The sequence below is a fragment of the Rhodovarius lipocyclicus genome (assembly GCF_009900765.1).
Lineage (GTDB): Bacteria > Pseudomonadota > Alphaproteobacteria > Acetobacterales > Acetobacteraceae > Rhodovarius > Rhodovarius lipocyclicus.
This window is the reverse complement of sequence record NZ_JAAABL010000004.1, coordinates 111,144-166,998: the sequence shown is the minus strand read 5'-3', so window position 1 is coordinate 166,998 and position 55,855 is coordinate 111,144. Positions and strand designations below refer to the sequence as shown.

The following is a 55,855-nucleotide window of genomic DNA, read 5'->3' as shown; positions in this document are numbered from 1 at the left end:
GCTGCCCCACGCCCAGGCTGTTGCGGGAGGACACGCCCCCCGAATTGCCTGAGGGCCGCTTCCTGCTGGTCAGCCGCCTGTCGGCCCCGGTGCGGGAGGCGTTGGCCCTGCTCGGCCCCGCCTGCCCGCCCGTCTGCCTGCTGGAGGGCGAGGCCCCCGGCTGCACCGCCCTGCACTGGCCGGATGCGGCGCCGCTGGAGGCGCTGCTGGCCCGTTCGCTGCTCGCCATCTCGGCCGAGGATGAGGGGCAGTGGCCCGCCCTGCTGGTGGCCGCCGCCGAGGCCGGGTTGCCTTGCCTGGCGCCGCGCGGCGTGGCCTTCCCGGCCATCGCCTACGACCCGCTGGACCCGGTGGGGCTGGCCGGGCTGATCGGGCTGGCGCTGGACAACCCGCCCGCGCCGAGTGCCGGCGTGCCCGCCGCCTTCTGCGCGGGGTGGGAGGAACTGGCCCTGGCCATGCTGGCGGCGGAGCCCGCCTTGCCGGAACTGGCGGGTGATGATGCCCCGCCCGCCCCCCTGCTACCGGAGGCCGGGCCCGAGCCCGGCTGGGTCTCGGCGGCGCATCGCGCGGGGAGCGGGCCATGAAGCTGCTGCTGGATCTGCAGGGCGCCCAGGGCGGCAGCCGCCATGCCGGGCTCGGCCGCTATACGCTGGAGCTGGCGCGGGCCATCGCCGCCGAGCGTGGCCCGCATGAGGTGCATGTGCTGCTGAACGCGGCCCGCCCCGAGGCCGCCGCCGCGCTGGAGGCGGAGTTCGCGCCGCTGCTGGGCCGGGGGGCCATCCATCGCTTCACCCCTCCGCAGGGCAGCGCGGCCGGCACCGACCCGCACCACCCGCTGCGCCGCGCGGCGGAGCTGATCCGCGCCCAGGCGGTGCTGGCTGTGGCCCCGGACGTGCTGCATGTCGGCAGCCCCTTCGAGGGCTGGAATGAGCCCCTCGTCACCACCTGGCCGGAGGCGCTGCCGCGCCCGGTGACGGTGGCGACCCTGCATGACCTGATCCCGCTCTCCCACCCCAGGGATTATCTGGAGGGTGCCTGGCGCACCGCCGGGCTGGTGCCCTGGTATGCCCGGCATGTGCTGGAACTCGGCCGGATGGACGGGCTGCTGTGCAATTCGGAGGCGACGCGCCAGGAGGGGCTGCGCCACCTGGACCTGCCGGCGGAGGCGCTGCTGACCGTGGGCGGCGGGGTCTCGGCGGCTTTCGCACCGGGTGCGGGCCCCGCGCCGCTGGCCGGGCGCTATGTGCTGTGCCTGGGGCTGAACGACATCCGCAAGAACGAGGCCCGGTTGATCCAGGCCTTCGCCCTGCTGCCCGCGGAATTGCGGGAGGGGCTGGTGCTGGCCGTCACCGGCTCGGTGCCCGAGGCGCATCTGCACGCGCTGGCCGCCCAGGCCGGGCTGGCGGCGGAAGCCGTGCGGCATCTGGGCTTTGTCGAGGAAGCGGCACTGCCCGTGCTCTATGCCGGGGCGGCGCTGTTCGTGCTGCCCTCCCTGGCGGAGGGCTTCGGCCTGCCGCTGGCCGAGGCGATGGCCAGCGGCGCGCCCTTCTGCGCCAGCGATCGCGGCGCGATGCCGGAGGTCGCGGGCCGCGCCGACGTGCTGTTCGACCCGGAAAACCCGGCCGACATGGCCCGGGTGATGGGGCGCATCCTGGGCGATGCCGGCTTCACCGAGGAGCTGCGCGCCTATGGCCCCGCCCGCGCCGCCGGGTTGACCTGGCAGGCCGCCGCCGCCCGCGCCTGGGCGGGCTTCGAGGCCTGGGCCGGGCCCGCCCGGGCACCGCTGCCGCGCCTGGCCATGACCGGTCCGCTGCCACCGGAGCCGAGCGGCATCGCCGACTACACGGCGGAGCTGGTGCCCGCCCTGGCCCGCCACTACGCCATCACGCTGGTCAGCGCGGAGCGGCCGCGCGACGGGCTGCTGGCCGGCCTGCCCTGGATGCCGCTGGACGGCTTCGCGCCGCATCTGTGGCATTTCGACCGGGTGCTGCATCAGGTCGGCAACTCCCACCTGCATCACACCCAGCACGCCATGCTGCTGCCGCTGCGCCAGGCCACCACGGTGCTGCACGATGTGGGGCTGCCGGAATACCGGCGCTGGGCGGCGGGCGAATCCCGGCCGGCGCTGCTGGCCGCGCTGTACCGCAACCATGGCTACCCCGCCCTGCTGGCGGCGCTGGAGGGCGATGCCGGGGCGGTGGCGCAATCCCTGCCGATGTCCGCCGAGGTGCTGGAGAACAGCGCGGGCGTGATCGTGCATTCCGAAGCCGCGCTGGACATGCTGCGCGATGCCTATGGCGACCCGGCGCTGGAGCAGGCCCGGGTGGTGCCGCATCTGCGCCGCCGCCTGGACCTGCCGCCGCGCCCGGCCGCGCGCGCCCGGCTGGGGCTGGACCCGGAGCGGCTGGTGATCGCCAGCTTTGGTGCCTGCGTGCCGAAGAAGCTGCCTCTGCCGCTGGTGCGGGCGCTCGCGGCCTCGGGGCTGGAGGCGGAGCTGGTCTTCGCTGGCGGCGCCCAGCCCGGCCTGCCCGGCGTGATCGAGGCCGAGGCCCGCGCCGCCGGGGTGGGCCAGCGGGTGCGGGTGACGGGCCAGCTGGACCGTGCGGCCTATGAGGATTGGCTGGCGGCCGCCGATATCGCCGTGCAGCTGCGTGGCCGCCACCAGGGCGAGAGCAGCGGGGCGGTGGCCGATGCCATGGCCGCCGGCCTGCCCTGCATCGTGAATGCCATGGGCAGCCTGGCCGAATTGCCGCGTGAGGCGGTGCTGTGCCTGCCCCCCGCGCCGGAGGTGGCGGAGTTGGCCGAGGCGCTGGGCGCGCTGGGCCGGGACGCCGCCCGCCGCGCCGTGCTGGGGGCTGCGGGCCGGGCGCATGTGGCCAGCGTGCTGTCCCCCACGCGCATCGCCGAAGCCTATGCCCAGGTGATCGAGGCCAGCCACGCGGCCAGCGCGCCGCTGGGCGTGCTGCGCGGGCTCGGGCATGGGGCGCTGCCCTCGGGCGGAGCAGGGGATCTGGCGCGGGCCCTGGCCGCGAGCTTTCCGCACCCGCGCCAGCCGCGTCTGTGGATCGCGGCCTCCGGCTGGAACCGGGCGCGCTTCGCCGATATGGCCGATGGCAGGCGGCCGGAGCCGGTGCGGCTGGTGGGGGGGGCCTGGCACAGCGACCATGCCGGTCTGGCGGCCGCGCTGGGCCTCGGGCGCCCCGCGATGGCGGATGGGCCGGTGGTGCCGCGGGCGGGAGACGGGGTACTGGCGGAGGAAGAGGAGAGAGCCTGGCTGCCCGAAGGGGTGGCTTGGCTCCGCTGAACCCGATAACACAAAATTGAACAGATGCTCGGCGCCTGAGGCGGCGCGGGCGCTCAGTCGGCGGGAGTCAGGCTCTTGATCAGGTCGAACACGCGCTTGCGGACGGAGGGATCGGTGACGCGGTAATAGGCACGCACCAGCTCCAGCGTTTCGCGCCGGTGCAGGGTGTCGTCCTCGAATCCATCCTGGGTTTCGGCGAAACCGGCGATGCGGCGGGTGACGGCGGAGGAGCCGCCCATCGCATCGGGCATGTCGTCGAAGAAGAAGCTGATGGGCACGTCCAGCACCCGCGCCAGGTCGAACAGGCGAGAGGCACCGATGCGGTTCACACCGCGCTCATACTTCTGAACCTGTTGAAAAGTCAGGCCAAGAGCCTCACCCAGCCGCTCCTGGCTCATCCCCAGCAGCGTACGGCGCAGGCGCACCCGGGCGCCCACGTGAACGTCGATCGGGCTAGGCCGGTGCTCCTTGTCGCCTCGCTCTAGCGTTTCGTCACTGGGCATAGCCTGTTTCATCCGCTTCCGTTTCGTGGCTTGAGGCCACCCCCTAAGACGGTGCCGTGACGTGGCGCCACAACGCGCCGCTTTTTGCAGGCTTGGACCCAGCATCCTGCGTGAGAGCCATGTTCTTAACGGCTTGGAAAGGGATGGTCAATATTTTCAAGAAGTCTCAATAAATATATCTTTTCCGAAAATTCGTTACAAAACCCGCCGCCTCCCAAGCCATGCCGGTAGAGCAACAACAAGAGACAGCAACCCTGGAATCAACAGCCCCCAACGGCTGAACAGGGTGGGGCTGGCAGCCCCCGGCAGCCAGCCGGCCAGGGTGCCGGTGGTGCCAAGCCCCAGCCGCCGCAATTCCCGCCCCGAGGCATCGAACACCGCCGAGATTCCGGTCTGGGCTGCCCGGATCATGGGCAGGCCTTCCTCCACCGCGCGCAGCCGGCTGCTGGCCAGGTGTTGGAACGGGCCGGCGGACAGGCCGAACCAGGCATCATTGGTGATGTTCAGCAGCCAGGCGGGGCGGGTGGCGCCCACCACCTGGCCGGGGAAGATCACCTCATAGCAGATCAACGGGCTGAAGGGCGGCAGGCCGCCCGGCGCCAGGCTGCGCGGGCCGGGCCCGGCCGAGAAGTCCCGCCCACCCATCACCATGCGGATGGGGATCAGCCCGCCCAGCGGCATGAACTCGCCGAAGGGCACCAGATGCGCCTTGTCGAACACCTCCGTCACCTCCGCGCGGGGGCTGACGCCGACCAGGGAGTTGAAGACGCGGTCCAGCCGCCCATCCGCCGCCCATTCGGCGCGGATGCTGCCCGCCAGCAGCTGGCTGTTCGGCGGCAGCGCATCGGCGACATAGCGCCGGGCCTCGGCATCCTCGGCCAGCAGGAAGGGGCTGGCGGTCTCGGGCCAGATCACGGCGATGGGCGCATCGGGGTTGGCCTGCCGCGCGGTGCTGGCCGCCAGCGCCGTCAGGTCCAGGTAGCGCTGGAAGATGGGCAGGCGCTGGTCCTGCTGCCACTTCACGTCCTGCGCCACATTGGCCTGCACCATCACCAGCATCACGCCGGGGGCGGGGGGCTCCGGCAGGGTCAGGCGCCAGGCGCCATAGCCCATCCAGCCCGCCAGCACCGCGACACCCGCGGCCATCCAGCGCCAGTCCCTCAGCGCCGGCAGGCAGGCCAGGAACACGGTCAGCAGCGACAGGCCATGGGTGCCGATCACGGCCGCCGGCTGCAGCGGCAGCGGGTGGAAGGCCCAGACCGTGCCCAGCAGGTTCCAGGGAAAGCCGGTGAACAGGAAGCCCCGGATGATCTCGCCCAGCACCCACACGCCGCTGAAGGCCAGCACGCGGCGCCAGCCGGGGGGGGCGAACCAGGCGGCCAGCGCCGGCAGCGCGCCGGTGAGTGCCACCGGGATCGCCAGCCCCGGCGCCGCGAAGGGCACCAGCCACCACCATTTCGCCAGATCGGTGAGCAGCGCGTGGGTGACCCAGTACAGCCCCACCGCGTGGTGCCCCCAGGCGAAGGCGAAGCCGAGCCAGGCCGCGCGCCGCCAGCCCCCCGCGGCGCCGATCAGCGCCAGCAGGGCCGGGAAGGCAATGAGCAGGATGGGCACCGCATGCACGGGCGGCAGCGCCAGGGCGGACAAGGCACCCAGCCCGATCGCGCTGGGCAGGGGGCGGCTGGCCAAGGCCTTGAGGCGGGCAAGAGGGTTCTGCACAGAACAGGGGCTAGCCCGGTCCGGGGCGCGGCGCAATCACCGGCGCGTGAACCGCGCCGGCGACGCCGCGCTCAGATGTCCAGATTCGCCACCTTCAGCGCGTTCTCCACGATGAACTCGCGGCGCGGTTCCACCACATCGCCCATCAGGGTGGAGAACACGCTTTCCGCATCCTCCACATCCTCGATCTTCACCTGCAACAGGGTGCGGGCATCGGGGTTCAGCGTGGTGTGCCACAGCTGGTCCGGGTTCATCTCGCCCAGGCCCTTGAAGCGCTGCACCGTCAGGCCGCGCCGGCCCTGGGCCAGGATGCGCTCCAGCGCCGCGTGCGGGCCGCGGGGGGCGGCCTCCACGGCGTCGAAGGTCAGGCGCGGGGGCGTGGCGTAGTCGCGCTCCAGCGTGGGGAACTGCTCCGTCAGCCAGCGCGCGTCCGGCGTGTTCAGCAGCGCCATGGACAGGTTCAGCCTCTCCGTCACGCCACGCACCACGCGGTGCAGATGGATGCCGGCGGCATCCACCGTGGTCATCCAGCCGCGCTCGGCGGGGTGGGCGATCGCGTCCAGCCGGGCGGCCAGGCGCTGGGCGGATTCGAGGTCGGGCTGCGCCTTCAGCGCGCCGGCCAGCGCCGCCTGCTCCAGCACCTCGGGCGGGACATGGCCGGAGATGCGGCGGATGCGGCCCGAGATCTGGCGCAGCTTGCGCACTTCCTCATCCAGCGCCGCCCCCTCCAGCATGCCGCCGGGCAGGTACAGCTTGGCGTTGGACAGCGCCTTCTCCAGCAGGAATTCCTCCAGCGCGGCGTCGTCCTTCAGGTAGCGTTCCTCCTGCCCGCGCTTGGCGCGGTACAGCGGCGGCTGGGCGATATACAGGTAGCCCGCCTCGATCAGCTGCGGCATCTGCCGGTAGAAGAAGGTCAGCAGCAGGGCACGGATGTGGCTGCCGTCCACATCGGCGTCCGTCATGATGACGATGTGGTGGTAGCGCAGCTTCTCCAGGCTGAAGCCGCCCCGGGCGGGCTCTCCGCTGCCGATGCCGGTGCCGAGTGCTGTGATCAGCGTGCCGATTTCGGCGCTGCCCAGCATCTTGTCCAGCCGCGCGCGCTCCACGTTCAGGATCTTGCCCTTCAGCGGCAGGATGGCCTGGTTGGCGCGGTTGCGGCCCTGCTTGGCGGAGCCGCCGGCGCTGTCGCCCTCGACGATGAACAGCTCGGATTTCGCCGGGTCCTTCTCGGCGCAATCGGCCAGCTTGCCGGGCAGGGTGCTGATGTCGAGCGCGTTCTTGCGCCCCACCTTCTCGCGCGCCAGCTGGGCGGCCTTGCGGGCGGCGGCGGACAGCACCACCTGCTCCAGCACGATTTTCGCTTCCTTCGGGTGCGTCTCGAACCAGTGGCTCAGCGCATCGGCGACCGCCATCTGCACCACCGGCTGCACCTCGGAGGAGACCAGCTTGTCCTTGGTCTGGCTGGAGAATTTCGGGTCGGGCACCTTCACCGACAGCACGGCCGTCAGGCCCTCGCGCATGTCGTCGCCGATGAGCTCGACCTTCTCCTTCTTCGCCAGATCCTCGGCGTATTTCATCACCACGCGGGTCAGCGCCTGGCGGAAGCCCGCCTGGTGGGTGCCGCCATCGCGCTGGGGGATGTTGTTGGTGAAGCACAGGGCGAGTTCGCGCGGGGAGCTGGTCCACCACATGGCCAGCTCCACCCGGATGCCCTCGGTTTCCTTGGTGGTCAGGTTGATCGGCGGCTTGAACAGGGGCTCCTTGCCCTTGTCCAGCCACTCCACGAAGGCACCGAGGCCGCCGGTGAAGCAGAATTCCGTGCGCAGTTCCGGCACCACCCGCGTGTCGGTCACGGTGATGGCGAGGCCGGAGTTCAGGAAAGCCAGCTCCCGCAGGCGGCGCTCCAGGACGGCGAATTCGTATTCGACCTTGGTGAAGGTGCCGGAGCTGGGCTTGAACGTCACCTCCGTGCCGGTCATGTGGCCGGAGGGGCCCACCACCTTCAGCGGCTGCACCGTCTCGCCATGCTCGAAGCGGATGAAATGCTCCTGGCCATGGCGCCAGATCCGCACTTCCATCCATTCGGACAGCGCATTGACCACGGCCGCACCCACGCCATGCAGGCCACCCGAGACCTTGTAGCTGTTCTGGTTGAACTTGCCGCCCGCGTGCAGGCGCGTCAGCACCACCTCGGCCGCGGAGACGCCTTCTTCCTCATGCATGTCCACGGGGATGCCGCGCCCGTCATCGGTGACGGTGACGGAGCCATCGCCGTTCAGCCGCACATCGACGCGGGAGGCGAAGCCCGCCTGGGCCTCGTCCACGGCATTGTCGATGATCTCGAACGCCATGTGGTGCAGGCCGGAGCCGTCATCGGTATCGCCAATGTACATGCCCGGCCGTTTGCGCACCGCTTCGAGGCCGCGCAGCACGGTGATGGAGGAGGCTTCGTACGCATCGGCGCCGGCTTCACCGGGAGTGGCGCTGGGATCACTCATGTGCTCGGGCAAATCCTTGGAAAATCAAGCCAGACAGGGCCGTGCCGTATAGCAGAAATTCCCCGCCTAGGGCAGGGGCAAATCCGGATTTTCCCGCAGGCCCCCGGGCCCCGCCAGGAAGCCCTGCGCCGTGCCCTTCAGCGCGCCGAAAATCTCGCTCTCCGTGCCCGTCAGCCAGGCCTGGGCGGGCAGGGTGGACAGGGCCTCGAACAGCGCCTCCCGCCGGGCGGCGTCGAAATGCGCGGCCACCTCATCCAGCAGCAGCAAGGGCGCGAAGCCGCGCACCTGCGCGATCAGCCCCGCATGGGCCAGCACGGTGGAGACCAGCAGCGCCTTCTGCTCACCCGTGGAGCACAGGGCGGCGGGCACGCCCTTTTCCCGGTGTTCCAGGCGCAGGTCGGCGCGGTGCGGGCCTTCCACCGCGGTGCCGGCGGCGCGGTCGCGGCCGCGCGCCTCCCGCAGGGCGCGGCGCAGGGCTTCCTCCACCTCCAGCGCGGGCTGGTCCGCCAGGGCCTGGGCGGTGGCGCAGGACAGCCCCACCACCGCCGAGGGGAAGCCCCCCAGCGCGCCCGCCGCCAGGCTGGCATCCAGCCGGCCCACCAGGGCGCGGCGGGCGGCGGCGGTGGCCACGCCGTGGCGGGCCATCGCATCCTCCAGCGCGGTCAGCCAATCGGCGGCGCCGCCCTCGGCCAGCAGGCGGTTGCGCTGGGCCATGGCGTTCTCGTATGCCGCGACCTCCCGCGCATGGCCGGGCTCCAGGGCGAACACCAGGCGGTCGAGGAAACGCCGGCGGCCGGAGGCGGCCTCCTGGAACAGCCGGTCCATCTGCGGGGTCAGCCAGACCGCCGCCACGCGCTCGGCCAGTTCCGCCTGGCTGCGGGCGGGGGTGCCGTCGAGGCGGAACACCCGGCGGTCCGGGCTGTCGGGGGCAGTGCCGGTGCCGATCTCGAACTCACCCCAGGCGCCGGTGAAACGCCCGGCCACGGCCCAGCGGGGGGTGCCCACGCGCGACAGCTCCGCCACCTTGGCGCCGCGCAGGCCGCGCCCGGGGCCGAGCAGGGACAGGGCCTCCAGCAGATTGGTCTTGCCCGCGCCGTTCGGGCCGGTCAGGACCACCATGCGGGCCGGGGTGGACAGGGTCGCGGCCGGGTAGGAGCGGAAATCGGTCAGCACGACGCGGGTGAGACGCAAAGCCGGGGTCATTCAGCGCGAGCCCCCAAGAGCGTGAAAAGGCCGAGGGGTCTGCCCCTCGGGCTCCCCGCATCAAACCGTGGGGCGGGCCCCACACCCCAAGGGCCGAAAGGCCCTTGGAACCCATCAGATTGGCGCGGCCTTCGGGAAGGGCGGCGCCTTGTCTATCAAATGCTTGGGGCGGCGGTTTTCAAGGCCGGGAGCGAGAGGGCAGGGCCCCTCGCCGCGTCCTCAAACCCGCATCGGCATCAGCACATACAGCGCTTCCGGTTTCGCCGCGTCCCGCACCACGGTGGGCGAGGAACCATCGGCGAACTGGAATTCCACCTTGTCGCCGATCTGCTCGGTGATGTCGGCCAGGTAGCGCGCCTGGAAGCCGATCTCGAGCGGCCCGGCGCTGTATTCCACATTGCCCTCGTCCAGCTCTTCCTGGGCCTGGCCCTGGTCGGCGCTGCTGGCTTCGAGCCGCAGGTGGTTGCGGTCCACGGAGAGCTTCACGGGGCGGGAGCGCTCGCTGCTGATCGCGGCGACGCGGGCCACGGCCTCGGCGAATTCCTTCTTGTCCACGCGCAGGATCTTGTCGTTCCCGCGCGGGATCACCCGCTCATAATCCGGGAAGGTGCCGTCGATCAGCTTGGAGGTCAGCAGCACGCTGCCGACCTTGAACTGGGCCTTGGTCTCCGACAGGCGGATCTCGATCTCGTCCTGGGTTTCCTCGGCCAGCTTGCGCAGCTCATTCACCGTCTTGCGGGGGATGATCACGCCCTGCATGCCGGCGGAGCCTTCGGGGGCGGGCTCCTCCACGCGGGCCAGGCGGTGGCCGTCGGTGGCGGCGGCGCGCAGCACCGGGGTGCCGTCCACCTCGGCCACATGGATGTAGATGCCGTTCAGGTAATAGCGCGTCTCCTCGGTGGAGATCGCGAATTTCGTGCGGTCGATCAGGCCGCGCAGGGTGGCGGCCGGCAGGGCGAAGCGCACCGGCAGCTTGCCCTCGGTCATGGAGGGGAAATCCTCCACCGGCAGGGCCAGCATGTTGGTCACGAAACGGCCGGCGCGCAGCACCAGGGGCGCCTCGCCGCCCGGGTGGTCCAGCTCGATCTTGGCGCTTTCGGGCAGCTTGCGCACGATGTCGTACAGCGTGGCGGCGGGGGCCGTGGTGCGGCCGGGGCGGATGACGGTGACCCCCGCCACATCCTCCACCACCGCGATTTCCATGTCGGTGGCCGTCAGGCTCAGCCCGCCATCCTTCGCATCCAGCAGCACATTGGCCAGGATGGGAATGGTGTTCCGGCGTTCCACCACCGACTGTACGTGCGCCAGGGCCTTCAGAAGGATGGCACGGTCCACTGCGATCTTCATTGAGGCCCCCACGGAGAAAACCGCCACAACACCGCCCACCCGGCCGCGATTCGGCCGGGATGAGCCCTGACCCTAGCTAACAGGGCCCGGGCGCGCGGGAAAGGCCAGCAAGCGGCCTAGGCTGTGGACACCTTAACAGATGCGGCGTGCGGGGCAGCCTATCGCCGCCAATGCGGCCGGTGGTGCCCATGGTGCCAATGCGGGCGCGGCGGCGGGGCGTAATGCGGCCGGTGATAGTAGTAGGGCGGCGGGGCATAGTGCGGGCGCCAGTGCGGCCGGTGATGCCAGCGCGGCGGCGGCGGCGGCGCGTAATAGGGGCGCGGGTGGTGGTAATACTGCACGGGCGTGGCCGTCGCCACGCCATCCGCCAGGGCATGGGGGGCGGCGCCCAGGCCCATGGCGCCCGCGCCCGCCGCGGGCAGCAGCCCCAGGGCCAGGGCGGCGGCGATCAGAATCCTGCGCATGACGTCCTCCAATGCGTGGGTTCATGGAGGATCCGTAATGCGCCGCCCAAATGGCATGATCGGGGCCGGATTGTCGCATTCCCGTGGCAGCCTGGTCTGGGCGTGCGCCCCGCATAAATACGATTCTAAAACGTTAATATGCTGGATGATGCTGTTGCGCGCCCCTTCGGCTTGCGGTAATGCCTCAAAAAATGCCGGATAATCACAAATTCCACCAGGAATTTTTCGGTCATCCCGGCGAGCAACCCGGAGGCGCCCATGGGCAGCACCATCACCGCCAACCGCCTGACCGATGGCGTCGTCATCTGGCGCGACGCGCAGGGCGGCTGGAACCCCGACCAGGCCCAGGCCGCGCTGCTGGAAGGCGACGCCCTGGCCGAGACGCTGGAGCGCGCCCGCCGCGAGGACCAGAACCTGGCCGTGGACATCCGCGAGATCCCCGTGGAAGGCCGTGTGCCGGTGGAATACCGCGAGCGCCTGCGTGCCGAGGGCCCCTCCGTGCGGCCGGACCTGCTGGGCAAGGGCCATGGCTGGCCCGCCGGGCCGTTCCCGCCGCTACCCAGCGTCAGCCATTCCTCCCCGGATGCGGGCGTGTACCGTTATGACGAGGCGGACCGTGAATTCCTGCGCCAGCGCGCCGCCCAATTCGCCCAGCAGACCGAACGCCGGCTGAAGGGCGAGTTGAATGAGGAGGAGTTCAAGCCGCTCCGCCTGATGAACGGGCTGTACCTGCAGCTGCATGGCTACATGCTGCGCGTGGCCATCCCCTATGGCGTACTGAGCGCGACCCAGCTGCGGCAGATGGCCTATGTCGCGCGGCACTACGACCGCTGCTATGGCCATTTCACCACCCGGCAGAACATCCAGTTCAACTGGCCCCGCCTGGTCGATACGCCCGAGATCCTGCGCATCCTGGCCGAGGCGGATATCCACGCCATCCAGACTAGCGGCAATTGCGTGCGCAACGTCACCACCGACCACTTCGCCGGCGCCGCGGCGGATGAGGTGGTGGACCCGCGCCTATATGCCGAGATCCTGCGGCAATACTCCACCGATCACCCTGAATTCACGTATCTTCCGCGTAAATTCAAGATCGCCATTACCGGCAGCGAGGAGGACCGCGCGGCTATCCGCGTGCACGATATCGGCCTGATCGCCCGCCGCGACGCAGCGGGTGAGATCGGCTTCGAGGTGCATGCCGGTGGCGGCCTCGGCCGCACCCCCATCATCGCCACCAAGCTGCGCGACTGGCTGCCCGCGCGGGACCTGCTGCGCTATGTCGAGGCGGTGCTGCGCGTCTACAACGCGCTCGGCCGGCGGGACAACATCTACCGCGCCCGCATCAAGATCCTGATCCGCGACACCAAGCCCGAGGCCTTCCGCCAGATGGTGGACGACGCCTTCGCGGCCCTGCCCGCCGACTACGCGGTGCTGACCGACGATCTGCTGGCCCAGGTCGCGGAGCGCTTCCACACGCCGCCCTTCCTGACCCTGCCCGAAGCCGCCCCCGCCTTCGAGGCCGCCCTCGTCTCCGACCCCGGCTTCGCCGATTGGGTGGCGCGCAACACCCACCCGCACCGCGTGCCCGGCTATATCTGCGCCACCATCACGCTGAAGCCCGCGGGCGGCATCCCGGGCGATGCCACGGCGGGCGAGATGGAACTGATCGCGGGCCTGGCCGAGCGCTATTCCTTCGGCGAGCTGCGCGTCAGCCACGAGCAGAACCTGGTGTTGCCGCATATGGAGAAGCAGGCGCTGCCCGCCCTCTATGCCGCGCTGCGCGAGGCGGGGCTGGCCGGCGCCAATGCGGGGCTGGCCACCAACATCATCGCTTGCCCTGGCATGGATTACTGCGCGCTCGCCACCGCCCGCTCCATCCCCGTCGCCCAGCGGCTGAGCCAGCATCTGGCGGCGCGGGAGGCTGAGATCGGTCCGCTGGACCTCAACATCTCCGGCTGCATCAACGCCTGCGGGCAGCACCATATCGGCCATATCGGGCTGCTCGGCGTCGATCGGAACGGCGAGGAGGTCTATCAGATCACCCTGGGCGGGGCGGCCGACGAGAAGGCCGCGATCGGCGGCATCATCGGCCATTCGGTGCCGACGGCGCAGGTGGTGGGCGCGGTGGATGCCATTCTCGACACCTATCTGGCCCGGCGAGACCCGGGCGAGCGCTTCATCGACACCTATCGCCGCCTGGGCGCGGCCCCGTTCAAGGAGGCGGTCTATGGCACTCATTGACATCGCCGCCCGGGAAATCCCGGAGGCCGGCGCCCCGGTCCTGACGCTGGAAGAACTGCCCGGCGCCACCGGCGAGGGGTTGGCCGTGTTCCTGCCCGCCGGTACGGCGCCGGAGGCGGTGCTGCCCCACCTGTCCCGCCTGGCGCTGCTGCTGGTGGAATTCCCGAAGTTCCGCGACGGCCGGGGCTTCACCCTGGGCCGCACGCTGCGCGAACGCTACGGCTTCCAGGGGGATATCCGGGCGACCGGACATATCATCCCGGATCAGCTGTCGATGCTGAAGCAGTGCGGGTTCACCAGCGTGATGACGCCGCAGGAACACCCGCCGGAGCAGTGGCGCGGATTGCGGGAGCCGACGCAACGGCAGCTGCTGCAGAGATTGCTGGTGAAGTAGCAGCAGGGGGCACCGCCCCCTGGACCCCCGGCAAGGGGCGCCGCCCCTTGCATCCCCGCAAAGGGTTGTAGCAACCCTTTGAACCCATGAATTGGCGCTTCATCCTGGCAGGCGGGACGCCAATTACATTATAAATATCAATAAGAAACACCTTCCCAAGGTCGGCGCCAAACTCCTGGGGTCCAGGGGCCTTTCGGCTCCTGGCGGGTTCCAAGGGCGGAGCCCTTGGTGGGGGCCAGGGGGCGAAGCCCCCTTCACCCTTCACACCGCGAACGGATCCTGCCCGCCCAGCGCCGAGAACGACCCCGCCGGTTCCAGTTCCGCCTGTGTCTGATCGATGCTGTGTGCCGCCCCGCCGGTGCGTGCCGAGTTCAGGAACACCACCCGTCCCAGCCAGTCGCCCACATGGCCGGTGTGGTTGATCGGGTCGTTCTTCACCCGCAGGCAGGTGATTTTCGGCCGGTTGTTCGCGACATAGCTGGCATAGACCCCGCCCACCGCCGTGACCGCCGGCGAGGAGATCGGCACGGCTGGCGTGCCGCTCTGTGCCGCGATGATGGCGGCCAGCCCCCCGCCCAGCGAGTGCCCGGTCACATAGATCCGGTCATTGGATTGGGCGGAGCGCCTGGCGGTGTCCAGCAGGTCCATGCCGCAGCCGATCTGGTGCGACAGCAGCGCCCAGCCCAGCAGCCCGAGCGCGGGGGAGACGGCGGTGGTGATGCCGCCGCCGAAACCGGCATCCGTCGCCAGGTCCTGGCCCACGCCATCGGTCGGCTGGGTGCCGGCGAAGGTGACCAGCACGTCCAGCCCGGTGCCGTTGGCGCGGCGATAGATCGCGCCCTGGAAGCCGGACCACCGCCGCGTGTCATTGAAGCGTGTGAAGCCGCCGACGCTGGAGATGGAAGAATTGTACACGGCCGCGGAGACGCGGGCGAAGTCCAGAAAGGTCACGGGTGCTGGCACGCGGGGATTCCACCAATGGTTTTCCCGCGATGTAGCGGCGCCGGATCAGCCCCGCATCACGAATTCATGCGATGAGTGGCTCACGCCGCCGCGATGTCCACCCAGACTGGCGCGTGATCGGAGGGTTGTTCCTCCGCCCGCGCTTCCACATCCACATGAAAGGCGGTCAGCCGCTCGGCCAGTTCGGGGCTGAGCAGCGCGTGGTCGATGCGCAGGCCGCGATTGGCCTCGAAGGCCGCGCCGTAATCCCAATAGGTATAGGGGTGCCCGCCCAGCGCGCCCGCGGCGTCCAGCATGCCGGCCCATTCCAGGGCGCGGAAGCGGGCGCGGGTCTCGGGGTGGATCAGCGCGTCGCCGGGGGGCAGGGCGCCGGGGAACAGGTCGGCGTCGGTGGGGCAGACGTTGAAGTCGCCCAGGATGGCGAAGGGCTCGAAGGCATCCAGATGCAGCTTCGCGCGCTCCAGCAGCCGTTCCATCCAGCGCCATTTGTAGCGCATGCCGGCCTCGCCGCCGGAATTGCCGTTGGGCAGATAGATGCCGGCGAGCGTCAGGGCCGGCAGCTTCACCTCGATGTAGCGGGCATGGTCGTCCTCGGCCTCGCCGGGCAGGGCCTCGGCCAGCACCTCGAAGGGCTCACGCGCCAGCACCGCCACGCCATTGCGCCCGCCGGGTTGGCCCACGGCATGCAGGTGATAGCCGGTGTCTGCCAGCTCCAGCGCGGGGAATTCCTCGGTGCGGCATTTCAGCTCCTGCAGCACCAGCACATCCGGGGCGTGGCGCTCCAGGAAGCGCTTCACATGGGGCGCGCGGCGGCGGATCGAATTCACGTTGAAGCTGGCGAGGCGCATGGCCCCTTGTGGCGCCGCGCGCGCATTCCCGCAACCGCCCTGGTTTACAGGGGCGCGCCACGCGGCCACGCTCCATTTCAACACGAACGAACGTCGAGGAACGGACATGAGAGAGAAGCCGAAAGTGGGTTTCGTCGGGCTGGGCATGATGGGTATGCCCATGGGGTTGTGCCTGGTCTCCCAAGGGTTCGAGGTGCTGGCCCATGACGCCGGGCCCGCGGTGCTGGAGGGGGCATCGATGCAGCCCGCACTGTCCGGTGTCGCGGCCGCGCCCACCATCGTGCTGATGCTGCCGGACAGCCCGGCGGTGGCCCAGGTGATGGAGAAGCTGCTGCCCAGCCTCGGCCCCGCGCATCTGGTGATCGACATGGGCTCCTCCTTACCCGCCGAGACCCGCCGCTGGGCCGAAGCCTGCGCCGCGCGCGGCGCGCGCTTCATGGATGCGCCGGTCTCGGGTTCGGTGGTGAAGGCCAAGGCGGGCACGCTGGCCATCATGGCGGGGGGCGATGACGCGACCTTCGCCCAGGCGGCACCCGTGCTGAAGGCGATGGGCGAGAAGATCATCCGCACCGGCGCGCCCGGCAGCGGCCACGCGATGAAGGCGCTGAACAACTACGTTTACGCCGCCGGCCTGCTGGCGGTGTGCGAGGCGCTCGTGCTGGGTGAGCGCGAGGGGCTGGACCTGTCCATCCTGGCCGATGTGCTCAACGCATCCTCCGGCCGCAACATCGCCAGCGAAACCAAGGTGAAGCAGGAGATCCTGTCGGGCCGCTACGCCGGCGGCTTCCAGCTGGGGCTGATGCGCAAGGACCTGGAAACGGCGGGCAGCATCGCGGAAGGGCAGGGCGCCGACGCCGCCCTGCTGGCCCTGTGCCGGGCCCGCTGGAACGAGGCGATGGCCGCACGCGGGCCGCGCGTGGACAACACCGAGATGCACCTGCACCTGAAGGGGTAGCGCCAGGGGGCGTTGCCCCCTGGACCCCGAGCCCCCAGGGGCTCTGCCCCTCGGCACCCCGCCAGGAGCCGAAAGGCCCCTGGCCCCCATCAGATATTGAAAAGCCTGGGAGGGGACATCGTCCCCTCCCAGGCTTTTCAACTCCCGGTTTCCAAAGGCCTCTCGGCCTTTGGCGGGGTTCCAAGGGGCGGCGCCCCTTGGTGGGGGGGCGGGGGCAACGCCCCCGTGACCGTCAGCGCCCCGGCGGGACGATCAGTGCCAGCACTTCGGTGATGGTCACGTCCACCAGGTCGCCCGGCTTCACGTCCCGCAGCATGGCCACCAGCAGGGGCTGACGCACTGTCACGGTGCGGCTCATGTTGTCGGGGCCCACGAAGGTCACGCGGTTGGTGGCCAGGTCGGTGCTTTCGATGCGCACGCGCTGGCGTTCGCGGCTGAGCGCGAAGCCGCCGGTGATCCTGGGGCCGAAATCCCCGCCCATCACGGTCGATTCGGGCTCCGGCGAGCCGGGGGTCACGATCTGCGCCGCGATCAGGTCGATGTGGTTGATCTGCACCTGGTCGCCGGGGTTGAGGCGCGAGAGTTCGCGCGCGTTGCGCGGCGGCACCTGGACCGTGATCAGCCGGCCGGAGGGGCGGCGCAGCAGCAGCTGGCGCTGCTGCAGGTCCACGCTTTCCACCGTATCGGTGCGCCGTTCGGCGCGCAGGATGACCTCCGGCTGCGCGAAGGCGGGCAGCGCCGCCAGCAGGGAGAGGCCGGCGGCGGCGAGGGAGAGGGGGATCTTGCGCATGGCGGTTCCATCTTTCGTTATGGCCGCTCCCGGCAGGCGGCCGCGTGTGGGCGGTCATGCATGAGGAGCCGCGCGGCGGCAAGCGCCTGGATCAAACCAGGGCCCCGAACGCAAAAAGGGCGGCCTTTCGGCCGCCCTTCCCGTCTTCCGTTCCCTTTGGGGGGATCAGAAGTCCATGTCACCCATGCCGCCGCCCGGAGGACCACCGGCGGGGGCCTTCTTCTCCGGCTTCTCGGCCACCATGGCTTCGGTGGTGATCAGCAGGGACGCGATGGAGGCCGCATCCTGCAGCGCCGTGCGCACGACCTTGGTCGGGTCGATGATGCCGGCGGCCACCAGATCCTTGTAGTCGTCGTTCTGGGCGTCGTAGCCGAAGTTGTAGGTGCTGTTGCGCAGCACTTCACCGGCCACCACGGCGCCATCCTTGCCGGCGTTCGCAGCGATCTGCTTGGCGGGAACCTGGATCGCCTTGCGGACGATCTCGATGCCGACCTGCTCGTCGTTGTTGCTGCCCTTCAGGTGGGCCAGCGTCTCGGAAGCGCGCAGCAGAGCCACGCCGCCGCCCGGCACGATGCCTTCCTGAACCGCGGCGCGGGTCGCGTGCAGCGCGTCGTCCACGCGGTCCTTGCGCTCCTTCACCTCGACCTCGGTGCCACCGCCGACGCGGATGACGGCCACGCCGCCAGCCAGCTTCGCCAGACGCTCCTGCAGCTTCTCACGGTCGTAGTCCGAGGTGGTCTCCTCGATCTGCGCCTTGATCTGCTCCACGCGGCCCTGGATTTCCTCCTTGGAGCCGGCGCCGTCGATGATCGTGGTGTTCTCCTTCTCGATCCGCACCTTCTTGGCACGGCCGAGCATGGCGAGCGTCACGGTCTCGAGCTTGATGCCGAGGTCCTCGGAGATCATCTGGCCACCGGTCAGGATGGCGATGTCTTCCAGCATCGCCTTGCGGCGGTCACCGAAGCCCGGGGCCTTCACGGCGGCGATCTTCAGGCCACCGCGCAGCTTGTTCACCACCAGGGTCGCCAGGGCTTCGCCCTCGACGTCCTCGGCCAGGATGATCAGCGGACGGCCGGACTGCACGACGCTCTCCAGCAGCGGCAGCATCGGCTGCAGCTGGGACAGCTTCTTCTCGTGGATCAGGATGTAGGCGTCATCCAGCTCCGCGATCATCTTCTCGGAGTTGGTGATGAAGTACGGGGACACATAGCCGCGGTCGAACTGCATGCCCTCGACGACGTCGAGCTCGGTCTGGATGCCCTTGGCTTCCTCGACCGTGATCACGCCCTCATTGCCGACCTTCTCCATCGCCTCGGCGATCATCTTGCCGATCTCGGCTTCGCCGTTGGCGGAGAGGGTGCCGACCTGAGCCACCTCGGAGGAGGTGGTGATCTTCTTGGTCTTGGAGGTCAGCTCGGACACGATGGAGGTCACGGCCTTGTCGATGCCGCGCTTCAGGTCCATCGGGTTCAGGCCGGCCGCGACCGCCTTCACACCCTCGCGCACGATGGCCTGGGCCAGCACGGTCGCGGTGGTGGTGCCGTCGCCGGCCAGGTCGTTCTGCTTCGAGGCCACTTCGCGCAGCATCTGCGCGCCCATGTTCTCGAACTTGTCGGACAGCTCGATTTCCTTGGCGACCGTCACGCCGTCCTTGGTGATGCGAGGCGCACCGAAGGACTTGTCGATCACCACATTGCGGCCCTTGGGGCCCAGCGTCACCTTCACGGCGTCGGCCAGGATGTCCACGCCGCGGAGCATACGCTCACGGGCATTGGCGCCGAACTTCACGTCCTTAGCAGCCATTGTTCTGTCTCTCTCTTCTGTCTGTCAGCGCAGCGGAATTAGGCGATCACGCCCATGACATCGGATTCCTTCATGATGAGAAGGTCCTTGCCATCGAGCTTCACCTCGGTGCCGCTCCACTTGCCGAACAGGATGCGGTCGCCGGCCTTCACGTCGAGCGGGCGGACGTCGCCCTTCTCGGAGACGGTGCCGTTGCCGACGGAGATCACGAGACCTTCCTGCGGCTTTTCCTTGGCGGTATCGGGGATGATGATGCCGCCGCGGGTCTTTTCTTCGGGCTCGATGCGCTCGACCAGGATCCGGTCATGCAGCGGGCGGAACGTCACAGCCATCGCTGTTCCTCCAGTGGGTTCCAAGAGTGGCAACCGCCCCGGGGCACCGCGCTAGCAGTCACCGTCGGGGAGTGCCAGCGATCTAGCCCCAGCCCAGGCCCACGTCAAGATTGTTGGCACTCATAATCATGGAGTGCCAATCGGCGGCCGGATTGGCAGCAGCCACGCGGATGGACTGCCAACAATCTGGTTTCGTTGAGTTTTTTCTGGACAAGCCCCGGCTGCACCATGCCAGCATACCCCCGAGGGCGGCGCCGGAATCGCCCCGTGCGGGAGCAGCCAGGCAGCGGCCTTCAGGACAACCGACTGAGGAGAACCCCATGCTGCCTGCGATGGAGCCCCTGATCCGTATCCCCGACTGGCGCCTGACCACCGCCGAGATCCTGTACCACATGCCCGACCACCCGCATGTGCTGCAGAGCTTCGTCTGGCAGAAGCTGGACCGCGCGCCGGGCTTTCCGGCGCTCAATCGCTTCCTGGATTTCTGGCGCCGCGAGATCGACGGGCCGTTGCATTCGGTGCGCGTCGCGTCGGAGGCGCTGATCCACGCGGTGGAACTGCGCTATGCCAACGGTGAGTTGCGCCTGAACTGAGGGGGCGGGCTATCCCCTGGGGCAGGTGTTGATCCCCACCAGCCCATAGGCCGGGCACCAGCGCAGGAAGGCGGTCAGCAGCGGCAGCAGCCCGATCAGCCCGAACCAGCGCGCGGGCCCGTCCAGCACCACCAGCAGGCTGAGCAGCAGCAGCCCCACCACGATTCGCAGGCCACGGTCCACGGGCCCCACATTGCGGGTCATGCGATCTCTCCCTTTCGATGCCCGGCAGGGTCCCGGCGGCTTGTAAAGCCCGGGATGCGGGGGCACATAGATCCAGTCCCTTATATAATGCGTTGCTAAATTAAGCAACGCATAACGCATGGCCGAGCGGCCCGAGAATCCCGAGACGATGCCCATGACCGATGCTGGTACCGCCACGCTGGAAGCCAAGGCCGCCGAGGTGGCCGATATCCTGCGGGCCCTGGCCAACCAGCGGCGCCTGCTGCTGCTGTGCAAGCTGGCGCAGGAGAAGGAAGCCAGCGTGGGCGCGCTCGCGGCCCATGTCGGGCTGTCGCAGCCCGCGCTGTCCCAGCACCTGGCCAGGATGCGGGAGGAAGGGCTCGTCACCTTCCGGCGGGAAGCCCAGACCCTGTACTACCGCATCGCCGATGACCGGCTGGAACGGCTGCTGGAAACCCTCCAGGCGCTGTACTGCGCGGAATAATCACCACAGATTGTGCCAGTTCCGCCCGCTTTCGGCGGGCCTGGCCGGGTCCGCCACGCCGCGCTGCGCGCCGCCGGCCTCGGGCGCGCGGGTCCAGCAATCCACGCTGCCCAGGCTGCGGGTGCAGAAGGGCTGGGTGGCGGCCGGTGCCTTGGCGGGCGCGCAATAGGTCTGGCCCCGGTCATAGCGCGCCAGCGAGCAATCCCGCCCCGACACCGCGGAGATGGCGATATCGGGCACCGTGCGCCCCGCCACGCTCAGGGAAACGGCGTTGACCGCGCCGAAAGCGAACAGGCCCGGCCCGTCGCAGGCGGTCAGAAACAGGGGGATCAGCAGGGGGATCAGGCGTCGCACGCCCACAGTCTCACCAGCGGCCCTTAACGCGCCCCGAACGCGCCGCTATACCGCCCCGAGACTTCTTCCATGGGGGTAGCCCGGTTGTCGGATCTGATCGACGAGGTGAACGAGGAATTGCGGCAGGAGCGCACGCTCCGGCTGGCAAGGCGCTTCGGCGGCCTGTTCACCGCGCTGCTGGTGTTCGTGCTGGCGGGTGTGGGCGGCTGGCAGGGCTGGCAGTGGTGGCAGAACCGCCAGGCCACCGCCAGCGCCGAGACCTTCCTGGCCACCACCCGCGCGGTGGGTGAGCAGGGGGCGGACCTGAAGGCGCTGTCGGCCCAGCTGGCCGCCAGCGCGCAGGAGGCGCCAACCGGCTACCGCACCCTGTCCCGCCTGCGCGCCGCCGCCGTCGCGGCCGAGGCCGGGGAGCAGGAGATGGCGCTGTCCCTATGGAACCAGGTGGCCGCGGACAGCGCCGCCGATTCCCTCTACCGCGAACTCGCCACGCTGATGTGGGGGCTGCATGCCCTGACACCGGCCACCGCCGCCGAGGTCGAGGCCCGGCTGGCGCCGCTGGCCGCGAACGGCCCCTGGCGCGCCTCCGCGCGTGAGGTGCTGGCACTGGCCGCCCTGGCCCGTGGCGACAACGCCGCCGCCCGCCAGCGGCTGCAGGACCTTTCCCGCGACGACGCGGTTCCCCAGGGGGTGCGCGGCCGCGCGCAACGCCTCCTCTCCGGCATGGAGGGCTGACATGAACGCCACTCGTCGAACCGCGCTGCTCGGTGGCAGCGCCATGATCCTCGCCGGCTGCGAGACCCTCCAGGATTGGGGCGACAGCATCCTGGGCACCACCAAGGTGCCATTGACCGGTGAGCGCGTGCCCGTCATCGCCGCCAGCCAGGTGGGGATCGGCGTGGATGCCGACGCCGGCGGCCGCCGCGTCGATTTGCCGCCGCCCGAGACCAACCTGACCTGGCTGCAGCCGGGCGGCGTGGTCACCCACGCGCTGGGCCACCCGGCCCTGCCGCGCCCGATCGGGCAGGTGTGGCGCGCCGATATCGGCAGCGGCACCGGCTATCGCCAACGCCTTACGGCGGCCCCGGTGGTGGATGAGACGACCGCCTATGCCATGGACGCCTTCGGATGGATTTCCGCCATCGACCTGGCGCGCGGCAGCCGCCGCTGGCAGGTCGATACCCGCCCCCGGCGCGACCGCGACGGCGCGCTGGGCGGTGCCATCGCGCTCGAGGGCGGCACGCTCTATGCCGTGACCGGCATGGCCGAGGTGATGGCGCTGAACCCCGCCAATGGCGAGATCAAGTGGCGCGCCCCGATCGCGGCCCCCGCGCGCGGCGGCATCGCGGTGTCGGGCGGGCGCATCTTCGCCCCCAACGTCGCCAACCAGATCCAGGCGCTGTCCACCGAGGACGGCCGCCAGCTGTGGTCCTATGCGGGCCAAGCCGTGCAGGCGCTGCCGCTCGGCCTCGCCTCCCCCGCCGTGGTGGATGACATGGTGGTGGCGGGCATGGCCTCGGGCGAGATCACCGCGCTGCGCATCAACGATGGCCGCCAGCTCTGGAGCGAGAGCCTGGCCACCAACCGCGCCGCCGCCGCCTCCATCGCCGATATCGGCGCCATCACCGCCAACCCGGTGGTGGACCGCGGGCGCGTCTTCGCCGTGGGCATGGGCGGGCTGACCACGGCACTCGACCTGCGCAGCGGCCGGCGCGTGTGGGAGCGCGAGGTGGGCGGCACCCAGACCCCCTGGTCCGCCGGCGAATGGCTGTTCGTGCTGACGCGCGAAAACCGCCTGCTGGCCATGGGCCGCAATGACGGGCGCATCCGCTGGATCTGCTCCCTGCCGCAGTTCGAGAACGAGCAGCGCCGCCGCGACCCCATCAGCTGGGGCCCGCCGGTGCTGGCCGGTGGCCGGCTGCTGGTCACGGGCAGCCATGCCCAGATGTTCGAGGTGGATGCGGCCGACGGCGAGATCGTCTCCCGCCTGCGGCTGCCCGGCGGCAGCCAGCTGCAGCCGGCCATCGCGCAGGCCAGCGCCTATCTGCTGGCCGACAGCGGCGATCTGGTGGCCCTGCGCGGCGTGGGGTGAAAAAAGGAGGGCTTCATGCCCCCTTGCGCGTTGTTGTCACGATCATCTTTACCCGATCAGATGGCTTCATCTGATCGGGTGATGATCTGGCCCTCAGGCGATCGAGCAGGCTTCCTCGAAGCTCAGCCGAGGCAGCTTGCCGAACAGGCCGCTGGCATCGCCATGGCCCAGGTTCACCAGGAAATTGGCGCGGATCTTGGTGCCGGCGAAGAAGGCCTCGTTCACCTTGTCCTTGTTGAAGCCGGACATCGCGCCGATGTCGAGGCCGAGCGCGCGCGCCGCCAGCATCAGATAGGCACCCTGCAGCGAGGAATTGCGGAAGGCCGTTTCCTCGATCATCGCCTGGTTGCCGGTGAACCAGCTGCGGGCATCGGCGTGCGGGAACAGGGTGGGCAGCTTCTCGTAGAATTCCAGGTCCTCGGCGATGATCACGGTCACCGGGGCGGTCATCGTCTTCTCCACATTGCCGGAGGAGAGGGCGGGCTTCAGCTTCTCCTTGCCCTCGGGCGTCGTGACGAACACGAAGCGCGCCGGGGAGCAGTTGGCCGAGGTCGAGCCCTGCTTCACCAGGTCATACAACTGGCGCAGCGTGGCTTCGCTGACGGGCTCGGGCTTCCACTTGTTGTGGGTGCGGGCGGTCAGGAACAGGGTGTCGAGAGCGTTCTGGTCGAGCATGTGCGGCCCCTTTCAGGTCTGGCGCTATGGTGCCCGAAGTGGTGCGCCGCACAAGCTTGCCCAGGCCGGGTATTTGCGCCGCCACGGCCGGGTCGCGCCGGTCAGGCGGCCAGGAACTCGTTCCACTTCTCGGTGTAGTAGCCCATGTTGGTAGGCCGGGTGTTCCAGACATAGATGCGCGCCGCGCGCTCCTCGAAGGAGCCGCCATCGCGGCCCACCCCGCCATACAGGCTGTCCTGCAGGTCCTGCGCCATGTGCGGCTTGTAGGTGTCGGCGGTGGAATAATAGCCGATCTTGCCCTGCTCGGCCCCGGCATACCCGTCCAGCCAGAAGTTCAGATACTCATAGGCCAGGTCGAGGTTGCGGCAGGTGGCCGAAATCGCGTGCCCGTTGCACCAGGCGCGATAGCCTTCCTTGGCCACCGCGTAGCGCATGGGGATGCCCTTCGACGCCACCTCCAGCACCACCGGCCACCAGGCATCGGCGATCCACACCTCCTCCGAGGTCATGAGGTTCACCAGCTCTCCATAGGTGCGCCAGAAGGCGCGGAAATGGCCTTCCTTCTTCTTCTCCTTCAGGAAGTCGGTGACGGTATCGACCTCGGCATTGGTCAGGTTGGTGGGGTCGGCCGGGTTGATCAGGCCCAGCGCCTTCATCCCCAGCGCCGCGTCCAGCATGCCCAGCCAATCGATGGCATACAGGCCCACCTTGCCGCGCCAGCGCGGGTTGAACAGCTCGCCCCAGGACAGCTCGTTGTTCTCGGCCGGGATGTGGCGGGAATTGTAGCCGATGGAATCCATCTGGAAGAAAGCGGGGGAGAAGGTGACCTTCGTCTTCCCCGCGTCCGCCCACATCATGGTGCCGGGGTTGGCCCCGAGGCCCAGCGGCGCGGTGGGCGTGGCGCGCCCCTCCTGGAACAGCGGGTGCAGCTTGGACCAGTTGCGCAGCCGGCTGACATCGATGGGCTGGGTCAGTTGCTCCCCGAACCCGTATTGGGAGAAGGGGGCGTCGGTGGTGATGACATCCACCGGCGCCGCCCGTACCCGGTCCATCCGCGCCTGGGTGGAGGGGTTCATCCAGGGCCGCACCCGCGCGCCGCTGACGCGCATGAATTCGCGCAGGATGGGCTCGCGCATCTCGATCGTGGCGCCGGCCAGCTGGATCTCCCGCGCCTGGGCCTGGGCGGGGCGGATCAGCGGGGCGGAGAGGCCCGCGGCCAGCAGGCCGCGCCGGAACATGAAGCTGCTCATCGATCCTGTCTCCTGTGTCACGGGGTGGGGCGGCCGCGCAGGGCGCGCGACCGCAGCCAGAAGGCGAAGGTGCAGAGGAAGATCGCCACCAGCGACATCACGGTGGTGACGGTGCCGATGGCGTACAGCTCCGGCGTCAATTGCCGGTCGAGCTGCGCCATGATGGCCAGCGGCAGCGTGCCGTCGCTGCCCGCGGTGAACAGGGTGCGGGCGTATTCGTCATAGGACAGCGAAAAGCCGAACAGCGCCGTGCCGATCACTCCCGGCAGGATGATGGGCCAGGTGATGCGCCGGAACGCCGTGATCCGGTTGGCGCCCAGTGTCAGCGCCGCTTCCTCCAGCCGCGGATCGAAGCGGTTGAACACGGCCAGCATGGTCATGAAGCCGAAGGGCAGCGCCCAGCTGACATGCACGACATAGGCGGTGGTGTTCCACGCGCCCTCGATGCCCAGCAGCCGCGTCAGGATGGCGAAGCCGAACCCCACCAGGATGCCCGGCGCCATCAGCCCCAGCAGCAGCAGATAGAAATACGCCCCGCTGCCCAGGAAGCGCCCGCGCATCGCCTGCGCCGCGCTGACCGACAACACCACCGTCGTCGCCGAACACCCCAGCGCCAGCAGGAAGGAGCGCAGCATGGGCGGCTTGAAATCGTCGAACAGGTCCGCGTCCCACAGCTTGCGATACCAGTGCAGGGACACGCCATTCATCGGGAAGGTGGTGCCGCCGTTCTCGCCGGCGAAGGAGAGCAGAAACATGGTGAACATCGGCAGCCACTGGAACAGCAGGAAGCCGATGGTGACGGCGCCGAGCAGCCAGGAAGTGAGGCGGGAGCGGGTTTTCCAGTGCATCGTCAGGCGCGCACGGGGGCGTTGCCCCCGGGCCCCCAGCAAGGGGCGCCGCCCCTTGCATCCCCGCCAGGAGCCGAAAGGCCCCTGGACCCCATCAGTTTGGTGCCGGTCCTGACAGGTGCGGCGTCGATTATATCATAAAAATCAACGAGACACACGTTTCCAGGAGGTGGCGCCAACGGCTCGGGGTCCAGGGCCGCTACGGTCCTGGCGGGGGACCAGGGGGCGGCGCCCCCTGGTCCGGGCGAAGCCCCGCCCCCCATCAGCCGCCCACCTTCCGGATATCCACGATGCGCAGCGCCACCGCGACCCCCGCCAGCATCACCGCCATCAGCAGCACCGACACCACCGCCGTCGCGCGGATCTGCGAGCCTTCGTAGAACAGCAGGATCAGGTTCCCCAGGAAGGCCAGCTTGTTGCCGCCCACCGTGGTCACGGTGATGAAATCCGCCAGCACGTTCAGGAACACCAGCACCTGCCCGATGACGATCCCCGGCAGGGTCAGCGGCAGGATGATGCGGCGGAACACGGTGAAGGGGGTGGCCTTCAGCGTCATCGCGGCCTCTCGCAGCGCGGGCGGGATGCTGTTCAGCATGTAGACCACCGGCCCGCTGGCCAGCAGCGTGTACAGCGACACCTGCGCCATCGACACGCCGAGGCGCGAGTAGAGAAACGCCTGGATCGGCCGCTCGATGAGGCCCAGCGCCAGCAGCGCCTGGTTCAGCAGCCCGTTCACGCCCAGGAAGGGGACGAAGGCGATGGCCCGGATCAACGTGCTGGTCCAGAACGGGATGACGAAGGCCAGGAACAGCGCCGTGCGCCAGGCGGGGCTGGTGACCTTCACCGTCAGGAAATAGGCGATGCAGTAGCCGAGCACCCCGGTGATGCCCATGATCATCGCCGTCTGGCCCAGCGTTTCCAGGATCAGCCAGCGGTAGTTCGCGTTGGACAGGAAGCGCGTGTAGTTGTCGAAGGTGATGGGGTTATGGGGCGACACGCTCTGCCCGCCCCACAGCGAGACCCAGAGGATCAGCAGGGTGGGCAGCACCACCGCCGCCAGCATCCACAACCCGGCCGGGATGGCGAGCCAATAGGCGGCGGCGGAGCGGGGGCGGATGCTGCTCATGCGTGGAGCACCCCGTCCTCGGTCTTCCAGCCGAAGCTGACGAGGTGGCCGGGGGAGACGCTCTGCGGCAGGGCGCCGAACTGGTCGTATTTCACCAGCGCGCCCGATTTGGCTTCCAGCACATGGCGGCGGTAGGCGCCGAAATACTCCACCACATTGCAGCGCAGGCTCAGCCGGTTGCCGATCTCGGGGCCCGGGGATTCCAGCAGCCGCTCGGCGCGGACGGAGAAGCTGACCTCGCTGCCGCGCGGCGGGGCAGGGCGGCCGCGCAGCGGCACGCTGAACAGGCCGTCGGGCGCATCCACCCGCAGCAGCCCGGCCTCCGCCCCCGCGGCCTTGCCGCGCAGGATGTTGTTGCCCTGGATGAAGCCCGCGACGAAGGCCGTGCGCGGGCGGGAGAGCACCTCCTCCGGCTTGCCCTGCTGCTCGATGCGCGCGTGGTTCATCACCACCACCAGGTCGCCCAGGGAGAACGCCTCGTTCTGGTCATGCGTGACCCAGATGAAGCTGATGCCGCTGCGCCGTTGCAGCGATTTCAGCTCCAGCATCACCGTCTCCCGCAGCGAGTAGTCCAGCGCGCCGATCGGCTCGTCCAGCAGCAGGATGCGGGGTTCGGTGATCATGGCGCGCGCCAGCGCCACGCGCTGCTTCTGCCCGCCCGAAAGCTGCGCCGGGCGGCGCTCGGCCAGGTGGTCGATCTCGAAGGCCGTCAGCACCTCTCCCACCCGGCGGGCGATCTCGGCGCGGGGCTTCTTCTGCATCTCGAGGCCGAAGCCCACCTGCTTGGCCACGCTCATGTGCGGGAACAGGGCGAAATCCTGGAACATCATGGCGATGTCCCGCTCCCAGGGCGGGTCGCGCGTCACTTCGCGGCCGCCGATCAGGATATCCCCGGCGTCGGGTTCCTCCAGCCCCGCCACGCAGCGCAGCGTGGTGGTCTTGCCGCAGCCGGAAGGGCCGAGCAGGCAGACGAACTGCCCCTTCGGCACCTGCAGGGAGACACCATCCACGGCGGTATAGCCGCCATAGCGCTTGCGGATGTTGCGCAGCTCCAGGTCGAGCTGCGGCAGCGCGGGTGGTGGGGCTGCCATGGGTTCAGGCCACCGCGAGCACGTCCTGGCGGCTTTTCATCAGCGGCTGGATGCGGGTGCCGAACTGCTCCATCCCGATCAGGAAGTCGTCGAAGGTCAGCATCACGCCTTCCAGGCCGCGCACCGCCGCCAGCTCATCCATCAGCCGGGCCACGGTTTCATAGGAACCGATCAGCCGCAGCATGTTGGTGGGCACGCGGTCGGAGCGCACCATGCGGCCCACGGTGGAATGCGCCTCGGCCTTCACATCCGCCCCCGCCTGCGCGTCGCGCCAGGAGAGCGCCTCCAGGTCCGTGCCCTCGACGTAATGCTCCCACTTGGCCATGGCGGCCTCGTCGGTCTCGTCGGCGATGATCATCATCAGCAGCATGGCCTTGCACTCGGCGCCCGCGGCTTCGTTCGCGGCGATCAGGCGGTCGGTGTGCTGGGCGACCTGGCTGGTGTCATTGATGCCGCCGGCGCTGATGAAGTTATAGTCCGCGTATTCGGCCGCGAACTTCATGCCCCGGTTGGACTGCCCGGCGGAGATGATGTCGATCTTGCCCGGGGGCAGGGGGCTGACGCGGCAATCCTCCATCTGGAAGAACTCGCCTTTGAAGTCGGATTTCCCGGTGGTCCAGAGATCCTTCATCACCTGCACGTATTCCGAGCAGTATTCGTAGCGTTTGGAGAAATACTCCTCGCCCGGCCAGATCCCCATCTGGACGTATTCGGCCTTCTGCCAGCCCGAGACGATGTTCACCCCGAACCGGCCCTTGCTGATGCTGTCGATGGTGACGGCCATGCGCGCGATCACCGCGGGCGGGATGGTCAGCACGGCGACGGAGGCGAACAGCTTGATCCGGCTGGTGACGGCGGCCAGGCCCGCCATCAGGGTGAAGCTTTCCAGATTGTGGTCCCAGTACTGGCTGGGCCCGCCGAAACCGCGCAGCTTGATCATCGACAGCGCGAAATCGAAGCCGAACCGTTCGGCCTTCAGCGTCACCTCGCGGTTCAGGTCGAAGCTCGGCATGTATTGCGGGGAGGTGGTGGAAATCAGCCAGCCATTGTTGCCGATGGGCAGGAACACACCGATCTTCATCGCGACAGACCCCATTCTGTTGCGGCGCAGCGTGGGGCGGGGATGCGGGGCGCTCAACGCGAAGTTGCGTGAGGCGGGACGAAATCCGGCACGCCGTGTCCCGCCTTTGGTCAATTCCCCGGCAATAACTGGTGCGGCCGCCGCCTTATCCGGCAGAGGGGTGGTATTCGGGGGCGCATTTGCCCGGGCGCCGTTCCCGGCTAATCCCTTGCCGAGCCAAGGAGGAACGCGATGCCCGTTACCGTCACCCAGGAAGGGGCGCTCTGCACCCTGACGTTGAACCGGCCGGAGCGCGGCAACGCGCTGGGCGCCGAACTGGTGGAAGGCATCGAGGCCGGCTTCGACCAGGCCCTGGCCCAGGGCGCGCGGCTGGTGGTGCTGCGCGGCGCGGGGAAGCATTTCTGCACCGGGCTCGACCTGTCGGACCTGGACAGCGTGACGGAGGGCGACCTGGCCCTGCGCATCCTGCGCATCGAGCTGCTGTTGCAGAAGCTGCACGCGGCCCCGGTCACGACCATGGCGATCGCGGGCGGGCGGGTGTTCGGCGCGGGGGCGGACCTGTTCGCCGTGTGCGACCATCGGGTGGCGCTGGCGGGCAGCAGCTTCGCCTTTCCGGGGCCGGCCTTCGGGCTGGTGCTGGGCACCGGGCGGCTGGCGGGGCTGGTGGGCGACACCATGGCCCGGCACCTGCTGCTGGCGGGCGCGCCCATCCCGGCGCAGCGCGCGCTGGAGCTGGGCCTGGCCACCGGGGTGAGCGAGGCGCCCACGACCGATTCGGCGCTGGCGGCGGCCACCCGGCTGGATGCGGGCACGGTGGCGGCCCTGCACCGCCGCACCCGCCGGGCCGATGACGCGGGCGATCTGGCGGCGCTGGCGGCCTCCGTCGCGCGGCCGGGGCTGTTGCGGCGGGTGAAGGACTATCGCGCGCGGGTAATGGCGGAGCGCCCGGCCAAGGGATGATGATTAACGAATAGGCTTTGTGATCCGAATTTGTGCCGCACCTTGCTGGCCTGGCGTGATTTCGGGCTGTATCTCGCAATTGCGGTTGCGGCTGCCCGAACGCTGGGCTATCGAACGGGTGCTGGACAGGTTTGCCTGTTCAGGCGGCACAAGGTGGTGCCGCCGCCGGCCCCCGGTGCGCGCGATCGACCAGTGCCAAAGGCGGCACGTCTTGGAACCTTCTCCAGGCGGAGCCTTGCCATGCAGACGATCAGCCAGCCCTCCCCCCGTCAGGTTTTCGCGGCATGAACGCGATCCCGGCCCAGCACCCGCGCCTCGTCGTCATCGGCAATGGGATGGCCGGCATGCGGACCGTCGAGGAAATCCTCGCCCGCGCGCCCGGTAAGTTCCAGATCACGGTCTTTGGCGCCGAACCGCACCCGAACTACAACCGCATCATGCTCTCGCCCGTGCTGGCGGGGGAAAAGACCTTCGACGACATCGTGATCAACAGCCGCGAATGGTACGCGGAAAACGGCATCGAGCTGATCGCGGGCGAGAAGGTGGTCTCGGTGGACCGCGAGGCCCGGCTGGTGATGGGCGAATTCGGCACCACCCGCCCGTATGACCGGCTGCTGATCGCCACGGGCTCCGATCCCTTCATCATCCCCGTCCCCGGGCACAAGCTGCCGGGCGTCATCACCTTCCGCGACATGGCCGATGTGGACGCCATGCTGGCCGCCTGCGAGCGCGGCGGCAGCGCCGTGGTGATCGGCGGCGGGCTGCTGGGGCTGGAGGCCGCGAACGGGCTTTCCATCAACGGCATGCGCACCACCGTGCTGCACCTGATGCCCACGCTGATGGAACGCCAGCTGGACACGGTCGCAGGCGGCATGCTGAAGGCCGATCTGGAAGCGCGTGGCCTGACCGTGCTGTGCGGCGCCGACACCGCCGAGATCCTGGGCACCGAGCGCGTGACCGGCATCCGCCTGAAGGACGGCAAGGAGATCCCGGCCGACTTGGTGGTGATGGCCGTGGGCATCCGCCCCAACGCCGCGCTGGGCCGCGAGATCGGGCTGGAGTGCAAGCGCGGCATCATCGTGGACGACACGATGCGCACCTCGGACCCGTTCATCTTCTCGGTCGGCGAATGCGTGGAGCATCGCGGCGTGTGCTACGGGCTGGTGGCGCCCCTGTGGGACATGGCGCGCGTCGCCGCGGACCACCTGAGCAGCGTGGCCGACAGCCTGTACATCCCCGCCGTCAGCGGCACGCGGCTGAAGGTGACGGGCATCGAGATGTTCTCCGCCGGTGATTTCATCGGCGGCGATGAGGCGGAGGTGGTCGAATTCCGCGACCCCTCGCGCGGCCTGTATCGCCGCCTGGTGCTGCGCGAGGAGAAGGTCGCGGGCGTCGTGCTCTATGGCGAGGCCGAGGATGCGGGCTGGTATTTTTCGCTGTTGAAGAACGCGGAGGCGCTGGGCCCCCTGCGCCACACCGCCATCTTCGGCCAGTCCGTCGCCATGGCCGCGGCGGGCGGCCCCGCGAAGGACCCGAAGGCGGCCCTGGCCGCCCTGCCGGACACCGCCGAGATCTGCGGCTGCAACGGCGTGTGCAAGGGCAAGATCCTGTCCACCATCGCGGAGAAGGGGCTGACCACGCTCGACGATGTGCGGGCGCACACCAAGGCCTCGGCCAGCTGCGGGTCCTGCACGCCGCAGGTGGAGGGGCTGATCGCCCTGGCGCTGGGCGATGGCTATCAGGCCGCGGCCGAAAAGCCGATGTGCAAATGCACCGGCCTGGGCCATGACGTGGTGCGCAAGGAAATCATCGCGCAGTCCCTGAAGACCATGCCCGGCGTGATGAAGCGCCTGGGCTGGAAGACAGCCGATGGCTGCCACCATTGCCGCCCGGCGCTGAACTACTACCTGCTGTGCGCCTGGCCCGGCGAGTATGAGGACGACGCGCAATCCCGCTTCGTGAACGAACGCAACCACGCCAACATCCAGAAGGACGGCACCTATTCCGTCGTGCCGCGCATGTGGGGCGGCGTGACCAATGCCGCCGAGCTGCGCGCCATCGCCGATGTGGTGGACAAGTACGATATCCCGACCGTGAAGGTCACCGGCGGCCAGCGCATCGACCTGCTGGGCGTGAAGCGCGAGCAACTGCCGGAAGTCTGGGCCGAGCTGAACGCCGCCGGCATGGTCTCCGGCCACGCCTATGCCAAGGGGCTGCGCACGGTGAAGACCTGCGTCGGTTCCGAATGGTGCCGCTTCGGCACCCAGGACAGCACCGGCATGGGCATCCAGCTGGAGCGCATGACCTGGGGCAGTTGGCACCCGCACAAGGTGAAGCTCGCGGTCAGCGGCTGCCCGCGCAACTGCGCGGAGGCCACGATCAAGGATTTCGGCGTGATCGCGGTGGATAGCGGCTGGGAGCTGCACATCGCCGGCAATGGCGGCATCCACCTGCGCGGCACCGATTTCCTGTGCAAGGTCACGACCGAGGCCGAGGTGCTGGAATATTGCGGCGCCTTCCTGCAGCTGTACCGGGAGGAAGCCCGCTATCTGGACCGCACCGCCCCCTGGGTGGAGCGCGTGGGCCTGGATTACGTGAAGCAGCGCATCGTGGAGGACGCCGAGGGCCGCCGCGCCCTGCACGAACGTTTCCTCTACGCCCAGAAATTCATGCAGATCGACCCCTGGGCCCAGCGCGCCCCCGGCGCCGCCGCCGCCCAGCCCTTCACCAGCCTGCAACCCGCGGAGTGAGCCAGATGATCGAGATCGGCAGCCTGTCCGACATCCCCCGCCAGGGCGCGCGCATCGTGAAGACCGCGCAGGGCGATATCGCGGTGTTCCGCACCCTGGACGACAGCGTCTTCGCCATCGAGGACCGCTGCCCGCACAAGGGCGGCCCGCTGAGCCAGGGCATCGTGCACGGCCATGGCGTGGCCTGCCCGCTGCACAACTGGGTCATCGACCTGACGAGCGGCGAGGCCCTGGCCCCCGACCATGGCTGCGTGAAGCGCTTCGCGGTAGAATTGCGCGGGGACCGGGTGTGGCTGGCCCTGCCGGCGGCGCGACAGGCCGCCTGAAGAAAGGGGTGGCGATGGCGGACACATTGGCCCACGGCGCTGCGGATGACGCCGAGCCCGAACACCCCTTCGCCCCCTTCGTGCGCACCCTGGGGCGCGGCCCTGGCCGCTCCCGCTCCCTGACGCGGGAGGAAGGGCGGCAGGCGCTGTCCATGGTGCTGGCCGGAGAGGCCGAGCCTGTGCAGATCGGCGCCTTCCTGATGCTGCTGCGCTATCGCGGCGAGGATGTCGAGGAAGTGACCGGCCTGGTCGAGGCCGCCCGCGACGCCGTGGGCGCCGCCCCCGCGCCGGTTGATCTGGACTGGCCTTCCTATGGCGCCGGCCGCACCCGCGGCGCGCCCTGGTTCCTGCTGGCCGCCCTGGCCCTGGCGCGGGCCGGCCACCGGGTGCTGATGCACGGGTCTAACACCTTCACCTCCGGCGTCGCGGTGAAGGATGCCCTGCCGTCGCTGGGCCTCGCCGCCGCCCGCAACCGGGCCGAGGCGCTGGACCAGGTGGCCGCCAGCGGCTTCGCCTATTTGCCGCTATCGGTCATGAGCCCGCGCCTGAATGAGATCCTGCACCTGCGCGCGCTGCTGGGCCTGCGCTCGCCCATCAACACGGTCGCGCGCCTGCTGAACCCCGCCGACGCGCCGGCCGGCGTGGATGGCGTGTTCCACCCGCCCTACATCGCCGTGCATCTGGGCGTGGCCGCCGCCCTTCTCCGCCCGCGCCTGCTGGTGGTGAAGGGCGGCGGCGGCGAGGCCGAGCGCGCGCCGGGCAAACCCATGCAGGCCCATCTGCAGATCGGCCCCAACGCCGAAATACTGGACCTGCCGGCCCTGACCGCCACCCGCGCCACCACCACCAGCCTGGCCGGGATCTGGAACGGGACCGAACACTGCCCCCATGCCGAAGGGACCGTGGTTGGGACCATCGAACTGGGATTGCTGGCCATGGGCGTGCCGGATGCGGCCAGCCGGGCGGCGGAGGTGTGGGCGGGGCGTTGAGGGCGCTGCCCTCAAACTCCCGTTGAGGGGGAAATGACTTTCCCCCTCAAGCTCCCCCATTACTTTTTGTCAGTTTGGGGACGGTACTTGAGCCTGCGAAGGTTTTTTCGGTAAGATTATATAATGATATCAATTATATAGAATTAGCTCTGTCCCCAAACTCCTCGCAGGGGCCTGGGGAGATCTGATCTCCCCAGCGGATGGGGTCTGGGGAAGGCGGCGCCTTCCCCAGTCTGCAACACTCGTTGCATTCCACCCCATTCCATGAAACAAACATCGCGTGCCCACCCCCATCGACACGCTCCGTCGCGCCTTGCCGGGTTTGCCTCCGCGCTTGCGGGAGGCCGGGGATTTCCTCGCCCGGCATGATTTCGATGCCACCACGCGTTCCATGCGGGATCTGGCGTTGGCGGCTGGCACGCACCCGGCCACTTTCACGCGTCTGGCGCAGGCCTTGGGGTATTCCGGCTGGGATGCGCTGCGCGAGGCGTTGATCGAGGCCCGCCGCCCTGGTCCTTATTCCCGCCGGGCCGTCGCCGCTGGCCCCCAGCCCTTGCCCGCCGCCATGCTGGCCGCCGATGCCGAGAGCCTGGCGCGCATCGCGCCCGCCCCCATCGCCGCTGCCGCGCGGGCCCTGCATGCCGCGCCGCGTGTGTGGGTGGCGGGGTATCGGTCCTGCCGGGGTGTCGCGCAGATATTGCATTATGAGCTGCGGCTGTTCCGCCCCGATGCCGTGCGGCTGGTGGGCGGCGCGAGCCCGGAGGACCTGGACCTCGGCGCCTTCCAGCCCGGCGATGCGCTGGTGCTGATCAGCTTCGCGCCCTATTCGCGCGCCATCGCCCGCACGGCGCGGGCCGCGCGGCAGGCGGGCTGCACCACGATCGCGCTGCTGGACAGCCCGGCCGCCCCGGTGGCGGCGGGGGCCGCGCATCTGCTGCTGTTCGATGCCGCGGCCGGCCCGGGCTTCTTCCCCAGCCTGACCGGCGCGCTGGCCACCGCCCAGGCGCTGGCCGCCGCCAGCTTCATCGAGGGCGGAGAACCCGCCCTGACCCGATTGCGCCAGGCCGAGTCGCGGCTTGCCGCATTGTCCGAATACGTCCCCGAACAGGATGACCTGCCATGAACATCGCCACCTCTCCCCGCCGCAGCCGCGTGCTGCAACGCTCCTCCCTGACCACCCCGCCGATGGCGGTGGGCGGCCATGGCGTGTGGCTGGTGGAGCAGGGCGGGCGGGAGGTGCTGGATGCCTCGGGCGGCGCCGCCGTTTCCTGCCTCGGGCATCAGCACCCGGCCATCATCGCGGCCATCAAGGCCCAGGCGGACAAGCTGTGCTACGCCCACACTGGCTTCTTCACCAACGAACCGGCCGAGGCGCTGGCCGAAAACCTGGTCGGGCATGAGCCGGGCGGGCTGGTCCAGGCCTATTTCGTCGCCGGCGGGTCGGAGGCGGTGGAGGCCTCCATCAAGCTGGCGCGGCAGTATTTTCTGGAGATCGGCCAGCCCCAGCGCACCCGCTACATCGCGCGCCGGCAGAGCTATCATGGCAACACGCTGGGCGCGCTCTCGGCGGGCGGCAACGCGGCGCGCAAGGCGCCCTATGCGCCGCTGCTGTCGCCCGCCTTCAGCCATGTCTCGCCCGCCTTCGCCTATCATGGCGCCGAGCCCGGCGAGAGCGAGGCCGATTACGTCGCCCGCCTGGCTGCCGAGCTGGAGGCGGAGTTCCAGCGCCTCGGGCCCCAGAATGTCGCGGCCTTCATGGCGGAGACGGTGGTGGGTGCCACCGCCGGCTGCGTCCCCGCGCCCGCCGGCTATTTCAAGGCGGTGCGGGAGGTCTGCGACCGCCACGGCGCGCTGCTGATCCTGGATGAGGTGATGAGCGGCATGGGCCGCACCGGCACCCTGCACGCCTGGGAGCAGGAGGGGATTTCCCCCGACATCCAGGCCATCGCGAAGGGTCTCGGCGGCGGTTACCAGCCGATCGGGGCCGTGCTGGTCTCCGGCCGGGTGGTGGATGCGATCGAGCGGGGCTCGGGCGCCTTCCAGCATGGCCACACCTATCTGGCGCACCCGATTCCCTGTGCCGCCGCGCTGGCCGTGCAGCGGGTGATCCAGGAGGACGGGCTGCTGGACCGGGTGAAGGAGATGGGCGAGCTGCTGCAGGCCCGCCTGACGGCCCGTTTCGGCAACCACCCCCATGTGGGCGATATCCGGGGCAGGGGCCTGTTCCGCGCCATCGAGCTGGTGGAGGACCGCGCCGGCCGCACCCCCTTCGACCCCGCCCGCAAGCTGAACGCCCGCATCAAGAAGGAAGCCTTCGCGCGCGGCCTCGCCTGCTATCCCGGCGGCGGCACACTGGATGGCGTGCGCGGCGACCATGTGCTGCTCGCCCCCCCGTATATCGTCAGCGCCGAGGAGATCGGCCTGATCGTGGATCGCCTGGGCGAAGCGGTGGATGCCGCCCTCGCTTCGATCTAAACAGCTTTTCATAACCAGGGAGTAACCCGATGAGGACCATCCTCGCCGCCACGGCACTCTTCGCCGCCAGCCTGTTCAGCCAGGCGGAGGCCGCCACGCTCGATGTCGTGCGCCAGCGCGGCCAGCTGATCTGCGGCGTCAGCGCCGGCTTCGCGGGCTTTTCCGCCCCCGACACCCAGGGCACCTATCGCGGCCTCGACGCCGATTACTGCCGCGCCGTCGCCGCCGCCGTGCTGGGCGATGCCACGAAGGTGCGCTTCGTGGGCCTGACCGCGCAGAACCGCTTCACCGCCCTGCAATCGGGCGAGATCGACGTGCTGTTCCGCAACTCCACCCAGACCTTCCTGCGCGGCACCAGCATCGGCCTGACCCAGGGCCCGGTGAATTTCTATGACGGCCAGGGCTTCGTGGTGCGCCGCGACGCCAATGTCAGCCGCGTGCGGGAGCTGGACGGCGCGACCGTCTGCGTCGCCCAGGGCACGACCCATGAGGTGACGCTGGGCGACTACGCCCGGGCCAACCGCATCCGCCTGAACCCGGTGGTGTTCGAGCGCATCGACAGCATGTACCAGGCCTTCTTCGCCGGCCGCTGCGACGCGATGACGCAGGATGCCTCGGCGCTGGCCGGTGCCATCGCCCAGGCGCCCAACGCCGCGCAGTACCTCGTGCTGGGCGAGACGATCTCGAAGGAGCCGCTGGGCCCGTTCACCCGCAACGGTGACGAGCAGTGGACCAACATCGTCGCCTGGGTGCATTACGGGCTGGTGGAAGCCGAGGAAAACGGCGTGACCCAGGCCAATGCCGAGGAGCAGTCCCGCGGGCAGAACCCGGTGGCGCAGCGCCTGCTGGGCACCTCCGGCGAGTTCGGCCAGCGCATCGGCCTGGACAACCGCTGGATGCTGAACGTGATCCGCGCCGTGGGTAACTATGGCGAGGTGTTCGAACGCAATGTGGGCCAGGCCAGCGTGCTGCGCCTGCCGCGCGGGGCGAACGGGCTGTGGAACCAGGGCGGGCTGATGTACGCGATCCCGTTCCGGTGAGGACGGGCCGGGGGCTCTGCCCCCGGACCTCTGCCCGGGGGGGAATGACTTTCCCCTCGGGAACCCCCCATGACTTTTGGGTGGCTTGAGGGGAGGCGGCGCCTCCCCAATCGGCCCTTACCGCGGCCCGCGCCGCCGGTTCGCCGCCAACTCCTGTTCCGTCAGCAGGAAGCCCACCACCACCCGGTAATCCCGCGCGCGGTGCGCTTCCGACACCGGCAGGATGATCTCCACCGGCTCGGAGGTCACGCGCGTGGTGGTCGTGTTGGCCGGGAAGCTGACGGTCTGTTCCACCTGTTGCCGGCTGAGGATCTGTCCCTGGCTGTTGGTCACGGCGATCACCAGCGGCAGGTTCTGGCTGCGCGGCGTGCCGGCGGGCCCGCGTTCGGCCGACAGCAGCAGGCTGAACTGCATGGCGATGCCGCGATTGTCGCGGCTGCGCTGGCAGCGGCCGTTCTGCACGCCCAGCAGGCGGGCGTCGATTTCCAGGCTGGTCAGTTCCGGGGCCTGGCCCTGGCGGTAGCGCGTCAGGTCCACCGCGTCCGGCAGCAGGCCGGGGCGAGGGCAGGCCAGCAGCAGGTCATCCGTGTTGCCGGGGCTGCAGGCGGCCAGGCCCATCATCCCCAGCCCCATCAGCCCCAGCATCTTCGCGGCACCCAACATCTTGCGCATGCACATCCCTTTCGGCTGCTGCGGCTGGCCACCCCTGGGCCAGACCTGTAGAAAGCCCCATATGCCCCGAACCACTGGCCACCGGAAGTGACGCGCATGATCCAGAGTGACACCCAAGCGGCGAACAAGCCCAGCCTGAACGTGCTGTTGGCCGGCCCGCGCGGCTTTTGCGCCGGTGTGGACCGGGCCATCAAGATCGTCGAGGAAGCGCTGAAGCGCTACGGCGCGCCGGTCTATGTCCGGCATGAGATCGTCCACAACCGCTTCGTGGTCGAAAGCCTGGAGCGCCAGGGCGCCATCTTCGTCGAGGAACTGCACGAGATCCCCGATAACGGCCAGCCCGTGGTGTTCAGCGCCCATGGCGTGCCCAAGGCCATCCCCGGCGAGGCCGAGCGCCGGGAGATGTTCTATCTGGACGCTACCTGCCCGCTGGTCAGCAAGGTCCATCGCGAGGCCGAGCACCACCACGCGCGCGGCCGCCACATCCTGCTGATCGGCCATGCCGGCCACCCGGAAGTGATCGGCACCATGGGCCAGCTGCCCGAGGGCTGCGTGACCCTGGTCGAGGACGAGGAGGACGCCCAGCGCGTGCAGCCGCCGGCCGATGTGCCGCTGGCCTTCATCACCCAGACCACCCTGTCGGTGGACGACACCGCCGGCATCATCGCGGTGCTGAGCGAGCGTTTCCCCGCCATGTCCGCCCCCGCGAAGGAGGACATCTGCTACGCCACCACCAACCGCCAGGCGGCGGTGAAGGCGATCGCGCCCCGCGCGGAGCTGATGATCGTGGTGGGGGCGCCGAATTCCTCCAACTCCGTCCGGCTGGTGGAGGTGGCGAATCGCGCCGGCTGCCCGAAATCCATCATGGTGCAGCGCGGCCGCGACCTGGACCTGGCCGTGCTGGATGGCGTGCACACCGTGGGCATCACCGCCGGCGCCAGCGCGCCGGAGGTGCTGGTCGAGGAAGTGCTGAGCAAGCTGCGGGAGCGCTACGCCCTGGCCACCGAGGAAGTGGTGGTCGCCGAGGAGCGCATCACCTTCAAGCTGCCCACCGCGCTGTCGGCCGCCGAGGCATGAGCGACGCCCACATGCCCGGGGGGGCCGGTTAGCCCCCCATGGCCGTCTATACCGAAGTAACGGATGAGGCGCTCTGCGCCTTCCTGGCCGCATACCCGATCGGGGAGCTGGTGGCCTTCCGCGGCATCGCGGAGGGGGTGGAGAATTCCAACTACCAGCTGCGCACCACGGGTGGCGATTTCATCCTGACCCTGTACGAGAAGCGGGTGGACCCGGCGGAGTTGCCCTGGTTCCTGGGGCTGATGCGCCATCTGGCCGCCCATGGGGTGGATTGCCCCCAGCCGGTGGCGGGCCTCGACGGAGAGGCGCTGCGCGAGCTGGCCGGCCGGCCGGCCGCCATCTGCACCTTCCTGCCCGGCGTCTGGCCGCGCCGGGTGCGCACGGAACACGCGGCACCGCTGGGCGCCGCGCTGGCGGGGCTGCATCTGGCGGGGCGGGGCTATGCGGCCACGCGCGCGAATGCGCTGGGGCCCTCGGGCTGGGCGCCGCTGCTGGACCGCTGCCGCGCCGATGGCGATGCCGTGCAGCCGGGCCTGATCGCGGAGCTGGACGCGGCGCTGGCCGGCATCCTGGCCGCCTGGCCCGCGCCCGGCCTCCTGCCGCAGGGGCATATTCACGCCGACCTGTTCCCGGACAATGTCTTCTTCCTGGAGGATGCCGAGGGCACCCCGCGCATCTCCGGCCTCATCGACTTCTATTTCGCCTGCACCGACCTGCTGGCCTATGACCTGGCCGTCTGCCTGAACGCCTGGTGCTTCGAGCCGGATTATGCCTTCAACGTGACGCGGGCGGCGGCGATGATCCGGGCCTATGCGGCCCACCGGCCCCTGTCGGCGGCCGAGCGCGCAGCGTTGCCGGTGCTGTGCCGGGGGGCGGCGCTGCGCTTCCTGCTGACGCGGCTGTTCGATTGGGTGAACACCCCCCCGGGCGCGATGGTGACCCGCAAGGACCCGCTGGAATACCTGCGCAAGCTGCGCTTCTTCCTGGCGGCCGAAAGCGCGGAGGCGCTCGGTGGCTGAGGAGATGTTCGTCGAGATCTGGACCGATGGCGGCTGCAAGCCCAATCCGGGCCCGGGCGGCTGGGCGGCCGTGCTGCGCTTCGGCGGGCATGAGAAGGAATTGTCGGGCCACGACCCCGCCACGACCAACAACCGCATGGAGCTGACCGCGGCGGCCTCCGCGCTGGAGGCGCTGAAGCGCCCCTGCCGCGTGGTGCTGCACACGGACAGCGAATACGTGCGCAACGGCATGGAGCGCTGGATCAAGGGCTGGGTGCGCAACAACTGGCGCAACGCGGCCCGCGACCCGGTGGCGAACATGGAGCTGTGGCAGCGGTTGCTGGCCGCGGCCAAGCCGCATCACATCGAATGGCGCTGGGTGAAGGGCCATTCGGGGGATGTGATGAACGACCGGGTGGACCAGATGGCGACCGCGGCGCGGGAGCGGGGGTAGGGGCGACCCTACCTCTCCCTGATCGTCACGCCGTTGCCGCCGATGCGGATGTCCACGCCCGGCTGGTGCTGCTCCTGGTACAGCCAGTAGCCGAGCACGCCGGCGCCGATGCCCAGCGCCGCGATCGCAATCATCAGAATATTCTGCTTCGACATTCCTGCCTGCCTTCGGGTTGGGATGGTGCTGCTTCAGATGCGTCCGAGCACCAGGAGGACGATGACGACGACCAGCAGCACGCCGAGGATGCCGACGCTGCCGTGGCCGTAGCCGTAGCCATAGCCGCCGCCCACGCCGCTGAAGCCGCCAAGCAGCGCCACGACGAGGATGATGAGGAGAATGAGGCCGAGGGACATGAGGGGAATTCCTGATCCTTGGCCCGCTCCGGTGTTGCGGATGCGGGCCGGTGAAAATGGGGGCTGCCGGGCCGGGCGGCCCGGCCGCCGTCAGTAGCGGGGCTGCTGCATGTCCTGGCGCCGGGAATTGCCGCGATACCCCCCATTGCGCCCGTAGGGCTGCCGGGACTGTTCGGACTGGCTGTAGAGGTAGCCGCCGGCACCGCCGACGCCAGCGCCGAGCAGGGCGCCGAGACCGGCATTGCCGCTGAAGGAGCCGACGATCCCGCCCAGGGCGCCGCCGCCCAGGGCGCCGATCCCCATGTTCTGCTGGGTGGGCGACATGTTCTCGCAGCCCGCCAGGCCGAGGCCGGCGCCCAGGGTGGCCAGGAGCGCGAAGACGCGAGGTGTTGAGCGCATGGTCATCTCCTGGATCTCAGAGTCTGCTGCGGGTGGTCGAGGGCCGCATCGGGGCCGCCGGGCAGGGGAAGCTCGCCTGGGCCCAGCGCAGCAGGCCATCCAGCGCCGGCTCGTTGCCGTGCTGGGGGTTGGCCCGGGTCCAGGCGGCGAAGGCGATGCCGGCCTGGGCGATGCTGGGGCCCGGGACAGGCACGCAGAACAGCGGCCGGGTGGGGCCGCCCTGGGGATAGAGCAGCGCGTGATACTGGCCGAAGCTGGTCAGGAAGCCTTGGCAATAGGCGATGGACTCCAGCCGCGGCACGCCGTTCCCGGCGGGATCGCAGACCGCGGCGAGTTCATTCGCGGTCTGGACATGGGTGACGGCGGCCTGGGGCGCGCCGGGCGTCTGGGCCATGGCGGCGGGTATGGCCGGGGCGGCGCCGAGGATGGCCGCCGCGAACGCCAACGAAGCTAAGGGGCGTGTCATCGTGCCCTCCCTGTGATCGCATGCGAACGCGTCCGGCTTGTCCTGGCGCGCGAGCGATCGGGAGGTAAACAGTTGAAGGAGATGCGGGTTGCAGGCGCCGCCCGTTATTTTTCGTGCCGGAACGTTTCAGTTCCCACCGGCGCCGGCCAGGGCCGGCAGGGCGAGCAGGACGGGAACACGCATCGGGCCGCTCCATGGCGAGGGAGCGATGCTACTTCCGGCGCCGCGATCCGGGCAAAGCGGTTTCAGTAATTGATTTGAATACAAATCAATTGTATCCCACCGACCATGCTGCCCCCACGCTTCCAATTCGGCTTCCGCTTCGTCGTGCTGGCCCGCCAATGGCGCCGCACCCTGGATGAACAGCTGCTGCGCGCCGGCCTGTCCGACGCCACCTGGACCACGCTGATCCATCTGCAACAGGCCGGGGACGGCATCACGCAGAAGGATCTGGCCGCGCGGCTGGGGCTCGATGCGTCGTCCCTGGTGCGGCTGATCGACATATTGGCCGGGCAGGGGTTGGTGGAGCGCCGCCCGGGCGAGCATGACCGCCGCGCGCGCCAGCTGTTCCTGACCCCCGCCGGCCGGGAGCGGGTGGCCGCGCTGCGCGAATTCCTGATCGCCGCCGAGACCGAGATGCTGGCCGACCTGTCCGACCGGGAGCTGGAGGGGATGCTGGATGCCTTCGCCCGCATCGAGGCCGGGCTGGCCCGGCTGCGGGGTGGGGCATGAGCGCCGTGTCCCTCGCGGCCCGGCTGGGCTTCGATCCGCCGCGCCTGGCCTTCGCGCTGCGCACCGCGCTGGGGGCGTGCCTGGCGCTGTACCTGGCCTGGGCGCTGGGGCTGGAGCACCCGCAATGGTCGGCGATGACCGTCTGGGCCACCTCCCAGCCCACGCGCGGGCAGTTGCTGGAAAAGAGCCTGTTCCGCTGCATCGGCACCGTGGCCGGCACGCTGGCGGGGGTGGGGCTGATGTGGGCCAGCGGCGGGCAGCCGCTGGGGCTGGTGCTGGGGCTCGCGGCCTGGATCGGGCTGTGCGCCTTCTGGGGCAATGTGCTGCGGGGCTTCGTCGCCTATGGCAGCATCCTGGCCGGGTATTCGGCGGCCATGGTGGCGCTGCTGGACACCGCCCACCCAGACCATGTGCTGCTGCTGGGCGCGGACCGGCTGGCCACCGTGCTGGTCGGCGTGCTGACGGCGCTGGTCGTCGGCTGGCTGTTCACCCCGGCCCTGGCCGAGGACACGGTGCTGGGCCGCGGCCGCCGCCTGACCGCGCGGCTGCTGCGCGCCATGGCCGACCACCTGCGCGGCGCGCCGGCGGGCGAACACCCCCACGCCCTGCTGCGGGAGATGGCGGCGATCGAGGAGATGCTGGACCCGCATGGCGCGGGCTCTCTGCGGTCCCGCCAGGCGGTGCGCGCGGTGCGGCGGCTGCTGACGGCGGAGGTCGCGGCGATCCTGTGGCTGAAATACCCGCAAGCCGCGCAGCCGGTGGCCGCCGCGGCGCTGGAGGAGGCCGCCATGGCGCTGGAGGCCACGGCCTCTCCGCTGGAGGCCCTGCGCCGCGCGCACCAGGCCGCCGATGCCCCGCTGCGGGAGATGCTGGACCGGTTGGAACCCGCCCTGGCCCGGCCGCTGGAGGGCGGGCCGGGCTCCGGCGCGGCGCGGCCCTCGCACCCGCTGGTGCTGCACCAGGATTGGGTGGGTGCGCGCCAGGCGCTGATCCGCGCCGTGGGCGCCATGCTGGCCGTGGGCGCGCTGTGGGTGCTGACGGGCTGGCCCGGCGCGCCCTTCATGCTGCTGGGCATCGCTGTGATGACCTCGCTGTTCTCCACCATGGACAATCCGGCGCTGATGATGCGTTTCGTGGCGCGGGGGCAGGTGATCGGGGTGGCGGGGGCGCTGGCCTGCCGCTGGCTCGCCTGGCCCTGGGCCGGGGATGCGCAGCAACTGATTCTGATGATGATGCCCTTCATCCTGCTGGGCGCGCCGCTGGTGGCCCACCGGCGGACCATGCCGATGAGCTTCGACTACAATATGGTCATGCTGCTGCTCTCCCAGCCGCACTACCCGCTGGAGGGGAGTGTCCTGTCCTCCCTGGCGATGGGTGTCGCGGTGGTGGCGGGGCCGCTGGTGGCGCTGGGCTTCTACCGCTTCGTCTACCCGACCGACGCCCGGCGGCGGATGGATGTGCTGATCGCGATGATGGTGCGGGAATTGCGCGACATGGCCGCCCCGGGCGCCACGCCCAGCGCCGAGCTGTGGCGCGCGCGGCTGTACCACCGCCTGTTGCGGCTGGTGGGCTGGACGGAAAAGACCGCCGAGCGGGAGATCTCGGCCAGCGATGGCGGGCTGGCGGTGCTGGCGCTGGGCAGTGCCGCGCTGCGGCTGCAGGCCCTGGCGCGGCAGGAGCTGCCCCCTGGCTGCGCCCGCGCCGTGGCGACCGCGCTGCGGCGGATGCGCCAGGACCCCGGCGCGGCCGGCCCCGCCCTGGCCCTGGCCGCCGCGCGGCTGGAGCGTGCGGGCCGCGCGGAGGCCGCCGTGCTGGACCGCGCGGCCCGCGCCGTGGCCGCGCAGCGGGCGTTTTTCGCCCGCGCCGCCTGAGGGGAGAGGTCGCCAAGCGCCCTCCGCTGGAGTATCGCCACGAGGTTGTCATCAGAGAGCGGACGGGCCCTTCGGCCCGCCCCGCCGGGAAGCCTCACCATGCAGAACACCCCCGAGATCTGGCGCCATGTTGACGCCAAGGCCCCTGAACTGATCGCGCTGGCCGATCGCGTCTGGGATATGCCGGAGCCGCTCTACGCCGAGTTCCGCTCGGCCGCCGAACATGTGGAGGAACTGAACCGCCAGGGCTTCCGGGTGGAGCAGGGCGTGGCCGGCATCCCCACCGCCATCATGGCCGAGGCCGGCGAGGACGGCCCGGTCATTGCCATCCTCGGCGAGTACGACGCGCTGCCGAGCCTGTCGCAGGAGGCGGGCATCGCCGAGCCCCGTGCCGTCGCGCATCACAACGGCTATGGCCATGGCTGCGGCCACAACCTGCTCGGCGCCGGCGCCATGCTGGCCGCCACCGCCGTGAAGGACTGGCTGGCCGCCCGCGGCATCAAGGGCCGCGTCCGCTACTACGGCTGCCCGGCCGAGGAAGGCGGCGCCGCCAAGACCTTCATGGTGCGCGAGGGCCTGTTCAAGGACGCCGACATCGCCATCACCTGGCATTCGCAGAGCTTCACCGAGGTGGCCCCCGCGGCCTCGCTGGCCAATTCCCGCGTGGACTTCACCTTCACCGGCCGCGCCAGCCATGCCGCCGCCGCGCCGCATCTGGGCCGCTCCGCGCTCGACGCCGTGGAGTTGATGAATGTCGGCGTGAACTACATGCGCGAGCACATGGATAGCGCGGCGCGCATCCACTACGCCTATCTGGATGCCGGCGGCGTGGCGCCCAATGTGGTGCAGCCGCGCGCCAAGGTGCGCTACTCCATCCGTCACCCGGACACCCCCGGCATGCGGGCGCTACTGGAGCGGGTGAAGAAGATCGCCCAGGGCGCTGCCCTGATGACCGAGACGACGGTGAAGGTCGAGATCATCTCCGGCGTGTCGAACCTGATGGCGAACACCCCGCTGGAAGAAGCGATGCAGCAGCAGTTCGAGCTGCTGGGCCCGCCGGAATACACCGACGCGGACCGCGAATACGCCCGCGCCATCCGCGCCACGCTGTCGGTCGAGGATATCCAGGCCGCCTTCCGCGCCGCCGGCCGCACCTATGACCCCGACATGGATTTGTGCGACCAGGTGCCGCCGCGCGACGCCCCGCGCCAGTTCATGATCGGGTCCACCGATGTGGGCGATGTGTCCTGGGTGGTGCCGCTGGTGCAGGCGCATGGCGCGACCTGCGCCGTGGGCACGCCGCTGCATTCCTGGCAGATGACCGCCCAGGGCAAGAGCGGCCACGCCCATGCGGGCATGGTGCATGTGGCCAAGGTGATGGCCGCGACCGCCGTGGCCGCGATCGAGAACCCGGCGCTGATCGAGGCGGCCAAGGCCGATCTGGCGAAGCGGCTGGCGGGCACGCCCTATGACTGCCCCATCCCGGCGGAGAACGTGCCGCCGCTGGACATGGCGAAGGGCTGAGCGGGGGAGGGGGCGGAGGCCCCCTTTTTCGTGGAGGCAGGGCGCGCGGAAGGGTGCGCCTGCTACGGGCTTGGTCGTTTCAGCGATGCTGGAAGGATTGGCTGGGGAACCTGGATTCGAACCAAGACTGCCCGAGTCAGAGTCGGGAGTTCTACCGTTAAACTATTCCCCAATCGCGCTGTCCGGGCGGTGCCCATCGGCGTCGGCGGGGCATATAGCACCCTCATTCGGCTTGTCCAACCCGCCCCGGTTACAAAATCATCACGCGTTCGGCAGGTTTCAGAATCCGCTTGCCCCTGCGCCACCCCGCACCGCATCATGACAAACAGTTGGCAAATTCCTTGCCGCGGACCAAAGGCCGGAGGTGCAGCCCCATCATGCCCGACATCGCGATCAGGCATGAAGGCACGCCAACCCTCCCGCTCAGCCCCCAGGCATCCCCGCGCCCGGCTGCATCCGAATCGGCCTTTTACGCGGCGCTCGACCTCGGCACCAACAACTGCCGCCTGCTGGTCGGCACCCCCAGCCCCCAGGGCTTCCGCGTGGTGGACAGCTTCAGCCGCATCGTCCGCCTGGGTGAGGGTCTGACCAGCACCGGCCGCCTTTCCGAACCCGCCATGGACCGCGCCGTGGCGGCGCTGACCGCCTGCGCCGACAAGCTCACCCGCCGGCCCCTGCGCGGATTCGCGGCCGTGGCGACCGAGGCCTGCCGCCGGGCCGAGAACGGCGCCGAATTCCTCGCCCGCGTCACCCGCGAAACCGGTATCTCCCCCCGCGTGATCTGCGCGCGGGAGGAAGCGCAGCTCGCCCTGGCCAGCTGCTCCCCCCTGCTGCGGGAGGGCGACCGCCGCGCCATCCTGTTCGACATCGGCGGCGGCTCCACCGAGATCGCCTGGGTGCGCCTGCCGCAGGATGCCCGCGGCGTGCCGGAACTGGCGGGCACCATCTCCATCCCCGTGGGCGTGGTCACGCTGGCCGAACGCCAGGGCGACAGTTGCTTCACCCGCGCGGGGTTCGAGGCGGTGCGCGATGAGGTGGTGGAAAAGCTCGCGGCCTTCGACGCCGTGCATTGCATCGGTCAGGAGATTCGCCAGGGCGGCGTGCGGCTGATCGGCACGTCGGGCACCGTCACCACCCTGGCCGGCACCGTGATGGCCCTGCCGCGCTATCGCCGCCAATGGGTGGATGGCGTGTGCCTGGAGGCCGAGGAGGCCGACGAGGCGCTGGAAACCCTGTTCCGCATGGGCCGCCAGGGCTTGGCCGCCCACCCCTGCGTGGGGCCGGAGCGCGCGGAATTCGTACTGCCCGGCTGCGCCGTCTATGCCGCCATCCGCCAGCTGTGGCCGGTGCGGAAGCTGACGGTGGCCGACCGTGGCCTGCGCGAAGGCATGCTGATGCGCCTGATCCAGGGTGATCGTGGCGCCCGCCACGCCCGCCACGCCCGCCGCCCCTGGTGCTAACCGCGCTTTTCCGGGCCGATTCGCCGCTTCAGGCGTTTCCGCCGGGGGGCGATCTGCGCTAACCCCCCATCCATGACTAAAGCCCCCTCCAACACCCGTGGCCTGTACCAGCGCCTGCGCACCGCCGAAGGGCGCAGCACCGCCAGCCAGCGCTGGCTGACCCGGCAGCTGAACGACCCCTATGTGCGCATGGCCAAGGAAGCCGGCTGGCGCAGCCGCGCGGCCTTCAAGCTGATCCAGCTGGACGAGAAGTTCCACCTGCTGAAGCCCGGCATGCGCGTGGTCGATCTGGGGGCCGCCCCCGGCGGCTGGACGCAGGTGGCCGTGGCCCGGGTGGGCGAACGCGGCAAGGTCGTGGGCCTGGATCTGCTGGAGATGGACCCGGTGCCCGGCGCCACCATCCTGCAGGGCGACTTCCAGGAGGAAGCGGACGAGCGCCGCGTGCTGGAGGCGCTGGACGGCCAGGCGGATCTCGTGATGTCCGACATGGCGCCCAACACCACGGGCCATGCCGCGACGGACCATCTGCGCATCGTGGCGCTGGGGGAACTGGCGCTGGATTTCGCCCTGCGGGTGCTGGCCCCGGGCGGGGCCTTCGCCACCAAGCTGTTCCAGGGCGGTGCGCAGACCGAGATGCAGGTGACCATGAAGAACCGCTTCGCCCAGGTGCGCCACGCCAAGCCCGAGGCCAGCCGCAAGGACAGCAGCGAGCTGTACGTGGTGGCGACCGGCTTCAAGGGGTAGGAAAAATCCACTTCGGGGCAGCCCCGCGCGCACTGCAACACTTCCGCGCTTGCGGCGCCGGGGCCAGCGGCCTAACAGGGGTCGCCAAGGTTGCGGAACCCCCGAAAGGTCCCCCATGGCGCTCGACACTCCGATGAATCCCTACCGCTTCGCGATCGAGGAGGCCTATGCCTTCGACGACGTGCTGCTGGTGCCCTCCTACTCCACCGTGCTGCCCAGCCAGGCTGATACGCGCACGAAGCTGACGCGCGAGATCGCGCTGAACATCCCCCTGGTCTCCGCCGCGATGGACACGGTGACCGAGGCGCCGATGGCGATCGCGATGGCCCAGACCGGCGGCATCGGCGTGATCCACAAGAACATGACGTTCGAGGAACAGGCCGAGCAGGTCCGCCGCGTGAAGCGGTTCGAGAGCGGCATGGTGGTGAACCCCGTCATGATCCACCCCGACCAGACCCTGGCCGAACTGCAGGCCCTGAAGGCCCGCACCGGCATCTCCGGCTTTCCGGTGGTGGAGCGCGAGACGAACCGCCTGGTCGGCATCGTCACCAACCGCGACACCCGCTTCGAGACGGACCCGAACGCGAAGGTCTACCAGCTCATGACGCGCGAGGGGCTGGTGACCACCCAGGTCGGCGCCTCCGCCGAGAGCGCCCGCCGCCTGCTGCATGACCGCCGGCTGGAAAAGCTGCTGGTGGTGGATGAGCAGGGCCGCTGCGTGGGCCTGATCACTGTCAAGGACATGGACAAGGCCAGCTCCAACCCGACCGCGGTGAAGGATGCGATGGGCCGCCTGCGCGTGGCCGCCGCCACCGGCGTGGGTGAGGACGGCATCAAGCGCGCCGAGGCGCTGGTGGCCGCCGATGTGGACGTGGTGGTGGTCGATACCGCCCATGGCCATTCGGGCGGCGTGCTGGCCGCTGTCGAGCGCATCAAGCGCATGTCCAACTCCGTGCAGGTCATCGCGGGCAATGTGGCGACGCCCGAGGGCGTGCTGGCGCTGATCGAGGCGGGCGCGGATGCCGTGAAGATCGGCATCGGCCCCGGCTCCATCTGCACCACCCGCATCGTCGCGGGCGTGGGCGTGCCGCAGCTGACGGCGGTGATGGAATCCTCGGCCGCCGCGCGCGAGAAGGGCGTGCCCGCCATCGCCGATGGCGGCGTGCGCACCTCCGGCGATATCGCCAAGGCGATCGCGGGCGGCGCGGATTGCGTGATGATGGGCAGCGTCTTCGCCGGCACCGACGAGGCGCCGGGCGAGGTGTTCCTGTATCAGGGCCGCTCCTACAAATCCTATCGCGGCATGGGCAGCCTGGGCGCCATGGCCCGCGGCTCGGCGGACCGGTATTTCCAGGCCGAGGTGCAGGACAGCCTGAAGCTGGTGCCCGAGGGCGTGGAAGGCCGCGTCGGCTACAAGGGCCCGGTGGGCAATGTCATCCACCAGATGGTGGGCGGCCTGAAGGCGGCCATGGGCTACACCGGCAACGCCACCATCGAGGACATGCAGCGCAACGCCCGCTTCCGCCGCATCACCGGCGCCGGCCTGCGGGAGAGCCATGTGCATGATGTCGCCATCACGCGTGAGGCGCCGAACTATCGCGCCGACTGACATGAGCACCCACAAGCGGGGCGGCGGCGCATGACGCCCGCCGCCCGCATCGCCGGCGCGATCGACCTGCTGGCCGCGCTGGCGGCCGAGCCCCGCCGCCCGGCCGACGCCATCGCCCATGATTTCTTCCGCGCCCGCCGCTTCATCGGCGGCGGCGACCGGCGCGCCGTGTCCGACCTGGCCTGGGGCGCCGTGCGCGAACACGCGCGGCTCGTCTGGTGGGTGCGCCGGGCGGGGGCCGAGCCTTCGCCGCGCCTGCTGATCCTGGCGCATCTGGTGCTGGTCGAACGCCGATCCCCCAGCGCGGTCTTCACCGGGGAACGCTATGCCCCCGCGGCCCTGACCGCCGCCGAGACCGCGGTGGCCGAGGCGCTGCGCGGCCAGGATCTGCTACACCCGGCCATGCCGATGACCGCGCGGCTGAACCTGCCGGAATGGGCGCTACCGGGGCTGGAGGAACGCTTCGCCGAGACCCTGCCGCGTGAGGCGGAGGCGCTGGCCGGCACCGCGCCGCTCGACCTGCGGGTGAACCTGCTGCGCGGCACGCGCGCCGCGGCCCTGGCCGCCCTGGCCGGGGAGGGGATCAAGGCCGAGCCCATGCCCTTCTCCCCTTGGGGTTTGCGGGTGGCCGGGCGCAAGCCGATCGGGTCCACCAAGGCCTATCAGTCCGGCCTGGTCGAGGTGCAGGACGAAGGCAGCCAGCTGATCGCCGCCGTCACGGGCGCCAAGCCCGGCATGCGCGTGGCCGATCTGTGCGCGGGGGCGGGGGGCAAGACGCTCGCCATCGCCATGACCATGGCCAACAAGGGCCGGATCACCGCCTGCGACGTGTCGGCCCCGCGCCTGGCCGGGGCGGCGCGCCGCTTCGCCCGCGCCGGCGTGGACAATGCCGAGACCCATCTGCTGGAACATGGCGACCGCTGGGGCAAGCGCCGCGCCGGCCAGTTCGACCGTGTGCTGGTCGATGCCCCCTGCACCGGCACCGGCACCTGGCGCCGCAACCCCGATGCCCGGCACCGCATGGGCGCCGAGGACTTGCGGGAACTCGTTGCCAAGCAACATGAAATTCTCTCGATTGGCGCAGAATTGGTGAAACCGGGAGGATTGTTGGTCTACGCTACCTGTTCGCTTCTCCCGGAAGAGGACGAACGTCAGGTGGACCGTTTCCTTGCCGAGCATCCCGCCTTCTCCGTGCTGCCCCTGGCCGAGGCCTGGGCGCAGGCGGACCTCCCGGCCGCGCCGCCGGGGGAGGGGCCTTATCTGCTGATGTCGCCCGCGCGGCACGGCACGGACGGCTTCTTCGCCGCTGTGATGCGGCGGGGCTGAGCCCCCGATGATCCGCGTCCGCCGTGCGACCGCGCAGGATGCGGCGGGCATGGGGCTGGTGCATGTCGCGGCATGGCGCAGCACCTATGCCGGCATCCTGCCGGATGCCTATCTGGTCGGGCTTTCCGCCCTGCGAGAGGCCGCGTCCTATGAGCGCGGCATCGCCACCCAGCGCGGCCATGGCCATGCCGCCTTCGTGGCGGTGGCCGAGGCCGGGGACATGCCGCCGGGCAGCCGCATGCCCCCGGGCGGCCAGGTGGTCGCCTTCACCACCACCGGCCGCTGCCGCCGCCCGGAGCTGGCGGAGGGCGAGGTGGAGACCCTGTATGTGCTGGATGACTGGCGTGAGCAGGGCTTGGGCCGGCGCCTGCTGCGCGCCGCGGCCGCGCATCTGAACGCGCTGCATTGCCACAGTGCCATGGCCTGGGTGCTGGCCGAGAATCCGAACCGCTTCTTCTATGAAAGACTCGGGGCCCGGGTGGCGGCGGAGGAGCACATCCGGGTGGGCGGTCAGGATCTGGTGCAGCGGGCCATGCTGTGGAACCCGGTGGACAAGCTGCTGAACGCCACCGCGCGCAGCGCCCTGGAATAATATGTTGATATAATTGATGATTTAGAGACACCTCCAACTCCCAAAAAGAAAAGATTGGGGGCTCCGGGGGAAATTCCTTTCCCCCGGCGGGGGGCGAGGGGGCGGAGCCCCCCGGCAGCGCCACCCAGCCATCCCATCATCGCGTCTTGAACCCATCCTGTCCTTGTGCTCGAAGGCGCCATGAACGCCGAAGCCACCCGCGCCCCCGCTTCCGCCCCCGGTTCCGCTGCCGCCCTGGCGCAGCACCATGACCGGATCCTCATCCTCGATTTCGGCAGCCAGGTGACGCAGCTGATCGCGCGCCGCCTGCGGGAGGCCGGGGTCTATTGCGAGGTCTGGCCCTTCAACAACGCGCCGGAGGCGCGCATCCGCGCTTTCGCCCCGCGCGGCATCATCTTCTCCGGCGGGCCGGCCAGCGTGACGGAGGGCGAGAGCCCCCGCGCCCCGGAATGCGTGTTTGAGATGGGCCTGCCGATCCTGGGCATCTGCTATGGCCAGCAGACCCTGGCCAAGCAGCTGGGCGGCACGGTGGAGGGTGGGCATGCCCGCGAATTCGGCCGTGCCGTGGTCGAGGTGACGGGCGAGTGCATCATCACCCAGGGTGTGTGGGCCAAGGGTGCGAAGGAGACCGTGTGGATGTCCCACGGCGACCGCATCACGGTGCTGCCGCCGGGCTTCCGCGTGGTGGCGCAGAGCGAGGGCGCGCCCTTCGCGCTGATCGCCAATGACGAGCGCCGCTATTACGGCACCATGTTCCATCCGGAGGTGGTGCACACCCCGCATGGCGCGGCGCTGCTGAAGAACTTCACCAACCTGGTCTGCGGCTGCCGCGGCGACTGGACCATGGGCGCCTATCGCGCCGAGGCCATCGCGCGCATCCGCGCCCAGGTCGGCGGCGGCAAGGTCGTGTGCGGCCTGTCGGGCGGGGTCGATTCCTCGGTGGCGGCGGTGCTGATCCATGAGGCGATCGGCGACCAGTTGACCTGCATCTATGTCGATCACGGGCTGATGCGCGCGAATGAGAGCGCGCAGGTGGTGGCGACCTTCCGCGACCGCTTCAACATCAAGCTGATCCACCGCGATGCGTCCGACCTGTTCCTGGGCCAGCTGGCCGGCGTCACGGACCCCGAGCAGAAGCGCAAGATCATCGGCCGCCTGTTCATCGAGGTGTTCGAGGAGGAGCAGGCCAAGCTCGGCGGCGCCGACTTCCTGGCCCAGGGCACGCTGTACCCGGATGTGATCGAGAGCGTGTCCGCCACCGGCGGGCCTTCGGTCACCATCAAGTCCCACCACAATGTCGGCGGCCTGCCCGAGGGCATGCGCATGCGCCTGGTGGAGCCGCTGCGGGACCTGTTCAAGGACGAGGTGCGGGCGCTGGGCCGCGAATTGTCCATCCCCGAGGAGATCGTGGGCCGGCATCCCTTCCCGGGGCCGGGGCTGGCGATCCGCATCCCCGGCGACGTGACGCGGGAGAAGGCGGACCTGCTGCGCAAGGTGGACAGCATCTATCTGGAGGAGATCCGCGCGGCCGGGCTGTATGACGCGATCTGGCAGGCGTTTGCCGTGCTGCTGCCGGTGCGCACGGTGGGTGTGATGGGCGATGGCCGGACCTATGACCAGGCCTGCGCCCTGCGCGCGGTGACGAGCACGGATGGCATGACCGCCGATGTGTACCCGTTCACCATGGAGTTCCTGACCCGGGTGGCGGGGCGGATCGTGAATGAGGTGCGCGGGATCAATCGTGTGACCTATGACATCACGAGCAAGCCGCCGGGGACGATTGAGTGGGAATAATTTTTGCCCATCCGAGGGTATCCAAAACTACGCCAGAATACGCTCTAACCCACTGAAAAACAGAAATAATCAAGCCATAGCCTATCGATATCTATCGGTGGGCATGGAACGCGTCTGTCGTATCTGGTGACGGACCCGCCCCCCGTTGATCATCCGGAAAATCGAAAGTACCGTCACAGCGACAGAGGCTCGTGACGGTACTTTTTTCGGCCTAATCTGCTGAAAATAAACAGACATATCCGCCGACAGCCTCCGAAAAACGCCTGACGGTCTTTTTTTGCGTGGAGGCCCCAAATGTTGACGGATGCAGCACTCAAGTGCCTGAAGCCAAAAGCCAAAATGTACAAGGTGACCGATCGTGACGGCATGTACGTGCGCGTCGCGCCGACAGGCGGCATCTCGTTCAGGCTCGACTACCGGCTGAACGGCAGGCGCGAGACCGTCCATCTTGGCAAGTACGCCCGAGATGGGATCTCGCTCGCCCGGGCGCGTGAACTGTGCCTGGACGCCAAACGGATGATCGCAGAGGGGCGGTCACCAGCCATCGAGAAGCAGCGGGACAAGCGTCGGATCAAGGAGGCCAAGAGCTTCGGTGAGTTCGGCGAGAAGTGGCTGACAGGCGCGCCCATGGCCGACAGCACGCGCGCCATGCGCCGCGCCATCTTCGAGCGCGAACTCAAGCCCGTCTGGCGGAATCGGTTGCTGACCGAGATCACGCCTGATGACCTGCGCGCACACTGCGCCAAGATCGTGGAAAGGGGCGCGCCGGCGACAGCCATTCATGTGCGGGATATCCTGAAGCAGATCTACGCCTTCGCCATCCTCCACGGCGAGAAGGTCGCGAACCCGGCCGATGACGTCGGTCCTGCTTCGATTGCTACCTTCACGCCCAAGGACCGTGCGCTGTCGCCGACCGAGATCCGCATCATGCTCAAGCAACTCGAGCATGTCGCGACCCTGCCGACGATCCGCCTCGGCATGAAGCTCTATCTCCTCACCATGGTCCGGAAGAGCGAACTGCAGGACGCGATCTGGGATGAGGTCGATTTCGAAAACGCTGTCTGGACGATCCCGAAGGAGCGCATGAAGCGGTCGAAGCCGCACAATGTCTACCTGTGCCGGCAGACCCTCGACATCATGATCGCGCTCAAGACCTGCGCTGGTAATTCCCGGTATCTGCTGCCGTCCCGCTACGATGCGGACGCGCCGATGTCGCGGGCGACCTTCAACCGGGTCACCTACGCCGTTGTCGAACAGGCCAAGAAGGAGGGGCTGCCGCTGGAGTCGTTCACGGTCCATGATCTTCGGCGCACGGGGTCGACGCTGCTCAACGAGCTGGGCTTCAACCGCGACTGGATCGAAAAGTGCCTGGCGCACGAGGATGGGCGCTCATCGCGCGGCGTCTACAACAAGGCCGAGTACGAAGTTCAGCGTCGCCACATGATGCAGGAATGGGCTGACACGGTCGACGCCTGGGTCGAGGGCCGGAGGTATGTTCCGACGCTGCTGCCGCCGGTCATGCCGCCTATCGCGCTCGATCCTGCCCTTTGACCGGGCGGGACTTGCGCTTGGTGACGTCCGGATGCTGCGCGCGATGGATTGGCTTTGCGCGCCGCGCCAGCAACCAGGCCTGGACCTCGGCAAGATCCCAGACGATGCAGCGCGGTGACAGCGCGAAGCGGCGTGGAAATTCGCCGCGCTGCTCCATCTCGTAGATCGTGCTGTCGGCCAGTGGCACCATCTCTCGCAGCTGGTGCCGCCTGATGGTCTTCCTGATCTCCAATGGCTCGCTCTGACCCATGCCCATTCTCCTTCGAGGCCGTCGCTGGCGATTGAGAACGATAGGTGCCGATACCGGAAGCCCTTGCCGTGTGACGTGCGGCAATTTCGGGCTCTGGCGTAGAAATCGGCGGGTCCAACTCAGTGCAGTCAGTGAAGTCGGATATCCGTCAGCCCACAGAATCTGCACGACTCGGCGCAAGTGAAACGCGCCGCAATTGCGATGTTCAGATCACGCACCATTTACTGATCGCGCTGGCGAGATGCGATCCAGAAGTTTGCGAGCAACGTAAGAACAGTCGACTGCGCGACACTCAATAAGTTCGT

General features: G+C 69.5%; 54 protein-coding genes and 1 tRNA gene (1 of these 55 running past the window's edge). 29 read left to right on the top strand and 26 right to left on the bottom strand.

Annotated elements, in window-relative coordinates; translation table 11 throughout:
* Positions 1–584, top strand: the 3' portion of a protein-coding gene (locus tag GT007_RS07175) for a glycosyltransferase family 4 protein (protein WP_160120909.1). The gene continues 2,959 nt to the left of window position 1, outside the view; 584 of the gene's 3,543 nt are visible here — the last part of the coding sequence; the start codon falls outside the window, past its left edge; the stop codon is at positions 582–584.
* On the top strand, positions 581–3,304 hold the full coding sequence (locus tag GT007_RS07170) for a glycosyltransferase (RefSeq protein ID WP_160120908.1): 2,724 nt from the start codon (positions 581–583) through the stop codon (positions 3,302–3,304). Before GT007_RS07175 ends, GT007_RS07170 begins: the two co-directional genes overlap by 4 nt.
* Positions 3,305–3,357: 53 nt before the next feature.
* Here GT007_RS07170 and GT007_RS07165 read toward each other — a convergent pair whose 3' ends face one another.
* The 6 genes from GT007_RS07165 to GT007_RS07140 form a co-directional block, all read right to left on the bottom strand.
* Entirely contained in the window at positions 3,358–3,807 is a 450-nt protein-coding gene (locus GT007_RS07165) for a helix-turn-helix transcriptional regulator (RefSeq protein ID WP_160120907.1), read from the bottom strand.
* Between the two features lie 195 nt (positions 3,808–4,002).
* Complete coding sequence (gene lnt, locus GT007_RS07160) at positions 4,003–5,526, bottom strand: apolipoprotein N-acyltransferase (RefSeq protein WP_160120906.1); 1,524 nt, start codon at positions 5,524–5,526, stop codon at positions 4,003–4,005.
* A 71-nt stretch (positions 5,527–5,597) separates the two neighbouring features.
* On the bottom strand, positions 5,598–8,024 hold the full coding sequence (gyrB, locus tag GT007_RS07155) for a DNA topoisomerase (ATP-hydrolyzing) subunit B (RefSeq protein ID WP_160120905.1): 2,427 nt from the start codon (positions 8,022–8,024) through the stop codon (positions 5,598–5,600).
* Positions 8,025–8,090: 66 nt separating this feature from the next.
* Positions 8,091–9,215, bottom strand: a complete 1,125-nt coding sequence (gene recF, locus GT007_RS07150; protein ID WP_236571543.1) for a DNA replication/repair protein RecF — start codon at positions 9,213–9,215, stop codon at positions 8,091–8,093.
* A gap of 231 nt (positions 9,216–9,446) precedes the next feature.
* Positions 9,447–10,574 carry a DNA polymerase III subunit beta gene (gene dnaN / locus GT007_RS07145; RefSeq protein WP_160120903.1) on the bottom strand — a complete coding sequence of 376 codons (1,128 nt, stop codon included), beginning with the start codon at positions 10,572–10,574 and terminating at the stop codon, positions 9,447–9,449.
* Between the two features lie 158 nt (positions 10,575–10,732).
* Complete coding sequence (locus tag GT007_RS07140; protein WP_160120902.1) at positions 10,733–11,038, bottom strand: hypothetical protein; 306 nt, start codon at positions 11,036–11,038, stop codon at positions 10,733–10,735.
* A gap of 258 nt (positions 11,039–11,296) precedes the next feature.
* Here GT007_RS07140 and GT007_RS07135 point away from each other — a divergent pair, with 258 nt between their 5' ends.
* Together GT007_RS07135 and GT007_RS07130 are read left to right on the top strand one after the other, a co-directional pair.
* Entirely contained in the window at positions 11,297–13,279 is a 1,983-nt protein-coding gene (locus GT007_RS07135) for a DUF2849 domain-containing protein (RefSeq protein ID WP_160120901.1), read from the top strand.
* A complete protein-coding gene (locus tag GT007_RS07130) occupies positions 13,266–13,673 on the top strand; it encodes a DUF934 domain-containing protein (protein ID WP_160120900.1) in 408 nt (135 codons plus the stop codon). Before GT007_RS07135 ends, GT007_RS07130 begins: the two co-directional genes overlap by 14 nt.
* 261 nt (positions 13,674–13,934) lie before the next feature.
* Here the strand turns inward: GT007_RS07130 and GT007_RS07125 are convergent, their stop codons facing one another.
* A complete protein-coding gene (locus GT007_RS07125; RefSeq protein ID WP_160120899.1) occupies positions 13,935–14,636 on the bottom strand; it encodes a lipase family protein in 702 nt (233 codons plus the stop codon).
* A gap of 80 nt (positions 14,637–14,716) precedes the next feature.
* Entirely contained in the window at positions 14,717–15,484 is a 768-nt protein-coding gene (locus GT007_RS07120; protein ID WP_160120898.1) for an exodeoxyribonuclease III, read from the bottom strand.
* 106 nt (positions 15,485–15,590) lie between these two features.
* Between GT007_RS07120 and GT007_RS07115 the strand changes: the two genes are divergently transcribed.
* Positions 15,591–16,439, top strand: a complete 849-nt coding sequence (locus GT007_RS07115; protein ID WP_160120897.1) for an NAD(P)-dependent oxidoreductase — start codon at positions 15,591–15,593, stop codon at positions 16,437–16,439.
* 232 nt (positions 16,440–16,671) lie between these two features.
* Here the strand turns inward: GT007_RS07115 and GT007_RS07110 are convergent, their stop codons facing one another.
* The 3 genes from GT007_RS07110 to groES form a co-directional block, all read right to left on the bottom strand.
* Positions 16,672–17,229 carry a preprotein translocase subunit YajC gene (locus tag GT007_RS07110; protein WP_160120896.1) on the bottom strand — a complete coding sequence of 186 codons (558 nt, stop codon included), beginning with the start codon at positions 17,227–17,229 and terminating at the stop codon, positions 16,672–16,674.
* A gap of 165 nt (positions 17,230–17,394) precedes the next feature.
* Positions 17,395–19,032 (bottom strand): chaperonin GroEL, encoded by a 1,638-nt coding sequence (groL, locus tag GT007_RS07105; RefSeq protein WP_160120895.1) that lies wholly within the window; start codon positions 19,030–19,032, stop codon positions 17,395–17,397.
* 38 nt (positions 19,033–19,070) lie between these two features.
* On the bottom strand, positions 19,071–19,364 hold the full coding sequence (gene groES / locus GT007_RS07100; RefSeq protein ID WP_201451821.1) for a co-chaperone GroES: 294 nt from the start codon (positions 19,362–19,364) through the stop codon (positions 19,071–19,073).
* A gap of 320 nt (positions 19,365–19,684) precedes the next feature.
* Here groES and GT007_RS22350 point away from each other — a divergent pair, with 320 nt between their 5' ends.
* A complete protein-coding gene (locus GT007_RS22350) occupies positions 19,685–19,957 on the top strand; it encodes an usg protein (RefSeq protein WP_236571542.1) in 273 nt (90 codons plus the stop codon).
* Between the two features lie 9 nt (positions 19,958–19,966).
* Here GT007_RS22350 and GT007_RS07090 read toward each other — a convergent pair whose 3' ends face one another.
* On the bottom strand, positions 19,967–20,161 hold the full coding sequence (locus GT007_RS07090; RefSeq protein WP_160120894.1) for a YgaP family membrane protein: 195 nt from the start codon (positions 20,159–20,161) through the stop codon (positions 19,967–19,969).
* A gap of 118 nt (positions 20,162–20,279) precedes the next feature.
* Here GT007_RS07090 and GT007_RS07085 point away from each other — a divergent pair, with 118 nt between their 5' ends.
* Entirely contained in the window at positions 20,280–20,624 is a 345-nt protein-coding gene (locus GT007_RS07085) for an ArsR/SmtB family transcription factor (RefSeq protein ID WP_236571541.1), read from the top strand.
* Here GT007_RS07085 and GT007_RS07080 read toward each other — a convergent pair whose 3' ends face one another.
* Entirely contained in the window at positions 20,625–20,978 is a 354-nt protein-coding gene (locus GT007_RS07080; RefSeq protein WP_160120893.1) for a hypothetical protein, read from the bottom strand. It lies immediately after the preceding gene.
* Between the two features lie 84 nt (positions 20,979–21,062).
* Between GT007_RS07080 and GT007_RS07075 the strand changes: the two genes are divergently transcribed.
* Positions 21,063–21,710, top strand: a complete 648-nt coding sequence (locus GT007_RS07075; RefSeq protein ID WP_160120892.1) for a tetratricopeptide repeat protein — start codon at positions 21,063–21,065, stop codon at positions 21,708–21,710.
* 1 nt (position 21,711) lies between these two features.
* Entirely contained in the window at positions 21,712–23,067 is a 1,356-nt protein-coding gene (locus tag GT007_RS07070; protein WP_160120891.1) for an outer membrane protein assembly factor BamB family protein, read from the top strand.
* A gap of 93 nt (positions 23,068–23,160) precedes the next feature.
* Here GT007_RS07070 and GT007_RS07065 read toward each other — a convergent pair whose 3' ends face one another.
* From GT007_RS07065 to rutA, 6 genes are all read right to left on the bottom strand, one after another.
* Entirely contained in the window at positions 23,161–23,742 is a 582-nt protein-coding gene (locus GT007_RS07065) for a malonic semialdehyde reductase (protein WP_160120890.1), read from the bottom strand.
* A gap of 101 nt (positions 23,743–23,843) precedes the next feature.
* A complete protein-coding gene (locus GT007_RS07060) occupies positions 23,844–24,992 on the bottom strand; it encodes an ABC transporter substrate-binding protein (protein WP_160120889.1) in 1,149 nt (382 codons plus the stop codon).
* A 17-nt stretch (positions 24,993–25,009) separates the two neighbouring features.
* Entirely contained in the window at positions 25,010–25,840 is an 831-nt protein-coding gene (locus GT007_RS07055) for an ABC transporter permease (RefSeq protein ID WP_160120888.1), read from the bottom strand.
* Between the two features lie 262 nt (positions 25,841–26,102).
* Positions 26,103–26,966 (bottom strand): ABC transporter permease, encoded by an 864-nt coding sequence (locus tag GT007_RS07050; protein WP_160120887.1) that lies wholly within the window; start codon positions 26,964–26,966, stop codon positions 26,103–26,105.
* Positions 26,963–28,057: an ABC transporter ATP-binding protein gene (locus GT007_RS07045; RefSeq protein ID WP_160120886.1), complete on the bottom strand. Its 1,095-nt coding sequence runs from the start codon at positions 28,055–28,057 to the stop codon at positions 26,963–26,965. The genes GT007_RS07050 and GT007_RS07045 overlap by 4 nt, the downstream gene beginning before the upstream one ends.
* 4 nt (positions 28,058–28,061) lie before the next feature.
* A complete protein-coding gene (gene rutA / locus GT007_RS07040; RefSeq protein WP_160120885.1) occupies positions 28,062–29,138 on the bottom strand; it encodes a pyrimidine utilization protein A in 1,077 nt (358 codons plus the stop codon).
* A gap of 231 nt (positions 29,139–29,369) precedes the next feature.
* On the opposite strand from rutA, the gene GT007_RS07035 reads away from it, so the two are divergent.
* The 7 genes from GT007_RS07035 to GT007_RS07005 all read left to right on the top strand — a co-directional run bounded on the left by GT007_RS07035 (position 29,370) and on the right by GT007_RS07005 (position 37,678).
* Positions 29,370–30,098, top strand: coding sequence for an enoyl-CoA hydratase/isomerase family protein (locus tag GT007_RS07035; protein WP_160120884.1), 729 nt, complete (start codon positions 29,370–29,372; stop codon positions 30,096–30,098).
* A 284-nt stretch (positions 30,099–30,382) separates the two neighbouring features.
* Positions 30,383–32,848 (top strand): nitrite reductase large subunit NirB, encoded by a 2,466-nt coding sequence (gene nirB, locus GT007_RS07030; protein ID WP_160120883.1) that lies wholly within the window; start codon positions 30,383–30,385, stop codon positions 32,846–32,848.
* Between the two features lie 5 nt (positions 32,849–32,853).
* Positions 32,854–33,174 carry a nitrite reductase small subunit NirD gene (gene nirD / locus GT007_RS07025; RefSeq protein ID WP_160120882.1) on the top strand — a complete coding sequence of 107 codons (321 nt, stop codon included), beginning with the start codon at positions 32,854–32,856 and terminating at the stop codon, positions 33,172–33,174.
* 14 nt (positions 33,175–33,188) lie between these two features.
* On the top strand, positions 33,189–34,163 hold the full coding sequence (locus GT007_RS07020; RefSeq protein ID WP_160120881.1) for a glycosyl transferase family protein: 975 nt from the start codon (positions 33,189–33,191) through the stop codon (positions 34,161–34,163).
* Positions 34,164–34,443: 280 nt separating this feature from the next.
* Positions 34,444–35,286, top strand: a complete 843-nt coding sequence (locus tag GT007_RS07015; protein WP_160120880.1) for a MurR/RpiR family transcriptional regulator — start codon at positions 34,444–34,446, stop codon at positions 35,284–35,286.
* Entirely contained in the window at positions 35,283–36,638 is a 1,356-nt protein-coding gene (locus tag GT007_RS07010; RefSeq protein ID WP_160120879.1) for an aspartate aminotransferase family protein, read from the top strand. The genes GT007_RS07015 and GT007_RS07010 overlap by 4 nt, the downstream gene beginning before the upstream one ends.
* A gap of 29 nt (positions 36,639–36,667) precedes the next feature.
* Positions 36,668–37,678, top strand: coding sequence for an amino acid ABC transporter substrate-binding protein (locus GT007_RS07005; RefSeq protein ID WP_160120878.1), 1,011 nt, complete (start codon positions 36,668–36,670; stop codon positions 37,676–37,678).
* A 117-nt stretch (positions 37,679–37,795) separates the two neighbouring features.
* On the opposite strand, the gene GT007_RS07000 is transcribed toward GT007_RS07005, so the two are convergent.
* Positions 37,796–38,350 (bottom strand): hypothetical protein, encoded by a 555-nt coding sequence (locus GT007_RS07000; protein ID WP_160120877.1) that lies wholly within the window; start codon positions 38,348–38,350, stop codon positions 37,796–37,798.
* A gap of 96 nt (positions 38,351–38,446) precedes the next feature.
* Between GT007_RS07000 and ispH the strand changes: the two genes are divergently transcribed.
* Genes ispH through rnhA form a run of 3 tightly spaced genes read left to right on the top strand, consistent with a single transcriptional unit; the run spans position 38,447 to position 40,879 of the window.
* Positions 38,447–39,427, top strand: a complete 981-nt coding sequence (gene ispH, locus GT007_RS06995; protein WP_160120876.1) for a 4-hydroxy-3-methylbut-2-enyl diphosphate reductase — start codon at positions 38,447–38,449, stop codon at positions 39,425–39,427.
* Between the two features lie 38 nt (positions 39,428–39,465).
* A complete protein-coding gene (locus tag GT007_RS06990) occupies positions 39,466–40,446 on the top strand; it encodes a homoserine kinase (protein ID WP_160120875.1) in 981 nt (326 codons plus the stop codon).
* A gap of 4 nt (positions 40,447–40,450) precedes the next feature.
* Entirely contained in the window at positions 40,451–40,879 is a 429-nt protein-coding gene (rnhA, locus tag GT007_RS06985; protein WP_160120923.1) for a ribonuclease HI, read from the top strand.
* A gap of 8 nt (positions 40,880–40,887) precedes the next feature.
* Here rnhA and GT007_RS22155 read toward each other — a convergent pair whose 3' ends face one another.
* The 4 genes from GT007_RS22155 to GT007_RS06970 all read right to left on the bottom strand — a co-directional run bounded on the left by GT007_RS22155 (position 40,888) and on the right by GT007_RS06970 (position 42,097).
* The gene (locus GT007_RS22155; RefSeq protein ID WP_201451820.1) at positions 40,888–41,034 is read right to left on the bottom strand and encodes a hypothetical protein; all 147 of its coding nucleotides are present in this window, start codon (positions 41,032–41,034) and stop codon (positions 40,888–40,890) included.
* A gap of 33 nt (positions 41,035–41,067) precedes the next feature.
* Entirely contained in the window at positions 41,068–41,232 is a 165-nt protein-coding gene (locus tag GT007_RS06980; protein WP_160120874.1) for a DUF3309 family protein, read from the bottom strand.
* A gap of 90 nt (positions 41,233–41,322) precedes the next feature.
* Positions 41,323–41,631: a glycine zipper domain-containing protein gene (locus GT007_RS06975; RefSeq protein WP_236571540.1), complete on the bottom strand. Its 309-nt coding sequence runs from the start codon at positions 41,629–41,631 to the stop codon at positions 41,323–41,325.
* Positions 41,632–41,647: 16 nt separating this feature from the next.
* A complete protein-coding gene (locus GT007_RS06970; protein ID WP_160120872.1) occupies positions 41,648–42,097 on the bottom strand; it encodes a Rap1a/Tai family immunity protein in 450 nt (149 codons plus the stop codon).
* Between the two features lie 288 nt (positions 42,098–42,385).
* Between GT007_RS06970 and GT007_RS06965 the strand changes: the two genes are divergently transcribed.
* The 3 genes from GT007_RS06965 (at position 42,386) to GT007_RS06955 (ending at position 46,224) form a co-directional block, all read left to right on the top strand.
* Positions 42,386–42,829, top strand: coding sequence for a MarR family winged helix-turn-helix transcriptional regulator (locus GT007_RS06965; protein ID WP_160120871.1), 444 nt, complete (start codon positions 42,386–42,388; stop codon positions 42,827–42,829).
* Positions 42,826–44,700, top strand: a complete 1,875-nt coding sequence (locus GT007_RS06960) for an FUSC family protein (protein ID WP_160120870.1) — start codon at positions 42,826–42,828, stop codon at positions 44,698–44,700. Before GT007_RS06965 ends, GT007_RS06960 begins: the two co-directional genes overlap by 4 nt.
* Before the next feature lie 99 nt (positions 44,701–44,799).
* The gene (locus GT007_RS06955) at positions 44,800–46,224 is read left to right on the top strand and encodes a M20 family metallopeptidase (RefSeq protein ID WP_160120869.1); all 1,425 of its coding nucleotides are present in this window, start codon (positions 44,800–44,802) and stop codon (positions 46,222–46,224) included.
* Between the two features lie 98 nt (positions 46,225–46,322).
* Here the strand turns inward: GT007_RS06955 and GT007_RS06950 are convergent.
* Positions 46,323–46,396, bottom strand: a tRNA-Gln gene (locus GT007_RS06950).
* A 205-nt stretch (positions 46,397–46,601) separates the two neighbouring features.
* On the opposite strand from GT007_RS06950, the gene GT007_RS06945 reads away from it, so the two are divergent.
* The 7 genes from GT007_RS06945 to GT007_RS06915 all read left to right on the top strand — a co-directional run bounded on the left by GT007_RS06945 (position 46,602) and on the right by GT007_RS06915 (position 55,300).
* Positions 46,602–47,684, top strand: a complete 1,083-nt coding sequence (locus GT007_RS06945) for a Ppx/GppA phosphatase family protein (RefSeq protein ID WP_160120868.1) — start codon at positions 46,602–46,604, stop codon at positions 47,682–47,684.
* Between the two features lie 72 nt (positions 47,685–47,756).
* Positions 47,757–48,428: an RlmE family RNA methyltransferase gene (locus GT007_RS06940; protein WP_160120867.1), complete on the top strand. Its 672-nt coding sequence runs from the start codon at positions 47,757–47,759 to the stop codon at positions 48,426–48,428.
* A 115-nt stretch (positions 48,429–48,543) separates the two neighbouring features.
* Positions 48,544–50,037 carry an IMP dehydrogenase gene (gene guaB / locus GT007_RS06935; RefSeq protein WP_160120866.1) on the top strand — a complete coding sequence of 498 codons (1,494 nt, stop codon included), beginning with the start codon at positions 48,544–48,546 and terminating at the stop codon, positions 50,035–50,037.
* A 30-nt stretch (positions 50,038–50,067) separates the two neighbouring features.
* Positions 50,068–51,363 carry an RsmB/NOP family class I SAM-dependent RNA methyltransferase gene (locus tag GT007_RS06930; protein WP_160120865.1) on the top strand — a complete coding sequence of 432 codons (1,296 nt, stop codon included), beginning with the start codon at positions 50,068–50,070 and terminating at the stop codon, positions 51,361–51,363.
* Between the two features lie 7 nt (positions 51,364–51,370).
* A complete protein-coding gene (locus GT007_RS06925) occupies positions 51,371–51,955 on the top strand; it encodes a GNAT family N-acetyltransferase (protein WP_160120864.1) in 585 nt (194 codons plus the stop codon).
* A 180-nt stretch (positions 51,956–52,135) separates the two neighbouring features.
* Positions 52,136–53,749: a glutamine-hydrolyzing GMP synthase gene (gene guaA, locus GT007_RS06920; RefSeq protein ID WP_160120863.1), complete on the top strand. Its 1,614-nt coding sequence runs from the start codon at positions 52,136–52,138 to the stop codon at positions 53,747–53,749.
* A 294-nt stretch (positions 53,750–54,043) separates the two neighbouring features.
* Positions 54,044–55,300 (top strand): tyrosine-type recombinase/integrase, encoded by a 1,257-nt coding sequence (locus tag GT007_RS06915; protein WP_160120862.1) that lies wholly within the window; start codon positions 54,044–54,046, stop codon positions 55,298–55,300.
* Here the strand turns inward: GT007_RS06915 and GT007_RS06910 are convergent.
* Entirely contained in the window at positions 55,275–55,550 is a 276-nt protein-coding gene (locus tag GT007_RS06910) for a helix-turn-helix transcriptional regulator (protein WP_160120861.1), read from the bottom strand. The two genes, GT007_RS06915 and GT007_RS06910, sit on opposite strands and share 26 nt — an antisense overlap.
* Between the last annotated feature and the right edge of the window lie 305 nt (positions 55,551–55,855).

Bases quoted from the DNA above. Each gene is read 5' to 3' on its own strand.
- GT007_RS07170 (WP_160120908.1), top strand. From the start codon at position 581: ATGAAGCTGCTGCTGGATCTGCAGGGCGCCCAGGGCGGCAGCCGCCAT.
- GT007_RS07165 (WP_160120907.1), bottom strand. From the start codon at position 3,807: ATGCCCAGTGACGAAACGCTAGAGCGAGGCGACAAGGAGCACCGGCCT.
- gyrB (WP_160120905.1), bottom strand. From the start codon at position 8,024: ATGAGTGATCCCAGCGCCACTCCCGGTGAAGCCGGCGCCGATGCGTAC.
- dnaN (WP_160120903.1), bottom strand. From the start codon at position 10,574: ATGAAGATCGCAGTGGACCGTGCCATCCTTCTGAAGGCCCTGGCGCAC.
- GT007_RS07140 (WP_160120902.1), bottom strand. From the start codon at position 11,038: ATGCGCAGGATTCTGATCGCCGCCGCCCTGGCCCTGGGGCTGCTGCCC.
- GT007_RS07135 (WP_160120901.1), top strand. From the start codon at position 11,297: ATGGGCAGCACCATCACCGCCAACCGCCTGACCGATGGCGTCGTCATC.
- GT007_RS07130 (WP_160120900.1), top strand. From the start codon at position 13,266: ATGGCACTCATTGACATCGCCGCCCGGGAAATCCCGGAGGCCGGCGCC.
- GT007_RS07120 (WP_160120898.1), bottom strand. From the start codon at position 15,484: ATGCGCCTCGCCAGCTTCAACGTGAATTCGATCCGCCGCCGCGCGCCC.
- GT007_RS07115 (WP_160120897.1), top strand. From the start codon at position 15,591: ATGAGAGAGAAGCCGAAAGTGGGTTTCGTCGGGCTGGGCATGATGGGT.
- GT007_RS07110 (WP_160120896.1), bottom strand. From the start codon at position 17,229: ATGCGCAAGATCCCCCTCTCCCTCGCCGCCGCCGGCCTCTCCCTGCTG.
- groL (WP_160120895.1), bottom strand. From the start codon at position 19,032: ATGGCTGCTAAGGACGTGAAGTTCGGCGCCAATGCCCGTGAGCGTATG.
- groES (WP_201451821.1), bottom strand. From the start codon at position 19,364: ATGGCTGTGACGTTCCGCCCGCTGCATGACCGGATCCTGGTCGAGCGC.
- GT007_RS22350 (WP_236571542.1), top strand. From the start codon at position 19,685: ATGCTGCCTGCGATGGAGCCCCTGATCCGTATCCCCGACTGGCGCCTG.
- GT007_RS07090 (WP_160120894.1), bottom strand. From the start codon at position 20,161: ATGACCCGCAATGTGGGGCCCGTGGACCGTGGCCTGCGAATCGTGGTG.
- GT007_RS07085 (WP_236571541.1), top strand. From the start codon at position 20,280: ATGGCCGAGCGGCCCGAGAATCCCGAGACGATGCCCATGACCGATGCT.
- GT007_RS07070 (WP_160120891.1), top strand. From the start codon at position 21,712: ATGAACGCCACTCGTCGAACCGCGCTGCTCGGTGGCAGCGCCATGATC.
- GT007_RS07065 (WP_160120890.1), bottom strand. From the start codon at position 23,742: ATGCTCGACCAGAACGCTCTCGACACCCTGTTCCTGACCGCCCGCACC.
- GT007_RS07060 (WP_160120889.1), bottom strand. From the start codon at position 24,992: ATGAGCAGCTTCATGTTCCGGCGCGGCCTGCTGGCCGCGGGCCTCTCC.
- GT007_RS07055 (WP_160120888.1), bottom strand. From the start codon at position 25,840: ATGCACTGGAAAACCCGCTCCCGCCTCACTTCCTGGCTGCTCGGCGCC.
- GT007_RS07050 (WP_160120887.1), bottom strand. From the start codon at position 26,966: ATGAGCAGCATCCGCCCCCGCTCCGCCGCCGCCTATTGGCTCGCCATC.
- GT007_RS07045 (WP_160120886.1), bottom strand. From the start codon at position 28,057: ATGGCAGCCCCACCACCCGCGCTGCCGCAGCTCGACCTGGAGCTGCGC.
- rutA (WP_160120885.1), bottom strand. From the start codon at position 29,138: ATGAAGATCGGTGTGTTCCTGCCCATCGGCAACAATGGCTGGCTGATT.
- GT007_RS07035 (WP_160120884.1), top strand. From the start codon at position 29,370: ATGCCCGTTACCGTCACCCAGGAAGGGGCGCTCTGCACCCTGACGTTG.
- nirB (WP_160120883.1), top strand. From the start codon at position 30,383: ATGAACGCGATCCCGGCCCAGCACCCGCGCCTCGTCGTCATCGGCAAT.
- nirD (WP_160120882.1), top strand. From the start codon at position 32,854: ATGATCGAGATCGGCAGCCTGTCCGACATCCCCCGCCAGGGCGCGCGC.
- GT007_RS07020 (WP_160120881.1), top strand. From the start codon at position 33,189: ATGGCGGACACATTGGCCCACGGCGCTGCGGATGACGCCGAGCCCGAA.
- GT007_RS07010 (WP_160120879.1), top strand. From the start codon at position 35,283: ATGAACATCGCCACCTCTCCCCGCCGCAGCCGCGTGCTGCAACGCTCC.
- GT007_RS07005 (WP_160120878.1), top strand. From the start codon at position 36,668: ATGAGGACCATCCTCGCCGCCACGGCACTCTTCGCCGCCAGCCTGTTC.
- GT007_RS07000 (WP_160120877.1), bottom strand. From the start codon at position 38,350: ATGCGCAAGATGTTGGGTGCCGCGAAGATGCTGGGGCTGATGGGGCTG.
- ispH (WP_160120876.1), top strand. From the start codon at position 38,447: ATGATCCAGAGTGACACCCAAGCGGCGAACAAGCCCAGCCTGAACGTG.
- GT007_RS06990 (WP_160120875.1), top strand. From the start codon at position 39,466: ATGGCCGTCTATACCGAAGTAACGGATGAGGCGCTCTGCGCCTTCCTG.
- rnhA (WP_160120923.1), top strand. From the start codon at position 40,451: ATGTTCGTCGAGATCTGGACCGATGGCGGCTGCAAGCCCAATCCGGGC.
- GT007_RS22155 (WP_201451820.1), bottom strand. From the start codon at position 41,034: ATGTCGAAGCAGAATATTCTGATGATTGCGATCGCGGCGCTGGGCATC.
- GT007_RS06980 (WP_160120874.1), bottom strand. From the start codon at position 41,232: ATGTCCCTCGGCCTCATTCTCCTCATCATCCTCGTCGTGGCGCTGCTT.
- GT007_RS06975 (WP_236571540.1), bottom strand. From the start codon at position 41,631: ATGCGCTCAACACCTCGCGTCTTCGCGCTCCTGGCCACCCTGGGCGCC.
- GT007_RS06970 (WP_160120872.1), bottom strand. From the start codon at position 42,097: ATGACACGCCCCTTAGCTTCGTTGGCGTTCGCGGCGGCCATCCTCGGC.
- GT007_RS06965 (WP_160120871.1), top strand. From the start codon at position 42,386: ATGCTGCCCCCACGCTTCCAATTCGGCTTCCGCTTCGTCGTGCTGGCC.
- GT007_RS06960 (WP_160120870.1), top strand. From the start codon at position 42,826: ATGAGCGCCGTGTCCCTCGCGGCCCGGCTGGGCTTCGATCCGCCGCGC.
- GT007_RS06955 (WP_160120869.1), top strand. From the start codon at position 44,800: ATGCAGAACACCCCCGAGATCTGGCGCCATGTTGACGCCAAGGCCCCT.
- GT007_RS06945 (WP_160120868.1), top strand. From the start codon at position 46,602: ATGCCCGACATCGCGATCAGGCATGAAGGCACGCCAACCCTCCCGCTC.
- GT007_RS06940 (WP_160120867.1), top strand. From the start codon at position 47,757: ATGACTAAAGCCCCCTCCAACACCCGTGGCCTGTACCAGCGCCTGCGC.
- guaB (WP_160120866.1), top strand. From the start codon at position 48,544: ATGGCGCTCGACACTCCGATGAATCCCTACCGCTTCGCGATCGAGGAG.
- GT007_RS06930 (WP_160120865.1), top strand. From the start codon at position 50,068: ATGACGCCCGCCGCCCGCATCGCCGGCGCGATCGACCTGCTGGCCGCG.
- GT007_RS06925 (WP_160120864.1), top strand. From the start codon at position 51,371: ATGATCCGCGTCCGCCGTGCGACCGCGCAGGATGCGGCGGGCATGGGG.
- guaA (WP_160120863.1), top strand. From the start codon at position 52,136: ATGAACGCCGAAGCCACCCGCGCCCCCGCTTCCGCCCCCGGTTCCGCT.
- GT007_RS06915 (WP_160120862.1), top strand. From the start codon at position 54,044: ATGTTGACGGATGCAGCACTCAAGTGCCTGAAGCCAAAAGCCAAAATG.
- GT007_RS06910 (WP_160120861.1), bottom strand. From the start codon at position 55,550: ATGGGTCAGAGCGAGCCATTGGAGATCAGGAAGACCATCAGGCGGCAC.